Origin of the sequence: Actinoplanes awajinensis subsp. mycoplanecinus (assembly GCF_001509495.1) — a bacterium.
In the GTDB taxonomy this organism is placed as follows: Bacteria; Actinomycetota; Actinomycetes; order Mycobacteriales; family Micromonosporaceae; genus Actinoplanes; species Actinoplanes palleronii.
Genome location: NZ_LLZH01000310.1, coordinates 55,345 through 109,907 on the forward strand (window position 1 = coordinate 55,345; position 54,563 = coordinate 109,907).

Annotated in this window: 56 protein-coding genes and 3 pseudogenes; 38 read left to right on the forward strand and 21 right to left on the reverse strand. The window is 67.8% G+C overall.

Translation table 11 applies throughout. The annotated features are described in order from the left end of the window. Positions 1-66: 66 nt before the first annotated feature. Positions 67-705 carry a hypothetical protein gene (locus tag ADL15_RS53560; protein ID WP_157441886.1) on the forward strand — a complete coding sequence of 213 codons (639 nt, stop codon included), beginning with the start codon at positions 67-69 and terminating at the stop codon, positions 703-705. A gap of 56 nt (positions 706-761) precedes the next feature. Here ADL15_RS53560 and ADL15_RS39725 read toward each other — a convergent pair whose 3' ends face one another. Together ADL15_RS39725 and ADL15_RS39730 are read right to left on the reverse strand one after the other, a co-directional pair. Then, positions 762-4,982, reverse strand: coding sequence for a polymorphic toxin-type HINT domain-containing protein (locus ADL15_RS39725; RefSeq protein WP_067702925.1), 4,221 nt, complete (start codon positions 4,980-4,982; stop codon positions 762-764). Positions 4,983-5,007: 25 nt separating this feature from the next. Continuing rightward, positions 5,008-6,150, reverse strand: coding sequence for a hypothetical protein (locus tag ADL15_RS39730; RefSeq protein WP_157441887.1), 1,143 nt, complete (start codon positions 6,148-6,150; stop codon positions 5,008-5,010). 395 nt (positions 6,151-6,545) lie between these two features. Here ADL15_RS39730 and ADL15_RS39735 point away from each other — a divergent pair, with 395 nt between their 5' ends. The 3 genes from ADL15_RS39735 (at position 6,546) to ADL15_RS56040 (ending at position 11,101) form a co-directional block, all read left to right on the forward strand. Beyond that, the gene (locus tag ADL15_RS39735) at positions 6,546-8,807 is read left to right on the forward strand and encodes a ricin-type beta-trefoil lectin domain protein (protein ID WP_067702931.1); all 2,262 of its coding nucleotides are present in this window, start codon (positions 6,546-6,548) and stop codon (positions 8,805-8,807) included. Positions 8,808-8,936: 129 nt separating this feature from the next. Continuing rightward, positions 8,937-10,475, forward strand: a complete 1,539-nt coding sequence (locus tag ADL15_RS39740) for a hypothetical protein (RefSeq protein ID WP_067702934.1) — start codon at positions 8,937-8,939, stop codon at positions 10,473-10,475. Between the two features lie 458 nt (positions 10,476-10,933). Next, a complete protein-coding gene (locus tag ADL15_RS56040; protein WP_232344844.1) occupies positions 10,934-11,101 on the forward strand; it encodes a hypothetical protein in 168 nt (55 codons plus the stop codon). 124 nt (positions 11,102-11,225) lie between these two features. Here ADL15_RS56040 and ADL15_RS39750 read toward each other — a convergent pair whose 3' ends face one another. Both ADL15_RS39750 and ADL15_RS39755 read right to left on the reverse strand, forming a co-directional pair. Further along, on the reverse strand, positions 11,226-11,519 hold the full coding sequence (locus ADL15_RS39750) for a hypothetical protein (protein ID WP_067702937.1): 294 nt from the start codon (positions 11,517-11,519) through the stop codon (positions 11,226-11,228). A gap of 2 nt (positions 11,520-11,521) precedes the next feature. Further along, the gene (locus tag ADL15_RS39755) at positions 11,522-11,803 is read right to left on the reverse strand and encodes a hypothetical protein (RefSeq protein WP_232344845.1); all 282 of its coding nucleotides are present in this window, start codon (positions 11,801-11,803) and stop codon (positions 11,522-11,524) included. A 411-nt stretch (positions 11,804-12,214) separates the two neighbouring features. Between ADL15_RS39755 and ADL15_RS39760 the strand changes: the two genes are divergently transcribed. The 11 genes from ADL15_RS39760 to ADL15_RS39810 all read left to right on the forward strand — a co-directional run bounded on the left by ADL15_RS39760 (position 12,215) and on the right by ADL15_RS39810 (position 24,921). Then, a complete protein-coding gene (locus tag ADL15_RS39760; RefSeq protein ID WP_232344846.1) occupies positions 12,215-13,690 on the forward strand; it encodes a hypothetical protein in 1,476 nt (491 codons plus the stop codon). After that, positions 13,675-14,094 carry a hypothetical protein gene (locus tag ADL15_RS39765; protein WP_067702942.1) on the forward strand — a complete coding sequence of 140 codons (420 nt, stop codon included), beginning with the start codon at positions 13,675-13,677 and terminating at the stop codon, positions 14,092-14,094. Before ADL15_RS39760 ends, ADL15_RS39765 begins: the two co-directional genes overlap by 16 nt. Positions 14,095-14,096: 2 nt before the next feature. Continuing rightward, entirely contained in the window at positions 14,097-15,158 is a 1,062-nt protein-coding gene (locus tag ADL15_RS39770) for an FHA domain-containing protein (protein ID WP_067702945.1), read from the forward strand. 19 nt (positions 15,159-15,177) lie between these two features. Next, positions 15,178-15,969, forward strand: coding sequence for a protein kinase domain-containing protein (locus tag ADL15_RS39775; RefSeq protein WP_067702948.1), 792 nt, complete (start codon positions 15,178-15,180; stop codon positions 15,967-15,969). Further along, a complete protein-coding gene (locus ADL15_RS39780) occupies positions 15,966-17,954 on the forward strand; it encodes a cation:proton antiporter (protein ID WP_067702952.1) in 1,989 nt (662 codons plus the stop codon). Before ADL15_RS39775 ends, ADL15_RS39780 begins: the two co-directional genes overlap by 4 nt. A gap of 56 nt (positions 17,955-18,010) precedes the next feature. Further along, positions 18,011-19,789 carry a serine/threonine protein kinase gene (locus tag ADL15_RS39785; protein WP_232344847.1) on the forward strand — a complete coding sequence of 593 codons (1,779 nt, stop codon included), beginning with the start codon at positions 18,011-18,013 and terminating at the stop codon, positions 19,787-19,789. A 231-nt stretch (positions 19,790-20,020) separates the two neighbouring features. Then, on the forward strand, positions 20,021-20,821 hold the full coding sequence (locus ADL15_RS39790) for a YbaB/EbfC family nucleoid-associated protein (protein WP_067702958.1): 801 nt from the start codon (positions 20,021-20,023) through the stop codon (positions 20,819-20,821). A gap of 30 nt (positions 20,822-20,851) precedes the next feature. Further along, the gene (locus ADL15_RS39795; RefSeq protein WP_067702961.1) at positions 20,852-21,169 is read left to right on the forward strand and encodes a hypothetical protein; all 318 of its coding nucleotides are present in this window, start codon (positions 20,852-20,854) and stop codon (positions 21,167-21,169) included. Beyond that, a complete protein-coding gene (locus ADL15_RS39800) occupies positions 21,162-21,884 on the forward strand; it encodes a hypothetical protein (protein WP_157441889.1) in 723 nt (240 codons plus the stop codon). Before ADL15_RS39795 ends, ADL15_RS39800 begins: the two co-directional genes overlap by 8 nt. Beyond that, positions 21,881-22,321: a hypothetical protein gene (locus ADL15_RS39805; protein WP_067702967.1), complete on the forward strand. Its 441-nt coding sequence runs from the start codon at positions 21,881-21,883 to the stop codon at positions 22,319-22,321. Before ADL15_RS39800 ends, ADL15_RS39805 begins: the two co-directional genes overlap by 4 nt. Positions 22,322-22,638: 317 nt before the next feature. Next, entirely contained in the window at positions 22,639-24,921 is a 2,283-nt protein-coding gene (locus ADL15_RS39810; protein WP_067702969.1) for a putative bifunctional diguanylate cyclase/phosphodiesterase, read from the forward strand. 165 nt (positions 24,922-25,086) lie between these two features. Here the strand turns inward: ADL15_RS39810 and ADL15_RS39815 are convergent, their stop codons facing one another. Next, positions 25,087-25,473: a MarR family winged helix-turn-helix transcriptional regulator gene (locus ADL15_RS39815; protein ID WP_157441890.1), complete on the reverse strand. Its 387-nt coding sequence runs from the start codon at positions 25,471-25,473 to the stop codon at positions 25,087-25,089. 206 nt (positions 25,474-25,679) lie between these two features. On the opposite strand from ADL15_RS39815, the gene ADL15_RS39820 reads away from it, so the two are divergent. Together ADL15_RS39820 and ADL15_RS39825 are read left to right on the forward strand one after the other, a co-directional pair. Next, positions 25,680-26,177 (forward strand): alpha/beta fold hydrolase, encoded by a 498-nt coding sequence (locus ADL15_RS39820; RefSeq protein WP_067702975.1) that lies wholly within the window; start codon positions 25,680-25,682, stop codon positions 26,175-26,177. Between the two features lie 41 nt (positions 26,178-26,218). Continuing rightward, positions 26,219-26,530 (forward strand): alpha/beta fold hydrolase, encoded by a 312-nt coding sequence (locus ADL15_RS39825; RefSeq protein ID WP_157441891.1) that lies wholly within the window; start codon positions 26,219-26,221, stop codon positions 26,528-26,530. A gap of 249 nt (positions 26,531-26,779) precedes the next feature. On the opposite strand, the gene ADL15_RS39830 is transcribed toward ADL15_RS39825, so the two are convergent. Continuing rightward, entirely contained in the window at positions 26,780-27,178 is a 399-nt protein-coding gene (locus ADL15_RS39830; RefSeq protein ID WP_157441892.1) for a hypothetical protein, read from the reverse strand. Positions 27,179-27,759: 581 nt separating this feature from the next. After that, positions 27,760-28,149 carry a hypothetical protein gene (locus tag ADL15_RS39835; RefSeq protein ID WP_067702988.1) on the reverse strand — a complete coding sequence of 130 codons (390 nt, stop codon included), beginning with the start codon at positions 28,147-28,149 and terminating at the stop codon, positions 27,760-27,762. 342 nt (positions 28,150-28,491) lie between these two features. Between ADL15_RS39835 and ADL15_RS39840 the strand changes: the two genes are divergently transcribed. Beyond that, positions 28,492-28,815: a carboxymuconolactone decarboxylase family protein gene (locus ADL15_RS39840; RefSeq protein WP_067703107.1), complete on the forward strand. Its 324-nt coding sequence runs from the start codon at positions 28,492-28,494 to the stop codon at positions 28,813-28,815. Between the two features lie 10 nt (positions 28,816-28,825). Continuing rightward, positions 28,826-29,230: a (R)-mandelonitrile lyase gene (locus tag ADL15_RS39845; RefSeq protein WP_067702991.1), complete on the forward strand. Its 405-nt coding sequence runs from the start codon at positions 28,826-28,828 to the stop codon at positions 29,228-29,230. A 119-nt stretch (positions 29,231-29,349) separates the two neighbouring features. Here ADL15_RS39845 and ADL15_RS52115 read toward each other — a convergent pair. Further along, positions 29,350-29,949 (reverse strand): annotated as a pseudogene (locus ADL15_RS52115) (GH25 family lysozyme); the annotation flags it as partial. Positions 29,950-30,160: 211 nt separating this feature from the next. Next, positions 30,161-30,433 carry a hypothetical protein gene (locus ADL15_RS39850; RefSeq protein ID WP_157441893.1) on the reverse strand — a complete coding sequence of 91 codons (273 nt, stop codon included), beginning with the start codon at positions 30,431-30,433 and terminating at the stop codon, positions 30,161-30,163. Positions 30,434-30,572: 139 nt separating this feature from the next. On the opposite strand from ADL15_RS39850, the gene ADL15_RS39855 reads away from it, so the two are divergent. Beyond that, positions 30,573-31,187: a response regulator transcription factor gene (locus ADL15_RS39855; protein WP_198171209.1), complete on the forward strand. Its 615-nt coding sequence runs from the start codon at positions 30,573-30,575 to the stop codon at positions 31,185-31,187. Between the two features lies 1 nt (position 31,188). Here the strand turns inward: ADL15_RS39855 and ADL15_RS39860 are convergent, their stop codons facing one another. Then, a complete protein-coding gene (locus ADL15_RS39860; RefSeq protein WP_157441894.1) occupies positions 31,189-33,750 on the reverse strand; it encodes an ATP-binding protein in 2,562 nt (853 codons plus the stop codon). A gap of 313 nt (positions 33,751-34,063) precedes the next feature. On the opposite strand from ADL15_RS39860, the gene ADL15_RS56045 reads away from it, so the two are divergent. Continuing rightward, the gene (locus ADL15_RS56045) at positions 34,064-34,336 is read left to right on the forward strand and encodes a metallophosphoesterase family protein (RefSeq protein WP_067703005.1); all 273 of its coding nucleotides are present in this window, start codon (positions 34,064-34,066) and stop codon (positions 34,334-34,336) included. Here the strand turns inward: ADL15_RS56045 and ADL15_RS39870 are convergent. Next, complete coding sequence (locus tag ADL15_RS39870) at positions 34,231-35,115, reverse strand: helix-turn-helix transcriptional regulator (protein WP_067703010.1); 885 nt, start codon at positions 35,113-35,115, stop codon at positions 34,231-34,233. The genes ADL15_RS56045 and ADL15_RS39870 overlap by 106 nt on opposite strands. A 101-nt stretch (positions 35,116-35,216) precedes the next feature. On the opposite strand from ADL15_RS39870, the gene ADL15_RS39875 reads away from it, so the two are divergent. From ADL15_RS39875 to ADL15_RS39900, 6 genes are all read left to right on the forward strand, one after another. Beyond that, positions 35,217-36,608, forward strand: a complete 1,392-nt coding sequence (locus ADL15_RS39875; protein ID WP_232344851.1) for an MFS transporter — start codon at positions 35,217-35,219, stop codon at positions 36,606-36,608. An 87-nt stretch (positions 36,609-36,695) separates the two neighbouring features. Then, a complete protein-coding gene (locus ADL15_RS39880; protein ID WP_067703012.1) occupies positions 36,696-37,535 on the forward strand; it encodes an oxidoreductase in 840 nt (279 codons plus the stop codon). Between the two features lie 19 nt (positions 37,536-37,554). Further along, positions 37,555-37,953 (forward strand): DUF2255 family protein, encoded by a 399-nt coding sequence (locus ADL15_RS39885; RefSeq protein ID WP_232344848.1) that lies wholly within the window; start codon positions 37,555-37,557, stop codon positions 37,951-37,953. A gap of 12 nt (positions 37,954-37,965) precedes the next feature. Then, positions 37,966-38,853 (forward strand): aldo/keto reductase, encoded by an 888-nt coding sequence (locus ADL15_RS39890; RefSeq protein ID WP_067703023.1) that lies wholly within the window; start codon positions 37,966-37,968, stop codon positions 38,851-38,853. Between the two features lie 17 nt (positions 38,854-38,870). After that, positions 38,871-39,095: a hypothetical protein gene (locus tag ADL15_RS56910; protein ID WP_067703027.1), complete on the forward strand. Its 225-nt coding sequence runs from the start codon at positions 38,871-38,873 to the stop codon at positions 39,093-39,095. Positions 39,096-39,190: 95 nt separating this feature from the next. Further along, complete coding sequence (locus tag ADL15_RS39900; RefSeq protein ID WP_067703028.1) at positions 39,191-39,640, forward strand: hypothetical protein; 450 nt, start codon at positions 39,191-39,193, stop codon at positions 39,638-39,640. A 638-nt stretch (positions 39,641-40,278) separates the two neighbouring features. On the opposite strand, the gene ADL15_RS39905 is transcribed toward ADL15_RS39900, so the two are convergent. Together ADL15_RS39905 and ADL15_RS39910 are read right to left on the reverse strand one after the other, a co-directional pair. Further along, on the reverse strand, positions 40,279-40,653 hold the full coding sequence (locus ADL15_RS39905; protein ID WP_067703030.1) for a hypothetical protein: 375 nt from the start codon (positions 40,651-40,653) through the stop codon (positions 40,279-40,281). Between the two features lie 26 nt (positions 40,654-40,679). Then, positions 40,680-41,963: a helix-turn-helix transcriptional regulator gene (locus ADL15_RS39910; RefSeq protein ID WP_067703114.1), complete on the reverse strand. Its 1,284-nt coding sequence runs from the start codon at positions 41,961-41,963 to the stop codon at positions 40,680-40,682. A gap of 183 nt (positions 41,964-42,146) precedes the next feature. Here ADL15_RS39910 and ADL15_RS39915 point away from each other — a divergent pair, with 183 nt between their 5' ends. The 4 genes and pseudogenes from ADL15_RS39915 to ADL15_RS52120 form a co-directional block, all read left to right on the forward strand. After that, the gene (locus ADL15_RS39915) at positions 42,147-43,085 is read left to right on the forward strand and encodes a JmjC domain-containing protein (protein WP_067703032.1); all 939 of its coding nucleotides are present in this window, start codon (positions 42,147-42,149) and stop codon (positions 43,083-43,085) included. Between the two features lie 57 nt (positions 43,086-43,142). Further along, entirely contained in the window at positions 43,143-43,619 is a 477-nt protein-coding gene (locus tag ADL15_RS39920; protein ID WP_067703033.1) for a glycine-rich domain-containing protein, read from the forward strand. A 16-nt stretch (positions 43,620-43,635) separates the two neighbouring features. After that, positions 43,636-44,406: a phosphotransferase gene (locus tag ADL15_RS39925; RefSeq protein WP_067703035.1), complete on the forward strand. Its 771-nt coding sequence runs from the start codon at positions 43,636-43,638 to the stop codon at positions 44,404-44,406. Between the two features lie 39 nt (positions 44,407-44,445). Continuing rightward, a pseudogene (locus ADL15_RS52120) lies at positions 44,446-44,781 on the forward strand (ATP-binding protein); the annotation flags it as partial. Positions 44,782-45,003: 222 nt separating this feature from the next. On the opposite strand, the gene ADL15_RS39930 reads toward ADL15_RS52120, so the two are convergent. Together ADL15_RS39930 and ADL15_RS39935 are read right to left on the reverse strand one after the other, a co-directional pair. Continuing rightward, a complete protein-coding gene (locus ADL15_RS39930) occupies positions 45,004-45,264 on the reverse strand; it encodes a mycothiol transferase (RefSeq protein ID WP_067703038.1) in 261 nt (86 codons plus the stop codon). 202 nt (positions 45,265-45,466) lie between these two features. Next, a complete protein-coding gene (locus ADL15_RS39935; RefSeq protein ID WP_067703041.1) occupies positions 45,467-45,694 on the reverse strand; it encodes a hypothetical protein in 228 nt (75 codons plus the stop codon). A gap of 41 nt (positions 45,695-45,735) precedes the next feature. Here ADL15_RS39935 and ADL15_RS52125 point away from each other — a divergent pair. Next, positions 45,736-46,028 (forward strand): annotated as a pseudogene (locus ADL15_RS52125) (transposase family protein); the annotation flags it as partial. Here ADL15_RS52125 and ADL15_RS53570 read toward each other — a convergent pair. After that, positions 45,996-46,772 (reverse strand): hypothetical protein, encoded by a 777-nt coding sequence (locus ADL15_RS53570; RefSeq protein WP_067703043.1) that lies wholly within the window; start codon positions 46,770-46,772, stop codon positions 45,996-45,998. The pseudogene ADL15_RS52125 and the gene ADL15_RS53570 overlap by 33 nt on opposite strands. A gap of 328 nt (positions 46,773-47,100) precedes the next feature. On the opposite strand from ADL15_RS53570, the gene ADL15_RS39945 reads away from it, so the two are divergent. Continuing rightward, positions 47,101-47,520 carry a DUF6086 family protein gene (locus ADL15_RS39945; protein WP_083972339.1) on the forward strand — a complete coding sequence of 140 codons (420 nt, stop codon included), beginning with the start codon at positions 47,101-47,103 and terminating at the stop codon, positions 47,518-47,520. 294 nt (positions 47,521-47,814) lie between these two features. Next, positions 47,815-48,450: a hypothetical protein gene (locus ADL15_RS39950; RefSeq protein WP_067703045.1), complete on the forward strand. Its 636-nt coding sequence runs from the start codon at positions 47,815-47,817 to the stop codon at positions 48,448-48,450. 496 nt (positions 48,451-48,946) lie between these two features. On the opposite strand, the gene ADL15_RS39955 is transcribed toward ADL15_RS39950, so the two are convergent. The 4 genes from ADL15_RS39955 to ADL15_RS39970 form a co-directional block, all read right to left on the reverse strand. Beyond that, on the reverse strand, positions 48,947-49,303 hold the full coding sequence (locus ADL15_RS39955) for a hypothetical protein (protein ID WP_067703048.1): 357 nt from the start codon (positions 49,301-49,303) through the stop codon (positions 48,947-48,949). Further along, the gene (locus ADL15_RS39960; protein ID WP_157441895.1) at positions 49,303-49,785 is read right to left on the reverse strand and encodes a hypothetical protein; all 483 of its coding nucleotides are present in this window, start codon (positions 49,783-49,785) and stop codon (positions 49,303-49,305) included. Before ADL15_RS39960 ends, ADL15_RS39955 begins: the two co-directional genes overlap by 1 nt. Before the next feature lie 240 nt (positions 49,786-50,025). Beyond that, on the reverse strand, positions 50,026-51,165 hold the full coding sequence (locus ADL15_RS39965; RefSeq protein ID WP_067703059.1) for a hypothetical protein: 1,140 nt from the start codon (positions 51,163-51,165) through the stop codon (positions 50,026-50,028). 175 nt (positions 51,166-51,340) lie between these two features. Beyond that, entirely contained in the window at positions 51,341-52,135 is a 795-nt protein-coding gene (locus ADL15_RS39970; protein WP_067703061.1) for a MerR family transcriptional regulator, read from the reverse strand. A 79-nt stretch (positions 52,136-52,214) separates the two neighbouring features. On the opposite strand from ADL15_RS39970, the gene ADL15_RS39975 reads away from it, so the two are divergent. Then, positions 52,215-52,577 carry a nuclear transport factor 2 family protein gene (locus tag ADL15_RS39975; RefSeq protein ID WP_067703063.1) on the forward strand — a complete coding sequence of 121 codons (363 nt, stop codon included), beginning with the start codon at positions 52,215-52,217 and terminating at the stop codon, positions 52,575-52,577. A gap of 9 nt (positions 52,578-52,586) precedes the next feature. After that, a complete protein-coding gene (locus ADL15_RS39980) occupies positions 52,587-53,375 on the forward strand; it encodes an SDR family oxidoreductase (protein WP_083972341.1) in 789 nt (262 codons plus the stop codon). Positions 53,376-53,397: 22 nt separating this feature from the next. Here ADL15_RS39980 and ADL15_RS39985 read toward each other — a convergent pair whose 3' ends face one another. Next, positions 53,398-53,760: an Lrp/AsnC family transcriptional regulator gene (locus ADL15_RS39985; protein WP_067703067.1), complete on the reverse strand. Its 363-nt coding sequence runs from the start codon at positions 53,758-53,760 to the stop codon at positions 53,398-53,400. Between the two features lie 14 nt (positions 53,761-53,774). Here ADL15_RS39985 and ADL15_RS52135 point away from each other — a divergent pair, with 14 nt between their 5' ends. After that, positions 53,775-53,891 carry a CAP domain-containing protein gene (locus ADL15_RS52135; RefSeq protein ID WP_232344849.1) on the forward strand — a complete coding sequence of 39 codons (117 nt, stop codon included), beginning with the start codon at positions 53,775-53,777 and terminating at the stop codon, positions 53,889-53,891. 215 nt (positions 53,892-54,106) lie between these two features. Next, the coding region (locus tag ADL15_RS39990; RefSeq protein ID WP_232344850.1) for an NmrA family NAD(P)-binding protein at positions 54,107-54,563 on the forward strand (457 nt) is incomplete at its 3' end.

Genomic DNA, 54,563 nt, shown 5'->3' on the forward strand with positions numbered 1-54,563 from the left:
GGGGCGTGGATTCGTGCTGGCATCCGCTCTCCTCGATGGCCGAGGGCGCGGTGCAATGATGAGGGCATGATCGATCCTGGAGTCATCGACCTGGAGGACTTTGCCCATGCCTGGTGGGGGCCACCAGATTCCGTGGCGGAGCCGATCCAAGCCGAGCATCAGTGGCTCCCCGAAATCTTGAAGGACTGGCTTGTTTTTTCCTCCCGCTGGAATCGGCGCAATATTTCTATGCTGAGATTTTTCACCCCCGACCGCATCGAGCGTTTCGGGGAGAAGGCATTCTTTCTCGAGGATTCGTGTGGAGAATGGCGGTGGGCGTTTGACGTTGAGGAGCCGGATATTGTCTATGATGCCGAGGTGTACAAGGGTGAGGAGGCCCAAGCGGAGTGGACACGCAACGAAGAAACTCTGGGTGAGGTCATTAGGCATAGCGTCGTGCATGATGCTTTGCTGACTGCAGCTCATACCAGGATCTATACGCATGTTCCAGCGCGTTTATTGGGGGACGTCTTGCGTCCGCTTCAGCCGGTCGGATTTGGATCTTGGCGCTGGCCATCACCTCAGTTCCGCATTTTCATGGGTAACGGACTGTTGGCGGACTTGTCTCCGTCTAGATACGTAGCCGGACACTTCGGGGTTCAGTTGTCTGCGGCCGACGAGGCCGCCTTTATCTATCTGAACGAAATTCCCGGTATCGATCATTAGCGGAAGAGGCGAATAGTGAAAGCGGCCCGGCCGTCTTGGCCGGGCCGCGCATCGAACTAGCTTGTAGGAATCTTCTTCGGGCCGTCGAAGTTTTCTTCTTGGATTCCCTTTTTGTTGGTGTACACCACCATTAGGGACGAGCCAGGCGGCAGCATTTTAGGAAGGAACTGCCTACATACAGGGCAGATGTAGTCGGTGTCCAAGTAGAGAGTCGCCTTTTCGACGTCTCCCCAAAACCACATCAGGGCTGCCGCCTGAGCTTCGCAATGGCTATCATAAGTGCCACCTTTGGAGCCCGGCGCAGGCTTACCTTTAATGACGTCAGGGACATTCTTGCTGCCGCTCGCTAACGGCAGAAATCCGAATTTTTGAACCCAAAGTGAGCAGGTGATGCCGTCCGCGTAGAGTCCCTTTTTCTCGAAGTAGGATTTGGCTTTCTTCGCCTCTTCGATACCGCTCTCATGCGGGGGGCAGATGCTGGCGTTATGGGTGAGAACTGCTGTGCCAGCTGCAACCGCGTAGTAGGAATGAAAGTCCGCGATGGTCAGGTTGTAGAGCCGGGCTTCAGCGGTGCGATGCTTGATGGCAGAGATCTGAACGCTGGTGCCGGCGCTTGTTCGCAGCCAATGCCCGGGCATTAGTTGGCCCGCTTCGACCCACTTCGAACGGTCCTGTGCCCAGAACGGGTGATCGTCTGCCGCGGTTACTGCCGCAGTTCGGGTGCCGCGAGATCCGTCAATATCGATGGATATCGTGGAAAGTTCGTTTCGGCCAAAATCGACACTAGTCGCAAGAACTGGCTTGGCGGCTCGAATCCCGGTCTCCGGATTGGTGGCCAGAACCTCGTCACCTGTTTTGACCATCTCGATGGCACGTGTGGTCCCATCGGCCATCAGCACTGGCGTACCTGCCACGAGACTGCGCGGCACCGGTAGGTTCGGGCAAATAGCCAGCTTTTTCTTCTTACGGAGCGCGGCCTCCATCAGATCGTCGAACTTCTTGCGGGCAGCCTTAACCTTGTCCAGGAACTTCAAGAGTTTCGGCATCAACCGGACGACATCGGCGAAAGCGCCGGCCATTTTCCCGATGGGCAACAGGCTGGCCAGGCTCCACAGACAAGCCTCGGTATTTCCTTCGCGCACGCACGACAGGACGTCGCCGGTTCCGGACAATTCCAGAAACAGCTGCCAGGCGTTTTCGCGGAAGAAATCCACGACGCTCATGCCTGCCGTCGTCTGCGCCTGCTGCAGTTCCTGCTGTTCCTCAGGGCTCAGTACCTGCAGCAGGTCGGGGTCAGTTGGCACCGCCCCGTTCGAGTTGGCAAAGTCAGCGGCGGCTCGATCGCGCTGAGCTTGCTCTGCTGCCTCCGCGCTACGCTGCGCTGCGATGGAGGCCTGAAGCGCATTGGTAGCAGCCTTAGCAGCGCTATCGGCATATTCCTGCGCCTCATCAGCGGCTGTACGAGCGTTCGCCGCGTCGCTCTCTGCCCGGCCGGCGGCGTCGCGGGCCGCGCTTGCGTCATTTTCGGCGGCAATGGCGGCAGTGCCAGCTGCGGTCGCATCGTCCTGCGCCGCCTGCGCAGAACGCCCCGCGATCACCGCATCATTGGCAGCGGCGTCAGCGGCTGATCTGGCGCCAGCCGCGTCTGCACGAGCTTGGTCGTCGGCACGGGCGGCGTTTGTGGCGGCGATGCGGGCGGCTGCGCCCTCGGCGGCTGCCTGTGCTGCGTCCTGTTTGGCGCGCGCTGCAGCTTGTGCTGCATCGGCTGCCGATCGGGCCGCCTGTGCAGCGGCGTTGAAGGCTTGTTTTATCTCGCCGGTGGCGCCGTCAGCTGCGTCTTGCGCGCGCTGTGCGGCGAGAATCGCCTCGTCAGCGCGGGCCTTGGCCGCGGCGGCCTGTTCGGCACCGATGGTCTTGGCCTGCTCGGCGACCAACGCCACGAAGTCGGCGTCGATGTCGGAGCCGGCGAACGGGCTTACCGCACCGATCGCGGTGTTGGCGGGCTCTGCGATACCGGCAGCCGAGGTAGAGGCAGCGATCGCGGCCTGCACCGCAAACCCGGATTGGGCAGCAGCAGCGACGGACTCGGTGGTTGCCGCCTGCGCCTCGTCCCTGACGCGGTTAGCTGACCACAGAGAGCGTGCTGACTCATCGGCGGCCTGTCCGGCCAGCCGTTGTGCCGCATTCGCGGCCGCAGCTGCCTTGACCTGCTGAGTGGTGGCATCGGCAGCTTTTGCGTCGGCGCGCAGGTGGGCAGCGTGGGTGGCCTTGGCACTCGCCTCTGCCTTGTCCGCAGCTGCGTCCGCAGCTGCGGCTGCGGCCTGAGCCTGCTGCGCGGCGGCCGTCGCGCGGTCGGCCGCGTATTCTGCCTGGGTTGCTGCAGTACGCGCATTTGCGGCCGCGCCGGTCGCGGTGTTCGCTGCGGACCGGGCGTTGCGTGCCGCGGTTCCTGCTGCGGTGGCCTGCCGATCTGCTTCGTCAGCCTGCCGCTGAGCCTCGTCCTTTTCCGCGCCAGCGGCGGTAGCGGCAGCAGCTGCCCGCAGTGCCTGGGTTTTCGCTTTCGCAGTCTGCTCGGCTCTCTCTGCCGCCTGCGCGTCATCGCGTGCTTGTTGGGCGGTCTTTTCCTGGCCCCACGCTTTCTCGTCCGCGTTTCCTGCTGCTACAGAGGCCGCAGACGCACGTGCCTCAGCATCTGCTGCCGCCTTCGCCTGGGCCTCGGCGTTGGCACGGGCGTTGCTGGCGATGGCCGCTTGTCGTTCGGCTTCGGCGCGGTGGGTTGCCGCGTTCGCACGTTCCGTCTCGGCGATTTGTCGCTGCTGGGCCGCGATGGTGGCTTGTGCTTCGGCGGTTTGTCGTTGCTGGCGGGTGCGTTCCGCGGCGGCCCAGGCGTCGCGTTCGGCGGCTTGGGCCTGTTCGCGGGCGGTCTTGGCGCGGGCGGCGGCGGTCTTGGCGGCGGTGGCCTGTTTTGCGGCTGCGGCGGCGAGTTTCGCGGCTGCGGCGGCGTGCTCCTGGGCGTGCTTGCGCCATTGCTCGGCCTGGCGGGCGTGTGCCTCGGCTTTCGCTTGAGCGTCTTGGGCGTTGTTGGTGGCGATGGTGGCGTCGATCGCGGCCGCGGCGGTGCTCGTGGCGCCCTGGGCGGCGGTCACCGCTTCGTTCATGCCGGTGACGATCGCGGACCACTCGGCGCCGTAGGTGAGGCCGGTGTCGATGAGATCGTTGGCGGCGCTGGTCGCGGTCGCGGCAGCCGGGCGAGCCCGGTCGACGGCGTCCTGCGCGGCCTGGATCTGGGCGGCGGCGGAGGACTTGTCGATGGCGAGCTGTGCGGCCTTGGCACTGGCGGTGCCGGTTCCGGTGATCACCTGTTCGGCGTGGCGGGCGGCGTTGGCGGCGCCGGCCATGGCGTTCGCAGCGAGTTGCAGTGCTTTGACCGCGTCGCCGTGTGCGGCCAGCAACCGGGAGCGGGCCTGGCTGGCGCGTTGTGCGCGTTTGGCGAGGTCGGTCAGCTCCTCGGCGGCTTTGGTGCGTGCCTCGAGGTCCTTCAGGTATTGCTCGCGGGCGGCGGCATCGGCTTTGGCCGCAGGGAGATAGCCGGTCTCCCAGAATGCGCTCACTGCCGTGTCATCGCCGGCCAGGGCGGCCTCGGCGGTGACCCGGAGCTGGGATTCGGCGGGTGCGGCGGCGGCGAAGATGCGCAGCCGGTCGCGCAGCTGGGCGGCGCGGTCCCGGGCGTCCTGGATTACCTTGTCGTCGCGGGCGCGGGCGATGTCCCCGCTGTAGGCGAAGAAATCCTCCCGGTCGGCGTCGGTACCGGCGAGGACTCGCTGCACCTCGGCGTTGAAGTACTTGCCGCCGGTGCCGACCAACGCTTTGATCTTGACGAGGTTGTCTGCCGCGGTTTGCTTCTTGCGGGCGGCGATCTGTGTCTCGAGCTGACGTTTCTCGACCAGGGCGAACTGCATGATCTTCTGGTTGTCGCCGGTGGCCAGCGCGGTCAGCGCCGCGTTACGAACCTCGGGCTCAGCCGCCAGTGCAGCGACATCCGCAACCGCTTTGCGCCAGCGCTCGGCGTTGGCGTCGATACCGGTGGTGCCATTCCAGCTCTCGGTGACCAAGGGCGGCACCGGGATCGGTGGTCCCTCAGCAAGAGCCGGAAGGGCCCGAGCGGGCGACGCGACGGGCGCCGCCGCGGCAGGGGGCGCGTGCAGGCCGGTACCGATCAAGGCGGCGGCCAGGACTGCGATCATTAGGGCGCGCAGGCGCGCCACGTGCTTGTTCACGAAGATGTCCGTTCGGCAGTCGGGATCAGGCTGCGGGCGTGTGCGTCGCCGTCTCGGCGAGCAGAGCCGTCTCATAGCGTGTGATCCATGTGGCCGCGTGCTCCGCGGCGTTCTTCTGCTGGTCGAGCCACTGCTGACGGGTAGTGGGCGCGGCGGCGGCGATGGCGTCCCAATTGGTGCTGGCCGCGCTGCCGGCGGCTTGCGAGACCAGCAGCCAGGTCTGTGCTTGTTGCAGCGCGACCTGTTCGGCGTCCGCCCACGCCACTCGGGCCAACCCGGTCTGTGCCCCGGCTGTCGCCCAGGCACGGGTGGCGGCCTCGCGCATCTGTGCCTGGGCGTCAGCGGCGGCTTCGCGCGCGGCCTGCGCGGCGGCCTGTGCCTCGGCGAACAGAATCTCCGACTGCACCAGCCACGCCCGGTTGCTGTCGGCCAACCGGGCGCGGAACATCTCCGTGTCCAGGCCGGCAGCGCTGACCCAGCCGTACCGGAGGAATTCGACGACGTCGGCGTCGGCGGTGCCGGGCGCGACCGCCCGCCCGGCCCAGGCGCGCACCTGCGCGCCCGGGTCCTCCGTGCTCAGACGGGTGACGAAGTCGCGGTCCAGTTGCCGGATCGCGGCAGCCTGCGCTTGGTCGTCGTCGATGTCCTGACGGTCCTTGGCCAGTGCGGCCGCGTAGCCGGTACGCACGAACTTGTCCAGTTCGTCGTAGGTGCCGGTCAACGCCCGGCGGGCTGTCGCGTTGACGCGCGGGTAGTACTGGATCGGGTGGGTGGCGATCATCCGGTTCGCGAAGTCGACCTGACGTCGGTAGGTCGTCTCGGTGTTCGCGATGGCGCGGTCGTAGCCACCGTCCAGGCTCAGGAACGCGCTGATCGCTGCTGACCCACTCAGCAGCGCCGCGCGGGCCGCGCTACGAACGGCCGCCCTCGGGTCATCGGTCGACAGCCATTTCACGAAAATGCGTTCGAACTCGGATTCGTCGAAGGGTAATTCGGAATCCGTCATTGCGGTGGCCGACCCTCCGGATGCCCGAGCCTGCGCCGGGATCATCAGACCGGCCGCGGCCACCGCCACCGTCAAAATTAATTCACGCCTGAGCAACATCGTTTCCCCCGTTGAACTGCTCTGCTGCATGAACCTGCGTCCGCGCCGGATTGACTTCTGCACGCGACCACCCGTCCCCGCGCAGGCGTCGGGAACGGCCCTGCAGGCAGAGGCAGGCCGTCGGTGGTGAGCAGTGGTGTCAGCGCCCGCCGATCGCGGGTTGATGCAGCTCGATGTAGTCCGGTGATCCAAGCATGACCGGACATCCATTCCAATCGCTTAGCTGCGAGTTTGCTGGGCCTGGACAGTCTCATCAGGCAAGATCCACTTGGGAGAGTTAAGTCACATCTCGATTACCTTGAGTGATGTGCGAGATCGTGGTTACGTCTCGATCGCATTCGCCGCTGTCGTGCTCTTTTGTTGGCCCGGGGCCAGGTAATCGCCTGGTGGAGGCCCCATATCAGAAGTGCGGCAGCGAATGCCAATCGAGTTTTCATCACCACGGGGGAAACAACTTCATGACCGCTCGACGTCCTCGATCGTTCACGCAATGGCTGCTCGTCAGCGGCCTGGCCGCTGCCACCCTGATCGCCTCGGTGTCCACTCCCGCGCAGGCCGGCGCGGTGTCGGCCGGTGGCACCGTGCTGGCTGCTGCTGCGGCCGCCAGTTCGGCGATCTACGAGCAGAAACTGGCAGTAGCGACGAAACTCGGCCGCGGCGACGATTTCGGCCTCATCGAACTCGCCGACTGTGACTTCGTGAGGGAGATCTGGAACGGCCTCAAAACCGATCCTGACAAGCTGGAAGTCCGGATGGTGGCGGAGCAGGCTTACCTGGCGACGCCGGCGAGCGTGGCCGACCAGTTGTGCTACCAGTTCATCGTCACCGACGTCTTCGCGGCGTTCGATCGCGACGCGGTACGGGAGACGCGGGAAGCAGCGGAGAAGCGAGAGCAGGATCTCGTCCGGACCGCCGCGGCCGCGAGCATCGACATCATCGCCGACGCCGCCCTGCTGGCCGGTAGCGACGCCGACTTCGCCCGCAAGATCAGGGACCTCCTCGACACCGACACGAAGTGGCCGAAGGTGAAGGCGGCAGCGGTCGCCGCCTGGAACGGCTCGTCGGAGCAGCAACGACTGTTCATCACCGGAGGTATGGCCGCGGCCGCTCGGCAGGACACCGACGACCGTATCGAGGCCGACAAGACCAAGACCGAGGCGGAGAAGGCGTTGGAACGCTCCCGCGCCGCCAAGCAGAGCGCGGCCAACCGCCTCGGCATGCCAGTGACCGATGAGCTCCTGAACCTTCCTGACCTGGACTTCGTGGTCGCAGTGACGAAGTACACGGCGGACGGCACCGAGGTGCAGGCCGCCGCGTTCAAGGCCTCCCGCAGCTCGGACGCCGCCGTGTGGAAGTCGTTCATCGATAGCGGACTCGCCGAAGCCCTCAACAATGACATCAAGATCGCGGCCGACCGTCGGGAGGCCGCCTACCGGCGTGTCGCCGAGGAAGTCAAAGCCGGCGCCACCGCAAGTGGTTTCGACAATCTTTTCACCGCGGCGGTGCAAGGGCTCGCAGGTGACGTCGATGCGGTGGAAAGATTCGTGAATACCGGGCGGTTCGAGGTCGCGATTGACGACGCCAACCGGCCCACCCGAGGCTCCTGGGAGTGGCGCAATGTCCATTCCGACCAGTGCCTGGGCCTCAAGAGCGGCAGCACGAGCGACAACTCGCCCCTGCAGCAGCGCGGCTGTTCCCGCGCGGACGACCAGCTGTGGATCGGGATGCGCGTCTACGGCACGGGTGGCCGCTACCGGCTGATCAGCGCGAAGGACCGCACCAAGTGCGTCAGCCTGGCCGACTCCACCGACAAGAACAGTGCATTCGTCGTCCGCACCTGTGACGGCAAGCCCGACCAGTACTTCTACTACAAGAAGATCAAAGACAACTTTATCTGGATCAGCGAGCAGGTGAACCGCGCGATCACCATCCAGGGCGCCAGCCGTGATGCCGGCGCACCCGCCGTCGTCGCGGATGTCACCGACGCCAACAACCAGCAGTTCTTCGGCACCAGCGACAGGCTCACCTCGGGCCAGCGCCTGGAAGAAGCTCGCATCCTGCACACGCAGACCGGGATCACCCTGAACTTGCAGCCGGACGGCAACCTGGTGATCTACAAGGGTCCGCGAGCCATCTGGGCCTCCAACACCACCAACGGTGCCCGCTTCGTCAACCAGACCGACGGCAATCTGGTCATCTACCGAGCCGACAACGCGTCCGTCTGGGCATCCAACACCTCGGGCAACGGCCCCAGCACGCTGTGGCTACAGGACGACGGCAACCTCGTCCTGTACCGCAACAAGGACAGCAAGGCCATCTGGTCCACCAACGTCTTTGACGTCCCGATCGCCAGCACCCTGAGCGGGAAATGCATCGACGTGAACGGCTCCACCTTCGAGGCGGGAACCCGGCTGCAGACCTGGACCTGCAACAGCTCGTCCGCCCAGAAGTGGATCGCGCTCGGCGAGACGCTGCTGAGTCTCAACAATAAGTGCGCGGAGGTCGCCGGAGGCTCCAAGGCCAACGGCGCCGTCCTGCAACTCGGAACCTGCAATGGCAGCGGCGGCCAGCGGTTCGTGTTCAACGCCAACGGCAACCTGGTGAACCCTCAGTCCGGCCGGTGCGTCGACATTCCCAACGCCGACCGCGGCGACGGCATCCAGCTGCAGATCCGCGACTGCGTCACCGCCGCGGTCAGCCAGAAGTGGCGCCGTCTGTAAGGGTCATCGCTGCAACGAGTGTCGTGCTGGCAGCAGTACCCGCCGGCACGACACTCGTTGCCCGTTGTCACACCCGGCAGCGCCTGCGCACGGTGTACCAAATTCTCAAAAACGAGACCAGGAGACTTCATGGCGTCCGCGGCACACCTGGGTCGACTGGCCGCACACATCGTTCTACCGGTTCTGGGTCTGCTGTTCAACGGCATCCCCGCAGCACCCACCGGCGCCGACCAGGCCTCCGTTGCGCCGTCGTACGTCTTCACCTCCGATGACGTCGGGTTCGCCGACGGGGGCGGCCGGGACAACGTTGTCGACCGGATCACGGCCATGGACGAATACCTGGGCGACAAGAAACCCCTGCTCCGCCTCGACCTGTTCTGGGACGCCGTCCAGCAGTGCGCTACCTGTGCCCCGGACTGGTCAGATCTCGATCCGCGCGTCGACGCCGCCTACGAACGTGGCGCGCGCGTACTCCTGGTCCTCGACTATTCGGCACCGTGGGCCAACGGCAATCGGAAACCGAGCTATTTCCCTACCGACGACGACGCTTGGTCCGACATCGTCGACGCCGCCGTGTTGCACTTCGGCCCGAAAGTCCAGGCCTACGAAGTGTGGAACGAACCCAACATCACCCACTTCGGCAACTACGGCGACAACAGCGTCGCCACCCGCGCGGGCCGGTACTGGGAACTGATCCGGATCGCCTACCAGCGCGTCAAGGGCCGCTGCCCGCAGTGCACCGTTCTCGCTGGCGGTTCCGCAGGTGGCGACGCGGTCACCACGGGAAGCGCGATGCGCAACGACAACGAGGCCCGCGACTGGCTGGAATGGGCGTACCAGCACGGGATGGGCGGCTACTTCGATGCGGTCGCCTACCATCCCTACCCGGACTGGACGGGCGGGCACCTTCCCTCGTACGCGATAACGCCCTGCACCGCCGGTACCTGGTACCGGTACTGGTCAGGGTTCGGACCTGACGATCCCGACTGCGGTGGCCTGGCCGCGCTGCGCGCGGTCATGGTCAGCCACGGCGACGCGGGCAAGAAGATCTGGGCCACCGAATTCGGCTTTCCCACCACCGGCTCCCGTACGCCGCAATCGGTGGAACGCGTTCGTGACGCCATCGAGGAGGGCGTGCGGATGTGGCGGTCGCGCCCCTACACCGGCCCCATGGTCATCTACTCGTTCCAGGATGCGCCCCGGTCGCACCCGACGTGCCGTGCGGACCCGGCCGACGGGGAATGCCACTTCGGGCTGCGCGACATCAACGGCAATCCCAAGGAGCCGTTGTACACCGACGTGGGTACGGCACTGCGCGGCGATCCCTGCCGAGCAGCACTCAGCCCCGGCCGGTCGCTGTTTCGTGGGGCGGCGCTGTGCTCGGCCGACGGTCGTTACTGGCTCTGGATGCAGGCCTACGGGAACCTGGTCCTCTACCGGATCACCGCGGCCGGCCGCACGCCACTGTGGGTGATGGGTGCCCTGCGCGGATATCGGCTGGCCAACCACGACGGCGGACTCGTGCTCTACGACCACGCCGACCAGGTGCTCTGGGCGTCCGGCACGGCTGGCAGTCGCGCGAGCACCTTGTGGATGCAAGACGACGGCAACCTTGTGCTGTACCGCGACGAAGATGCCACGGTGATCTGGGCATCCGGAACTCGCTGACGATCGTCGACCGCCAGCGAGCCCGGACATCCTGCGGGCCGCGGCCAGGGCTATTGCGTCATGCCGTTTGGCCTGTTCACGGTCGGTTTACCGGTGGTCACGGCGGTGATGAGATCGTGGGGGCGCTGGCTGGCCCTGGTGTATCAGCGAACCGCGAGCAGCAACGCGGCATCGGTCTGCCCTGATCTGGCGCTCGGGGTGGCGGAGCCAGCCCCGCGCGACGCTGACGGCTCATGGCCGGCCGAGCGTCGCAGCATCCGCCCCGACCCGACCACGGGAACCGGTTGTATGACACCCCGCCGGCAGCATCTCGTCCAGCAGGCCACCGCGGCCGGGTTTCCCGAACCGCGCTGCTATCGCCCCGCCGACCACGGCGAACACCCACTGGGCCGTGCGTGCGATTGGATGATGACCTCAGGCGGCGCCGCCCTCGGCCCCGAAAGGCTCACGGCGACGCGATGGCCGCCTGGGCGGTCACGAACGCCGACCGGCTCGGCATCGCGTACGTCATCTGGTATCGCATGATCTGGACCAAGGCCCAGGGCCGGCACGCCTACACAAACCCGTGGGGCGCCAACGACCCGTCCGGCTGGCACACCAACCACGTCCACATCAGTGTCCAGTAAAGGGCATGGCCTGTGGATCAGTTGGACGGGCACGCACGGAGGTCGACCACGCTTGCCGTCCCTGGTGTGAGAATCGAGGATGTCGGCGACGAGGATCGTCGTATGGAGTGTGTGGCGGCGGAACTCAGGCGGCGTTGGTCAATGCCGCGTCGAGGGCCTGGTGCAGTGCTGCCCTGCTGATCGTGACGATGCCTTCGGGTGCGGCTGAATCGCGCTGCAGCCCGGCGAGGATGTAGTCCTGCATGAGCCGTGACGGATTTGTTCCGCGTCGATCCGCTTCGGCTTCGAGGGCTTCGGACCACTCAGCGGGCAGGCGCACGGAGTGCACGATCTTGGCGCGAGGGCGGTCGTTGACGACCTCAGCACCGGACCAGTCGCGGCTGTCGAGTGCGGCTTGGATATCGCTGTTGTCGGTCATGGCTATCCCTTCAGCATCCGCTCAATCGCGGCGATTTCCGCATCATCGAGGTATCGCGCCCCTGCGACGGTGTATTGGTCGTCGTGCTGTGGATCGAGTTCTATCAACGCCACGGCCAGCCAGCGCCCTTGCCGGTCCCGGCCCGCGATGTTGAGCACCGCCCCAATGTGCCTGCGCACGACGGGGCGGCTCTGGCGCAACACGAAAACCGCGTCCTGCCATGCCACGCCAGCGACACCCAGGGCGGTGTAGGTGGCGTCGGTGAACTCGTAGTTCTCCTCCACGAGGATAGTGTAAACGCCGCGTATACGAATCTGAACCGGCCTTTCGGGCCGTCCGCCGCTACGCTCGGACGTCAACCGTCGCTTGTCGGCTGCTCGCATGGCGCCACGAGCCGGAACCCCACCGCCTGCGTGGGCCGGGGTACCGAACTCGCCCCGATCGTGTCAGGTGATCAGAGCATCGCCCGGGGCGCCCGGTTCGTCCCGCCGGAAGCGATTCGACAGACCGACGGCGCCCGGCTGCCGTGACTTCGGTGCGGATGCCGGGGGCGTTGCTGGGTTGTGGTATCCATGTGGCCGTCGAGCGGCAACAACATGTGTCGATGGGGAAGAACACCAATGGAATCCAGGACCGCCGGCATGTCCGGCGAGCTGACATCGCGGCTCCTCGGAAGTCCTTTGTGGACGGATGCGATGGTTCATGAGTCGGGCATCGAGGTGCGAGATGTTCCCTTCGTCACCGTCGGTGGTGGGATCGGGTCGTTCGTCACCGTCGACTATCTGCGGATCGCCGGAGTGCCGGCCGGCCAGATCGCCGTGCTGTCGAACATCGACCATCCGTGGCAGACCTATCAGTACCTGACCCGGGTGTCGCAGATTCCGGTGCCGGAGCGGATCCGGTCGGATTCCTCGTCGCGGCCGGACAACATCTGGGGCTTTCCGTCGTACGCACTGTCGGAGGCCTGGCGCGAACGCAGCGTCCGGCCGCTGCTGCACGTGCTCGGTGAGCCGATCTTCGCCGATTACTGGACGCCACGGGCCGGGGCGGTGTTCGCCAGCCTGGAACGGGAGTCGGCGCGGATCGCGTACCCGGACATGCTCGTCAAGGGTGTGGTCCGGATGGTCCGTCGCCGGGCCGGCGGCGGCTACTTCACCATCCTCACCCCGCCCGCCGGAACCACGTCAACCAAACGCGTCGCCTACCGGTCACGGTTCGTGCACATCGCCGTCGGCTATCCCGGGCTGAAGTTCCTGCCCGATCTGCAGGCGTTCCGGGAGGAACACGGCGACTTCCACCTCGTGGTGAACGCCTACGAGCCGCACGAACACGTGTACGAAAGCCTGAAGACGGCACCCGGTACCGTGATGGTGCGCGGCGGCGGGATCGTCGCGTCGCGGGTGCTGCAGCGGCTGATGGACGACCGCGAGAAGTTCGGTCTGCAGACCGAGATCGAGCACGTCTTCCGGACGTTCGTGACGGGCTCGCACGGCCCGCACCGGTGGTCGCGGCGTAAGGGCGGGCACGGGTTCGCCTATCAGGGTTTCAACTATCCGAAGTCGGTGTGGGGCGGGCAGCTCAAGGCCAAGATGCGGAAGCTGGACGGTGAGGAGCGCGCCGCCGAGTACCGGCGCATGGGCGGCACCAACACCCCGAAACGGCGCCGGTGGCAGCAGCAGATGCAGGCCGGCCGGGACGGCGGCTGGTACCGCGCCTACCGGGGCCTGGTCGATGAGGTGCAGCCGGGAAACCGGCTGACCAGCATCGTGCAGCGCGACGACGGCGTGCAGAGGATCGCTTCCGACTTCATCATCGACTGCACCGGGCTGGAAGCCGACATCGCCGACCACCGGCTGCTCAGCGATCTGCTCACCAACGGCGGGGCCGGGCGCAACCCGCTGGGTCGTCTCGAGGTCGAACGGACGTTCGAGGTCAAGGGCACGGCCAGCGGTGACGGGGCCCTGTACGCCTCCGGGACCGCGACGCTCGGCGGCTATTTCCCCGGCGTCGACACGTTCCTCGGGCTGCAGGTGGCGGCACAGGAGATCGCCGACGACCTGGCCCGGCGCGGCTGGGCACCTCGGCTCGGGCCGCTGCGCTCGACCGCCCAGTGGATTCGCTGGAGTCTCAATCGGCCGGTGGAAGGAAGTGCCTCGTGGTCCCGATCCTGATCGGCCGTATCCAGACCAGGTTCTTCCTGATCGCGCTGGTCGGATCACTGGTCACCCTCGTGCTGGTTCCGCTGCTGCCCCTGAGCTACCGGGACGCGTTCGTGGTGCTGGTGGCGGTCGCGGTGATCGGCATCGGCTGGGAGCTGCTGTACCACCTGCTGATGCAGTTCCGCTGGGAGAAGGACTGGCCGACGCTGTTCGGACTGCTCACCGGCGTACCGGAAGGGCTTTTGCTCTGGTTCCTGCTGAAGGCCGGTGCGGTTCCGCTGATCGGGGCGGTGCCTCCGGGATGGGCCTTCGCCGTGCACTTCGGGGTGGTCTGGGTGGCTGTCTGGCTCGCCGCGAACGGGCCGATGCGGGTGCCGTTCCTGCGGTGGCGGTTCCGCGGCGGGAGGCTGGTGTGAGCATGCGGGTGCGACTGCTGCCGGGCGCCGGGCTTGTCATCCGGACCGGCCCGCTGCTCGCGGTCTGCGCGGACGGGGGCGCCGAGACCGATGCTCTGGTGGCGCTCGTGCGGGAGATCGCCGCCGAGGCCGGAGGTGCTGCAGGCTCAGTGCTGATCGCCCGGCTGGCCGGTCGGCTCGGCAGCGGTGGTCCGGATTGCGCGGTCGCCGCTCTGGGCGAAAACCCCGCCGTTCTGGTACGTGGGGGCGCGGTCGCGGTGGCGGACGGCCGGCAGGGCACTGTCGAATTGCGGGGGCCGATCCTGCAATTCCGGACGATCGACGGCCCGCTGTCGACGTTACGGCTCAGTCTGCCGGGCAGTGGTGTGCCGGATCCCCGGACCTCTCTCGAAGCCGGGGTGGTCAGCGGCGCCGGCCTCGAGGCACAGCTGGAACGGCCGGTGGAGCCGGCCCGTCCGGAGGCTCCCGCCGGCCGGGTCATGGTTCCGGCCCGGCGGCCCGACCGGGCGGTTCCGTTCGAGGCCGTCATCCTGTTGCCCGGATATGCTCCCGATCCCGGCCCCGCACCCGAACCGCCGCAGCCCGCCACCCAGGCTCTGGTCGAAGGGGTGCTCTGCCGCGACGACCACTTCAACGACCCGGATCAGCGGTACTGCCAGATCTGTGGCATCTCGATGGCCCAGCTGACCCAGGTGTCCCGGCTCGGGCCGCGGCCGCCGCTGGGGGTACTGCTGCTCGACGACGGCAGCACGCTGCGCCTGGACACCGACTACGTGGTGGGCCGTGACCCCGACGTCGACGACGACGTCGCGGCTCAGCGGGCCAACCCGATGCGGATCACCGGCCCGGCCAGCGGTGTGTCCCGCCGCCACGTCCGCGTCCGCCTCGAGGGGTGGCACGTCGCCGTGGTGGACCTGAACTCGGCGAACGGCACCCTGCTGCACCGCCCCGGCGCCGGCCGGCCCGAACAGCTCACCCCCGGTGTGCCCGCCGTGATCACCCCGGGTACCCGGATCGACCTGGGACCGCGCTGGTTCCGCTACGAGTCTCACCGCAACACGTAGACGTGAGGGACATCAACAGGTGCAGGGAATCGCAGACTACGAGTTCATCCGCCCGCTCGGCTCCGGCAATCACGGGCACTTCTTCCTGGCCCGGCGCCCGCGCCGGCTGCCGTTGGACGTCGAATTCGTCGCGGTCAAGGTGCTGCACGCCGAGTCCAGCGACGTGGCGTTCCGCCGGGCCACCCGGGAGCTGGCCGCGTTCGCGGCGGTGCGCTGCCCGCACCTGGTGACCCCGATCGACGCGGGGCAGCAGGACGGCGTGTTCTTCTACTCGATGGAGTACCTGCCCGCCGGGTCACTCGCCGACCCCGCCGAGCCGTACACCACGGTCCAGGGCTTGCGGGCGCTGGCCGCGGCCGCGCGGGCCGCCGCGGCCCTGCACGCGGCGGGCATCGCGCACCGCGACATCAAACCGGGCAACGTGCTGCTCCACCCGGACGGCGGCAGGCTCTCCGACCTGGGGCTGTCCCACGTGTTCACCGCGGGGATGACGGTCACCGGGATGGGCGGTCTCGACGCGATCGAGTACGTCGACCCGGCCCTGCTGCTGGGCGGCACCCCGGGCCCGGCCGGCGACGTGTGGTCGCTGGGTGTCGTGCTGCACCGGGTGACGAGCGGGACCGGCGTCTACGGGGATCTGCCCGCATCCGACGGCCTGCTCGCCCTGCGCCGCGTGCTTTCCACCACCCCGCGGGTCAGCGACAGCCTGCCCGGACCGGTCGCAGACCTGGTACGGCAGTGTCTCGGCCCGGCGCACCAGCGGCCGGACGCTGCCACCCTCGCCGACCGCATCGACGGGATCCAGCCGTGACCTCACACGCGGTGGGTCAGCTGCTGCTCGGCCTGGCGGTCATCATCGTGCTGGCGCGGGCACTGGGCGCGCTGGCCCGCAAGATCGGCCAGCCACCGGTCATCGGCGAGATCATCGCCGGCATCCTGATCGGACCGAGCATCTTCGGCACCCTGGTCAGCGACCGGCTGTTCCCGGCCGACGTGCGTCCCGCGTTGGCCGGGCTCGCCAACGTCGGCCTGGTGCTGTTCATGTTCATCGTCGGCTACGAACTGGACCAGAGCCTGGTCCGCGGCCGGCAGCGGATCGCGGTCAGCGTCTCGATCGGCTCGATCGTGGCACCGCTCGGGCTCGGCGCCGTTCTGGCGCTGTGGCTGGCCGGCCGCCACGACGTCACCGACATCCTGCCCTTCGCCCTGTTCCTCGGCGCCGCCATGGCTGTCACCGCGTTCCCGGTTCTGGCGAGAATCGTCACCGACCGGGGCCTGATCCGCACCGAGGTCGGCGGCCTGGCCCTGGCCAGCGCCGCAGTCGACGACGTGATCGCGTGGTCCCTGCTGGCGGTGGTGGTGGCGGTCGGCACCGCCGACGGCGGCCTGCCCTGGCAGGTGCTCGGCATCATCCCGTTCCTGGTCGTGATGTTCCGCTGGGTCCGCCCCCTGCTGCGGCGCCTGGCCGTGGCCCGCGACCGTGCCGGGCGGCTCACCCCCGACGTCCTGGCCGTGATCCTCGCCGGACTACTGATCTCCTGCTACCTGACCGAGATCATGGGCCTGCACGCCATCTTCGGCGCGTTCGTGTTCGGGGCGGTGATGCCGCGGGCCGGCGGTGAGGTGCTGCGCCACGAGATCCTCGAACGCCTGGAACAGGTAAGCGTTCTGCTGCTGCTACCGGTGTTCTTCGTGGTCGCCGGCCTGCAGGTCGACCTCTCCACCATCGACGGCAGCACGCTGCTGGAACTGGCGCTGATCCTGCTCGTCGCCATCAGCGGAAAGTTCATCGGCGCGTACGCCGGCGCCAGGCTGAACCGGGTCGGGGCGCGGCAGGCCGGCGCTCTGGCGACGTTGATGAACACCCGCGGCCTGACCGAGATCGTCATCCTGTCCGTCGGGTTGCAACTGGCCATCATCGACCAGCAGATCTTCTCGATGATGGTGGTGATGGCCCTGGTCACCACCATGATGGCCGGCCCGCTGCTCGGATGGATCTACCCGAAGCGCGTCGCCGACCGCGACGTCGCCGCAGCGGAACGGGCGGCCCTGCGCGGCACCGCCGGGTACCAGGCGCTGGTGGTGGTGCCCGACGCGGAGCCCGACGCCACAGCGGTCCTGGACCTGGCGACCGCGCTGGTCAGGCACCGCCGGCCGGCGACTCTCGCACTGGCGCGGCTGGTGCCGTACCCGCCAGCGCCGTTGGAGATCGGCAGCGGTCTGCTGGAGATGAACCAGGCGATGACCGATCTGACCGCACTGGCGGCACGCGCCGGGAACGGCCTGGACGTGCCGGTGGTGGCACGCTTCAGCAGCAACCCCGCGGAGGATCTCGCCGACATCGTCCGTGCGGGTGAGCCCGACCTGGTCGTCATGACCGACGGGCAACCGGGCGGCACGCCGCCGGCAGGCACGGTCATTTCCCTCGCCACCGCTCTGCCGGCGTCGCCCGGCACGGTGATCGCTCGTCTCACCGGCGCCACCCGGGCCGACGCCGTACTGCGAACGGCCGCAGAGCTGGCGGCGGCCTACCAGGTCACCCTGGTCGTCGACGCGGAACCGCCTGTCGCCCGCAGTCTGGCGGCGACCGTGCGGGAACTGCGTCGGCACGGCTTGACCGTGCGAGACGGGCTCGGCGACGGCGAATCGGACGGGGCGATGGTCGTGGCGGCGGACTCGAGGGCAGGCGCTAATGTCGTGGTCCTTGCCGACGCCGGGACCGGTGCGGCCCCGGCGAAGTGGGCGTCCCGGTTGGGGACGCCGAACCAGGAAGCGACACAGGTGACCAGCGCATGACCGATGCCACCGGGCCGGTGGACGGCAGTCCGTTGAAGCCGGGTGACCCTCGGCGTATGGGACGTTATGAGCTGATCGGGCGGCTCGGTGAAGGCGGCATGGGCACGGTCTATCTGGCCGTGGCCCCGCAGGGCCGCCGTGTCGCTGTGAAGGTCATCAAGGCGGGGCTGGCCGACGATCCGCAGTTCCGGCAGCGGTTCCGCAGCGAGGTCGAGCGGGCGCAAGCCGTGCCACCGTTCTGCACCGCCGAGGTCCTCGACGCCGACCCCGACCATCAGCAGCCGTACCTGGTCGTCGAGTACGTCGACGGTCCGAGCCTCGCCACGGTCGTCGCCGAGCAGGGGCCGCTGACCTCGCCCAACCTGCACAGTCTGGCCATCGGTGTGGCGACGGCTCTCACCGCGATCCACGGCGCCGGGGTCATCCACCGCGACCTCAAACCCGGCAACGTCCTGCTCGCCCCGGGCAGCCCGAAAGTGATCGACTTCGGGATCGCCCGCGCGGTCGAACAGGCCACCCAGCTCACCCGAGCCGGTCAAGTGCTCGGCACGGTGGCCTACATGGCTCCGGAACGCTTCGACGAAGACTCCGCCCGCTCCCTGACGCCGGCCGCCGACATCTTCGCCTGGGGCGCGGTGATCGCCTACGCCGGGACCGGCCGCAGCCCGTTCGCCGCCGACATGCCGCACATGGTCGCGGTCCGCATCATGACCATGCCACCGAACCTGGACGGGTTACCCGGATCGTTGCGGGACCTCGTCGAACAGGCCCTCGCCAAGGACCCGGCCGACCGGCCCACCGCCCGGGAACTGCTGGACCGGCTTCTGCACTCCGGCCCACAACGTGCGGGTGACGCCACGTCCGTCCTGAATCAGCGGCCGGCACTGCGAGAGGCGGTGGCCGACGCCCAAGCCGCCGACGACAGACATGCCGTGTCGGGCCCGGCGTCGGTGACGACCCGGTTCCATCCGCGGCCGGCCCCGGTCGAGGAAACCGGTCCCACGGTGGCCGCGCACGCTGGTGGTACACCCGGGTCCGAGACGACCAGATGGGTCGAGGCCCGGCCGCAAGCCGCAACGCCCAAGCCCCGGCAAGGACTCGGCCGGACAGCCTCCGTCGTGCTGGCCCTTACCGCGGTCGTCGCGGTGTCCCTGCTCGCGGGAATCGCCTCCGGCCTCATCCCGATCAACCGTGACGACACCCGCCAGGGCGCCTCCGGAGTGGCTTCCCCGCCGCCGGTTTCCCCGTCGAGCAAGGCGGAGACCACACCCGAAGGGGACTCGGCCGTCGCCGACCCGCTGACCGTTCAGAAGAACTGGCGGGTGGTGCAGGACACGGCGAACAAGGCATCCTGCTCATTCGACGGCGCTCTGGTGGTGACGAAGAAGTCGCCCGGGCCGTACCGCTGCCTCGGACCACGCCGAACCTTCCGCGACTTCACCGTCACGGTGACGACCCGACTGCTGACCGGGGACGGCTGCGCGGCGGTGTGGCTGCGCTTCGGCAAGTTCAGCGCGTCATCGGACGGGGAGGCAGGACACCTCTTGGCGGTCTGCGCCGACGGCTACCGCCTGATGAACCACGGCCTCGGCAAGGATGGCGACATGGCCGAACTGGCAAAGTTTCCCTACGCCGCACCGGTGGCGCACGACGAGCCGATCACCGTCGGCATCACCGCCAAGGGCGACGAGTTCACCTTCACCCACGACGGCAAAGAGCTAGGTACCTGGCAGGACTCCACCTTCACCGAGGGCCGTGTCGTCCTGGGGGTGCTCAACACCTCCGACCACCTTCCCGCATCGGTCTCCTTCAACGACATCGATATCCGAACCTGATCAGGTTGGTGTCTGCCTGCCGATCGACGGCGGACAGGAGATCCGTGCGAGGAACACCACGGGGCCCTGGACGCCGCACGCGGCGGGGATCCCGGCGGCCGGAGCTCCTCGGCCGCCGGCATGGATGCTCAGCGCGACGGGGTTGCGCCGTTCAGTAAGTATTGAGAGAGTCCGATGGTGTTGGCCATTCACCGAGGTGCGCCAGATTCGCGCGATCAACGGGGATGATCTATGTCGTATGGCCGGGCCGACGATCTCAGGCAACTCACCGAAGAGGGTGAGGGTCTGCTCCGTAGCGCGCACGTAGCGGCGCGGGCGGCGGCCACTCCCGGAGTGGACGAGTCCGGAGCCGTCACGGTGACGGTGGACACCGAGGGCCGGGTCGTCGCCGTCACGGTTGTCCCCGAGTGGCGGAACCGGCTCGATGCCGAGGGCCTGTCCGTCGCGGTGGTGGCCGCAGTGCAGGATGCGCTGCTGCGGCGCCTCGGCGCGTGGGGGCAGTCCTACAGCGAGGAGCAGGGCCCGGATCCCGGCCAGAAGAGTGCCCCGCCGGCGGGGGACCCGGGCGCCGATCGAAGCGCCGTCGCCCAACACATCGGGTTCGATCCGGACGGACTGCAGCAGCGCTTGCACGAGATCGCGAGCGGGCAGATGCCGGAGAGGCATCGGGTGGCGGCGTTGACCCGGCTCTTGGAGATCGTCGAGGCGATCGAACGCGGCATCGACGAGGTCTCCAGCGGGCTCCAAGCCACCCTGGGGGCGACCCACACGGGGCACAGCCCGCACCGCGAGGTCACGGTCACCATGACCGGTGGCGGTGAACTGACCGGTGTGCGGTTCGACCGTGCCTGGTTACGGCGAGCTCACGACGCGAACATCGGCCGGCAGGTCGCTGCTGCGTTCCGTGCCGCGTACGACGAGGTGGCCGCGCACGGGGTGGACCAGCTCGTCGCCAACAGTTCGCTCGGCGAGGCGCGGCGCGCCTTGCAGGATCCGTTCGAGCTGGCTCGGTCCATGCGGATAATTCGATAGCTGTCCGCCGGGTAGAACGGGGGAACTTTCATGACGTTGCAGGTGGCGCTGGAAGCGCTGCGATCCGACGCGGCACGCTGGGAACGCGTCGCTCAGGTCACCCATAATGCCTCCGCCGGCGCCCAGACATTGGGCTTGAGCCCCGTGCAGCTGTCCTGGGCCAGCCTCGAAACGGGGCTGTCGAACACCTACGACTCCTTGCTGGACAAGACGGTTCGTCTTCTTGATGAGGCGACCGACGTGTACCGCGACCTGGGTATCACGCTGGAGAGAGTCGCCTACGCCTACGAGACCAACGACGACAATGCCGCCAGGGACCTGCGAGGGGTGTGGGACATTCGTGAGTAGCACTTCTACCGTCGAGGCCGCACTGCTGGACAAGCTTCACTCGACGATGAATCGCGTCGAGTCGAAAACCACGGAACTGCACAATTCCATCGACGGAAAACTGCATTGGATTCCCGGCCCGCTGCGTAGCCCCATCGTTGCCGGTTGGAACAAGTTCTGCAGTCTCATGGACCGCATCTGGCAGAACTTCAACACCATGGTCTCCACCATGGGTTCACCAGGGCAGGTGTGGGACACCGCCGACGCCTGGAGCGACCGTGTCGGCGTCCCGGTGAGCAGCCAGGTGCAGACCGCCGAGACCGGCATGCTCAGCGTGGACGACAACTGGGATGGCGACGCAGCGGATGCCTACCGGCAGATGCTCCCGTTGCAGAAGACCGCGCTCGACAAGATCAAGTCAACGATCAGCGATGGCGTCTCGTCGGTCCTCAAAGACGTCGCCATGGGAATTCTCGTGTTCTGGGCAGGCCTGATCGCCGCGCTGCTGGCTTTGGTCGTGGGCTTGATCGGAGCGATCTGCTCCAGCGCCACGATCGTCGGCCTGCCCGCGGCACCGTTCATCGCCTCCGGAGCGGCTCTCATCTGCTCCGCCTCGATGATCACCGGCGCCGAGATCCTCAAGGGCGTCTGCTCGTCGGCCAACGCCACGCTACGCCAGAAGTTCGACAACACCGGGTTCCATGAGGGCCACTGGCCGCCGGCGGTCAAAACATGACCAGCCCACGTCCCGCAGCGCCCGGAAAGGCTCTCCTCGGGCTGCTTCTCGGCATCCTCGTGCTTGCCGAAGCCGGTCTGGCCGCACTCGGCGCCCTGGTGTGGAACGCCTATCACCGGCACAGCATCACCGCGGCGGAGGCCGCGTCCTTCACGGTCCTCGGCGTCAGCGCCGCCGCCGGCGCCGTCATCACGCTCCTCGCGCTGATCGCGGTCGTGCGCGGACGACACGGGCACCGGCTCGCCCGCGCCGCTGCAGGGCTGCACTTTGCACGGTTGCTCGGCCTGGTGGTTGCGACCGTTCTCATCGCTGGACAGCTCGGTATCGCCGCAGTAGCAGGGCTGACCGAGACCTTCGCCCTTGCCCTCGCGGGCGTCGAGGTACTTGGAGCGTTGTACGCGACGACCGTGGTCGCCCGCCGGACTCGTCCTACCTGAGAACCGTCGTCATCGCCAGATGTCGTCCCAATCCCAGGCCGGAGCGGGGCTGGCGTGCGGGCGTCGCCGGCCGGGTTGTCGACCACGACCTGACCAGCGGTGGGGTAGACGGTCGGCCGCCGAGGCCTCCGTTGACGCGTGCGCTGAGGGTGACGAACCCACGGGGCGGCGCGCTGTTGCTCAAGACGTACCCGATGGCGCCGCCGCCGCGCCGGTCGTTCGCCCCGGCTGGGCAGCATGCCGGTTGCAGCCCTCAGTGAGAGTCTGATCCTGCCGATGAACTGTCGTGCTGCCGCGAGGTTAGGGCGAGAGGAGAAATGGTGGGCGGGTCCGTGGTCGCGCGCCGGATCCGTTCGGTCGCGTTCCTGCTGGGGCTACTGGTTCTGCTGCTCAGTGTGGTGGCCAGTGTGCTGACCGCCAGGCAACGGCAGGTTGCGGCGCAGGACAGCACTCTGCACGTGACCCTGGGGCATCAGACTGAGGCGCTGGAGAACTACTTCGAGCGTGCCCGGGCGATCAACGCGGTGCTCGCCGACAATCCCGCGTTCACCGACTTCTACCGAGCGCCGGGCACGAACCGGCGGAAGATCGCGGCCGGAGGCCCGCTGCTGGACCGGGTCAACGGCGCTCTCGCGTACCTGGAGAAGCTGTTCCCCGGTCGTATCGGCGAGGCCTGCTTCATCGACAGTGACGGTTCGGAGATAGCGCGGGTCGTCGACGGTGTGCCGGCCGCGGCGGGTGACCTGTCGCAGGACGAGGCGGCCAACGCTTTCTTCGCCCCTACCCTCGCGCTCGGTGTAGGGCAGGTCTACCAGGCGCGCGAGTACGAATCGCCGGACACCCACAACGCTGTCATCTCGAACTCCACATCGGTGAAGGCCGCCGGGCACACCGGCATCGTGCACTACGAGATCGCCCTGGACAGCTTCCGGATGCGCACCGGATCCGACGGCATTGCCGCCTCGATCATCGACGCGAACACCGGCACGGTGCTCGTCGACAGCCGTACCGCCGTGATCGGTGACGATGACCCACTGACCGAGGTCGCTGCTGCCGACCAGGACCAGGGTGTGACGACCATCGGCGGGCGCCGGGTCGCCTTCCAGCGCGTTCTGGCCACTTCCGGCAACGCCAACGACTGGTATGTCGCGGTGTCCGCACCCGCGTTCGGGCTCGGCTGGACGCATGGGCTCGGCCTCGGCTCGCTGGCCCTGCTCGCCGGTGCGCTGCTTACCCTGCTGGTGTCAGGGATCAGCGGCTGGACCTATCGCCGGGCGATACGCCGTGCGGCCTCTTACGACCGGCTTACCGGCCTGGCGAACCGTGCCCTGCTCACCGAGCGCACCGAGACCGCCCTGCGTGGTGGCCAGCCGGTCGCTCTGCTGATGCTGGACCTGCAGAACTTCAAGGATGTCAACGACGTGCTCGGTCAGCGCCACGGCGACCTGCTGCTCACCCAGGTCGCCGGTCGGCTGTCCACCGTGGCACCAGCCGGTGCCACGGTCGCCCGCGTCGGCGCGGACGACTTCGCGATCCTGTTGCCCGGGCACGACCTCGATCAGGCCCGGGTCCAGGCCGAGCGGCTGCTCACGGACATACGTCGCGGATATCAGCTCGACGGCGTGAGCCTCGACGTGGACGCCAACGTCGGCCTGGCGAGCGGTCCCGAGCACGGCGTCGACGCGGAGACGCTGCTACGGCACGCGGACACCGCCATGCACCTGGCTGAGCATCACGGCGGCAATGTGCAGGAGTACGACCCAGCCGGGGACACCGGCGCGCCGCTGCGACTGGAACTGCTCGGAGACCTGCGTCGGGCGATCGAGTCCGGCGACCAGATCAGCCTGCACTACCAGCCCAAGATCGACCTGCAGAGCTGGCGAATCAGCGGTGTGGAGGCCCTGATCCGCTGGCAGCACCCGCAGCAGGGACGGATGGCGCCGGACTCGTTCATTCCGATTGCCGAGACGACCAGCCTGATTCGCCCGCTGACCACCCACGTGCTGGGCATGGCCGTACGCCAGGCCAAGGCTTGGCAGCAGGCCGGCCATCCGATCCCGGTCGCGGTCAACCTGTCCACCCGGTGCCTGCAAGACGTCGGTTTCGCCGGGCAGGTGCTCAGTCTGCTGCACGAGGCCGGGCTGCCGGCCGACCTATTGGAGCTCGAGATCACCGAGAGCATGGTGATGACCGACCCGGAACGGGCGCTGACCGTTCTGCAAGCCCTCCGGGCCGGCGGGATCCGGCTTTCCATCGACGATTTCGGCACCGGGCATTCGTCGATGGCGTACCTGCGGCGGCTGCCCGTCGACGAACTCAAGATCGACAAATCGTTCGTCCAGGAGATGACCGTCAGCCACGGCGGCTCCGTGCTGGTGCGCTCGGCGATCAGTCTCGGCCACAACCTAGGCCTGTCCGTGGTCGCTGAGGGCGTTGAGGATCAGGAGACTGCTGATGTCTTGCGTGAGCTGGGTTGCGACATTGCGCAGGGTTACCACTTTGCCCGCCCGATGCCGGCTGGCGACCTCGACCGGTGGATCATCGAACATCGCGCGGCTGCCGATAGGCGGGAGCAGGGCAAACCGATGATGTCGGTCTGAGAGGGCGGTTAGTTAAGTCTTGTGACTATCTATGCCCTGAGTCCGTTTGGAGATCGTTGGGCGGGTTCACGATACATAGTGATCACTCGATGGTGTGGACGATGAATATCGGTCACGACCGGTTGTCTCGCGGTGGGGTGGTGAATGTCGTTCCCAGTCTCGTGTTCAGGAGGCTGGCGACCGGTCCGGTGGGTCCAGTTCGCTCATGTGGGTGTGCATGGTCGAACGCAGGCGGCTGACGACGGAGTCGGTGCGTTCCAGGTCGGCGGCGGAGTAGTCGCCGAGCACCGTGCCGAGCAGCCGGCTGAGTGGTTCGTAGAACGCGGTGGCCGCGGCGTGGATGCCGGGTGTGGAGCGCAGCGTGACGACGCGTCGGTCGCGGTGCTCGTGGGTCCGCACGACATGGCCGGCTTTCTCGAGCCGGTTCAGCAGGATCGAGGTCGCGCCGGTGGTGAGGCCGATCCGTTCGGCGAGGTGTGCGGGTCTCAACGGCAGGCCCCGCCCCTCCGCGTTGATGATCTCCACTATCGCGACCGCGTCGGTGCCGTGCATGCGCGTGCTCCGGGCGAAGGCGCGCCCAGTTCGCTCTGTGCGGCGACCAGCTCACGAAGGCTTTCGATGACCTCGTGCACGCGCCGGTCCGCCTTGTCGTCGGTCACCGGACCGCCTGTCCCGCCCAGTTGCAAAATATCAGACTCGCAAAGTATCTTTGCCTCAAAGCTACTTTGGCGGAAAGTAGATAACGGAGGTGGGTTGCCATGGGCAGTACCGATGTCATCCGGGCGCAGGCGACCTCCCGGGACGGCACCCGGATCGGCTATCTACGCCGGGGCGCCGGACCCGGACTGGTTCTCATCCAGGGCGCGATGGGTACCGCCTACAACTACAACGACCTCGCTGCGGCCCTCGCGCCGAACTTCACCGTCTACACCCCGGATCGCCGCGGACGCGGCCTGAGCCCGAAGCCGTACGACGACAGCCATGACATCGCCCGTGACGTCGAGGACGTGGACGCGATGCTGACCGAGGCAGGCACTGGCTACCTGTTCGGCCTCAGCTCCGGCGCCATGATCACCCTGGAGGCGGCCAGAACTCTGCCCCGGGTCACCCGGGCCGCGATGTACGAACCGCCGTTCTACCGCGACGGCATCTGCCACGACGGCATCCGGCAGCTCGGCGCCGACATCGAACACGGCCGCCTGGCGGCCGCGCTGGCTGGTTCGCTGCGCACCGCCGGAACTGCCCCGGCCCCCTGAGAATGCTTCCCCGGCCCGTCGCGCGACTTCTGGCTGCCGCCGTGCTCAGCGCCGACAGCCGCCGGACCGGTCCGGCCCCGAAGCTTCGCGACCTGCTTCCCGGCATCCGCTACGACTTCAACGATGTCGGCGGCCTGGACGGCAAGATGGCCACCTTCGCATCCGTCGACAAGCCCATGCTGCTGCTCAGCGGCACGAAGAGCCCCGGCTTCCTCAAGCAGGCCATCCGCGACCTGGCCGGCGTCCTGCCCCGGGCGACGCACATCGAGTTTGACGGCCTCGACCATGCCGGTTCCTGGAACACCGGGCGCCCGGAGCTGGTCGCGGCCGCCCTGCGCGATTTCTTCCTCTGAGATCGGAAAACTGTACGCCTCAACCACATCAACCTCTGCGCGAGCGAGGTCACCGCACTTGCCGACGGCGGCGATCACACATACTCGACGTGCCCCGTGCCATCGATCTTTCATGAGTGAAGATCGATGGCACGGGCTGCACGTGTTCCAGCAGATCGCGGCGGCGTTACGCTCTCGCGTCACCGCGGCGAGTTGACTCCGGGTAACACGGGGGAAGTCGACGTGGTGTCGCTAGGCCGCCCGCGCGGATCAGTAGTAGGCGATGCCGCTGAAGTCGCGGTCGCGATTTCCAGTGGTGTAGTCCTCCGGCCAGAACACGATGTAGAAGTCCTGCTTCCCGGCGCTGTTGGCGATGATGTGCGCGCCCGTCTCGCCTCTGTACCAGCAGACCTCCTTACCGATCGTGGCGCCGGTGCTCGCATTCCTGAATTCGAGGCAGAGGCCGTCGCTGATGTTGTTCTGCAGGTTGACCTTGATGGCGCTCGTGTCGGTCTTGTGCCGCAGGGCACCCTGCCGCGCCGTGCCGTTGGTGTTAGTGGTGCCCGAGATGCTGTTGTTGCCGGCGGCGAGCGCCGCATCCGGCACCACGAACACGGCCGCAGCCATGGCTGCCGTGATAGCCGCAGTCGCTTCCAAGATGCGCTTCATGGCTTTCCCATCTGTGACATGGGCATCCCTCGCTGATCGACGTCTATCGGTCATCCGGGGACGCTGTTCCAGGATCGGCAGTCGCCACCGCGGGGCCAACGCCAATCTGTCCCCGTCCTGGTCAGATATGTCTACGGGGGACAGTTAGGTCGCTCTCCTCGCCCGGCCGGCGACCCTGCCGCCTGCCGGTCAGTGGCTGCTGAGTTCGACGCGCCCAGCGGCGGGTCAGTTCGGGCACCTGCTCACGAAGCGTCTGCCGCGGGCATGGCAGCGCGGCGCACACCAGCCGACGGACCCGAACGTGAACGGCTACTGCCCGTCCGCCGACCGGAAGATCGGCTGCCCACACCCCCGGGCAGGCCACCGCAGCCACCGAGGTTCCGAGCCACGATCTGCACCGTCGTTCCATGGTCAAGGACCTGATCGATGACCAGCGCAGACAAGCCGGGGAACACGGTTTTGATCAAATCGCGCGGGCGTCATGATCCCGCACGGCACCAGCCATACAGGACGCCGCCGCACCGTCCCGGCCGCGTCCCGCTCGGCGACGGGTGAGCCTCGGCAACCGCTCGCTGCCTCGGTCAGGGGCGTCCGTAGCACGGTGAGTTGATGATGACGGCGAACCCATCGGGCGAGGCGTTCTCGATGTCGAGCTTGTAACCGTCCGGCGTCTCGGCAGCCAGCACTGCGTTGTCGGCACCGACCGTGCGGTCGTCGGTGATCGTGTAGCCGTTGGCCTTCCAGTCCGTGCGGATCCGGTCGATGACCGCCAGGTGGGTGCCACTCGCGGGCGGCGGAAGGTTGAAGACGCCCTGGACGCTGTAGACCGTGTCGCTGTCTCGCCCCGTCGGGTCGCTGCAGGGGCCACCCTGGAACTTCGGGTTCTCCAGCACCGCGCCGGCAGTCGAAGCCATCGCCTCCGCATACTGTTGAATGGCGGCGTTCACGTCAGACTCTGCCTTGGTGCTCACGTCGCCTCCTGAGCAGGCGGACAAGATCAATACGGCAGCGACCATGCCGGCCGCTGCGAGGCGCGAGGTTCCTTTTCGGGTCATTGCCAGTTCTCCGGGGCTGTTCCGCTGGTGGTGGAGACCTTGTTGTAGATGCCTGCGAGCACTCGGGACCGGCGCGAAAGGCTCTCGCTGTTGTCATCCCAGCAGTCGGTGTGCCCTGCAGTATCCGCCTTGTTCTCGACGAATTCGAGCAAGGGCGGAGCTGTCCACCACCGAGTTGCCGGAATCCAGAGGGGCCCTGTCATTACCTGTTTCGGCAGACCCTCCCGCTCGCCCGATCCGCCCGCTTTGCTGGGTGACGTGACTACCGAGAAGGAACCCTCCGGCGCGCAGAAGATGTTCGGCGATTTCGCGCCTGCCCTCGTCGCCTACACCGACGACGTGCTGTTCGGGCAGGTGTGGGAGCGCCCGGAGCTGTCGAAGCGCGACCGCAGCCTGATCACCGTCGCGGCGTTGCTGACCGCCGGCAACACCGAACAGCTCACGTTCCACCTGGCCTTCGCCAAGCAGAACGGTCTCACCGAGACCGAGCTCAAGGACGCCATCACCCACCTGGCCTTCTACGCCGGCTGGCCCAAGGCGATGTCCGCGATGGCCGTCGCCAAGCAGGTCTTCGAGTCTTAGGAGGAATGTCGTGGAACTCCAGCACGTCAACGCCACCGTCAAGACGCCCGCGACCGCGTTCACCGGCGATGTCTACATGACCCCGATCGTCAGCGGCACCGGCCCGTCGCGGATGACCGTCGCGCTCGTCCGGTTCACCCCGGGCGCGCATACCAACTGGCACGCGCACGCCGTCGGGCAGACCCTGCACGTCGCCGAGGGCGTCGCCCTGGTCGGCACCCGTGACGGCCAGGTGGTCCGGGCCCGCGCCGGTGACACCGTGATCTGCCCGCCCGGCGAGGAGCACTGGCACGGCGCGCCCGAGGACACCTTCATGAGCCATCTCGCGATGCTCGAGGCCATGCCCGACGGCGGCGACCCGACCACCTGGCTCGAACCGGTCAGCGACGAGCTGTACCAGGCGGCCAACTCTTGACATCTCTCCCAGCTGAAGCAGGGGGGATTCCACCCTCGCGGGTTGACAACGACATCATCGAGAACGACACGCACGAGGTCGAGGGCGCCGTGCCACTGGTTCGAGTCCCCGGCGAAGGAGCCGCGGCTCGAGTACTGCCAGAAGGACCAGTTGGGTGCTCCCGCCGGCAGCGCGCCGGGGGTGCTCGCGTACCAGGCCAGCCACAGCGGCGAATTCCCCCAGAAGCCCGCGTAGTTGCCGGTGCACCTCTGCCACCAGTCGGTCGTGGTGTAGATGACCGGCCACCGGCCAGTACGGGCCTGGTACCGGTTCAGGAACGCGGCGATCCAGTTGCGCATGTCGGTCGTGGTCAACCCGTAGCAGGAGTTCGAGCCGGTGTACGGGTTGTACTCGATGTCGAGCGCACCGGGCAGTGTCTTGCCATCGGCGGACCAGCCGCCGCCGTGCCCGATGAAGAAGTCGGCCTGCGCCGAGCCGCTCGATCGGCTCGGAAGAGCAAAGTGGTACGCGCCGCGGATCATGCCGACGTTGTACGAGCCGTTGTACTGCTGCACGAAGTAGGGGTTCATGTAGGTGCCACCCTCGGTGGCCTTGACGTAGGCAATCCTGGAGCCGGCGTTCCACTGCGCCTGCCGGTTCACGTTCCCCTGATGGCTGGCGACATCTTGGCCGTACGTGACCGTGGCGGCGCTGGCGGGCGTCGCCACGGTGAGTCTCACCGCGAGGCATACGACCGTGATGACGCCGGCGAGTCGATATCGGGGTGCACAGAATCAACCTCCACGGTAGGTGATCCTTGAAGTGCAGCAGCAACATCGGGTTGGCGAAAAGCAAGAACGCGACACCCGCGAGTGACCCCCGATCAGGTGTCACCAGCGTCGGCGTAGGCGTGTTCAGCCGTCTCTGCCCGGCGTCCGCAGCCGGAGAAACTCAGCGAAGCGTCTCGGGAAGGGGCGTTTCCCGTGGTCTGCGGACCATCTTCAACACGTAATGGACCATGGTGAGGGTGACGTGACCGTGCATCGGCTGCGCTGTCACCCATTCGTGGATCTCCGCGGCGCCGTCGCCGGTCCGCAGGAGAGCGCGTTTCTCGATGAGGCGGAAATCGGGGCCGGTCAGGCCCTGCGGCGGTGAGCCGGAAGCCATGTCGGAACTGCGAATCACGTGGTGTTCCGGAGGAGTGATGTCTTCGCCGTCGACCATGGGTTCCTCCACGTCTCGCCGATCGTGGATCCAGGCTAGGACTGCTGCAGGCCGCGTGGGCATGACCGATGGCGGCGGTGACCTGACATGAATCAGGTCAGGTTTCGGCCAGGGGCGACGGGGTGCTTAGCTCTTGCCGGTGGCCCTGCATGTCGTCGTCGTCGACCCGCTTCCCCTGTACGGGATCGGAGCGGCGACCGTGCTGTCCGCCGCCGGCCATCGCGTGGACCGGGTGGCCGATGCGCTCGCCTGGCCTCGGACCAACGAGCGAGCCCTCGTACTCCTGACTCTTTCGTCCCGGTACGCGTGGGACGTCCTCGGCGAACTCAGTGGTGCCGGGGGATGCAAGGTGGTAGCCGTGGTCGACGAGGGCACGCACGCCGGTGTCCGGGCGGTCCGGGCCGGCGCCACATCGGTGCTGGCCCGGACCGCGGAACCGGAGGTGCTGCTGCGGACGGTGGAAGCTACGGCGTACGGTCAGTCCGTGCTCCCCACCGGGCTGCTTGCTGCCTTGACTGGTGCGTCGGCGGATGCGGTACGGCCGTCAGCAGAGCGGCTGTCCTGGTTGCGTCAGCTGTCGAACGGGACGACGGTGGCGGACCTGGCGCGTCAGGCCGGCTACTCCGAGCGCGCCATGTTCCGGCTGTTGAAGGCCCTCTATACCGACCTCGGGACGCGGACGCGCATGCAGGCGGTGATGCGGGCGCAGGAGCTCGGCTGGCTGCCCGGCGGGAACGGGTCCAGCGCGGGCTGAGTCAGGATGTGGTGCGCGGCGGGGTCGTCAGCATCGGCTCCATGACCGGCCGTAAGGAGCCCTCCGCCTGATCGTTCAGGTGACGGAGCAAGGCCAGGACGCGGTCGCGCCGGCCCTTCGCGCGTCGTTGGCTGTGCTGCTCCGCGGCGGTGAAGTCGTCGGTGGCCGGTTGGAGCACGTCCGGGTCGAACGAGACCTGGTCGTGCGCTACCACGGCGTCGAGCAGCAGGCCGCACCGGGCGAGACCTCGCATGGCGTAGGAGCCGAAGTCCTGGCCGTCCTCCCGGATCCGATCAGAGGCCTCCTCGAAAAGGGCCTTGAACAGCGGGCCGGCCGCCGAAGGCAGCAGCATCAGCTGTGTCACGACGGCGCGCAGAGCCAGCACCATCAGTTGCTGTCCCCGTCCGCGGTAGCGGTCGGCGTGCTCGATGTGCCGCAGCGCTTCGTCCAGGTCGCCGATGCGCAGCTGGGCCTGGCCCAGGGTGAGGCAGGCCGCGACGATGGCGCGGGGATCGCCGGCCTGCACTGCTCGTTCGGCGGCGTCGGTAGCAAGGTCGCGGGCCTTGCCGGTGTCGCCATGGGCGAGTGCGATCTCGGCCTGCAGGTCGAGGATGTTCCTGGTCCACCGGTGGTCGCTGTCGGGAGCGAGTCTGAGCAGGTCGGCCAGAGTGGTCTCCGCCTGGGACACCTGGCCGACGTCCAGCTGCCAGCCGACCAGCTCGGCGAGGATCCACGCCGACCGCTCGGGAGAGGAGTCACCGGCGACCGTGAGTGCCTCGTCCGCCCTGGCGAACGCCTGGGTGTACTGGCCCCAATGGCGGTGACACCTTGCCAGGCCGAACAGTGCGGCGGCCTTGAGTGCGGCCTCGCCGGGACCGGCGTGAGCGCGGACGAACTCATAGCTGTTGTACGCGGCCTGGGCCTGGTTCTTCTTCAGGTACAGGTTCGCCTGGTTGGCCAGGATTCGGCGCCGGAGCAGGGGATCGAAGGACTCCGCGAGTTTGAGCGCGATGCCGTAGGACCGATGTGCGTCGTCGAAACGGCCGAGGTCGCCGTAGATGTCGCCGAGTTCGTTCTCGTTGGCCATCTCCAGGAACGGCTCACCGGTCTGTCCGCGAATCCTTTCTCGCTGCGCCAGAAGGAGGAACTTCGCGTTCATGTCGCTCAGGCGATCGCTCAGCTTCTCGATCACCTCGTACGCGACGGTGTGCCGGCCGCTGTCGAGCAGCAACCGGACCCGGACGAAGGCGGGGCGCAGCTGGTCGATCGTGTGCGGCTCGCCTCCCTGGCGCTGCTGCATGCTCTCGTTCTGCCGGTGCTTCATCAGCTCGGCGGCCCGGCGCAGGAAACCGTCGTCGCGGGGCAGGAGCCAGCCGGGGTCCGCCACCGTCAGGTAGTACTGCTGGTCCTCGGTGGCACGGACCAGCGCGCTGGACTCCAGGGCCGCCAGGTCGGCTCGCACCATGCCTTCGTCGGGCGTGCCGGCGAGCACCGCCATCAGCCCGGCCATGTCGACCGGTGTGTCCAGGACGGCCAGCGCTGCGAGAATGTCGCGGCGCTGCGGGCTGATGCTTCTGGTCAGCAGGTCGGCGAGCGTCTGCGGGACGCGTCGCAGGTCTGTTTTGCCGATCGTCCTGACCAGGTCGGTAAGGCTGACCTGGCGTACCGCGTGGGTGATGGTGGCCGCGACCAGGCGGGCACAGTGCGGATTGCCCCGCAGCTGCCGATACAGCGTCACCTGGTCGGCGTCGGAGACCTCGTCGAGGCGAAGCCGCCCATCGACGTTCAGCCTCGCGAGCCATTGCGCGAAGGCGTCCTGGGGCAGCCGTCCCACGCCGATGGGTGGTTCCATATCGGGCCAGATGCCGTAGCCGCGAGCCTCCATCGGCCGGCGGCTGACCAGGATCACGGCCACCCTGTGGCCGGGCTCGGTCGCGAAGGTCTCCATCGCCTCGTCCAGCGGGAAATCAAGATGCCGGGGGCCGCCGGGCAGGCACAAGTTGTCCGCAGAGTCGATGACGATGACGATCCGGCGGTTCTCGCTTGCCTCCAGAGCAGCCCGGAGCTGGCCCGACAGCGTCTGGCCCGTTTCGAGTACGACGGGGCCGAAGCGGTCATTGGTGACGTCGGCGATCAGCTCCCGAACGTCGAGGCGACCCTGCGGCTCGATGGTGTGTGTGGCACAGACCCGGACGTCGCCGAGCTCCTTTTCGACGTGGGCGACAGTGACCTCCACGAGCCGTGACTTGCCGATGCCAGGCGGCCCGGTCACCGCGATGACGCCCCAGGGACCGTCGATCAGCCGCCTGCGCAACGACGCGAAGGTGCTGTCACGATCGAGCAGCGAAGGATCCCGCGGCAAAACCGGTGGCGTAGCCGGGCGCTGTGCCTGCTCGATGGCCTGCCTCAAGCTGGCGGCGGCATAGAAGACGCCCAGCGGGGTGAAGACGATACCGATGAGCCAGCCCAGTCTCTCGATCCAGGGCCACGCGCCATGATCGGGGTCGCCGAAGTAGGCGCCCCACCACCCGTAGCGGATCGCGAGGGCCACGAGCAGCGCCACCGCCGCGACGGAACAGGTGATGATCGTACGAAGCAGGGTCGTGCGCGACCACCGGACACCCATCTCGTCATCATGCCGATGCGCTGATTGCACGGTAAGTGTCCGGATTCGGGGCTGCTGTCACAACGGGCACGCGGGCACTGGACCGGTCCCCGCCGGCCGGTGCGGTCTGGCCGGCGGCGTGCGCCAGGGGGTCGGATTGACCTTTCGCCGCCTGCTGCTCGCCGGGGCGGTCGTGCGGATGGCTCCCCGTCCGTTGACAACCGTGGTGCCTATGAGCGGATGAGGACCTCGCACCGGCACCGGGGCCGCGGTGCTGCTCGCCCATCAGCCCGTGGTGATCGACGACGCCGTCCGGTACGGCGTGGACCTGCAGCTGTCCGGGCACACCCACGGCGGTCAGCTGTGGCCCGGGAAGTACCTCGCCGAGCTGGCCAACCCCACCGTGGCCGGGTTGGAACGCTACGGCGACACCCAGCTCTACGTCAGCCGCGGCACCGGGGCCGGGGCGCTCTCGCTCGTCGCGTCCCAGGTGGCCAGCAGTTCCAGGCCGTCGCCGGAGGGGGTGCCCGGGACGGCGCTGTAGGTCAGCAGCGTCAGGTTGTCGTCTCCGGACAGTTCGAAGCCCTCGTAGGCCAGCTCCAACTCGCCGATGGCCGGGTGGCGGAACCGTCTCGTGCCGTGCCGGTGCACGAACACGTCCTGGGTGGCCCACCAGCCGCGGAACGGTTCGCTGCGCATCGACAGCTCGCCGATCAGGTTCATCAGCTGCTGGTCGTCGGGGTGTTGGGCCGCAGCGATGCGCAGCGCGGCGACGGCCGAGCGGGCCACCTGTGCCCAGTCGGGGTAGAACGCCTGGGCGTGCGGGTCGAGGAAGCTGAACCGCATCGAGTTCACCGGCAGTGCCGGGCTCGCGGCGACCATGGGGGAGTAGAGGGTCAGGCCGAGCGGGTTCGCGGCCAGGATGTCGAAGCGGTGGTTGCGCAGGAACGCCGGCACCCCGGTCATCGAGTCCAGGACGTGGCGCACCGCCGGGCGGATCTCGGGTGCCTTGTCGCGGCGGGTGCGGGCACGGACCGGGGTGGGCCCGGCGGCGCGCGCCAGGTGGTGCAGGTGCGTGGCCTCGGTGTCGTCGAGCCGCAGGGCGCGGGCAACCGCTTCCAGGACGCTGTCGGAGGCGCCGGCGAGGTTGCCGCGCTCGAGCCGGGTGTAGTACTCGACGCTGACCCCGGCCAGGGCGGCGACCTCACCGCGGCGCAGCCCGGCGACCCGGCGGCTGCCGTACGCGGGGATCCCGGCCTGCTCCGGGCTGACCTTCGCCCGGCGGGAGGTGAGGAACGCGCGTACCTCGTCGCGGTTGTCCATGAACCCACCCTAGGCAGCTGATCCGGCGAGAAGGAGTCCCTGCTGGTACCCCTTTGCCTGGTGTCTCCCTGCCGGCCGCGACCGGGGGTTTGCTGGTGACCATGTCACGTTCCACCACCATGCTTCCCCGCGACGGCGACACCGGCGAGGCACAGACTGCCAACGGGTCGCGGGCGTCGCTGGCGGTGGCGATGCTCGGGTTCGCCGTCGTCACCCTGGACACCCAGGTCGTCAACGTGGCGCTGCCCGACATCAGCACGGATCTCGGCGGCAGCCTGTCCGGGCTGCAGTGGGTGGTCACCGGGTACACGCTGATGTTCTCGGCGCTGCTGCTGTTCGCCGGGACGTTCGCCGACCGGATCGGCGCGCGCCGGGCGTACCAAATCGGGATGTTGATCTTTGTGGTGGCCTCCGCGGGGTGCGGTTTCGCGCCGAGTCTCGGCTGGCTGGTGGCGGCGCGGATCGTGCAGGGCATCGGCGCGGCGCTGGTCACCCCGACCTCGCTCGCCCTGATCCGGGCCGCCTACCACGAGCCGGCGGCCCGGGCCCGGGCGATCGCCTACTGGGCGATGGGCGGGTCGATCGCGGCCGCGGCCGGTCCGGTGCTCGGCGGCGCGCTGACCCAGCTGGACTGGCGGTGGATCTTCTTCCTGAACCTGCCGGTCGGCGCGGTCGCCGTGCTGGTGCTGCGCCGGGCCGCCGACTCGCCGCGGACCGTGACGCCGTTCGACGCGACCGGGCAGATCGCCGCGGTGCTCGCCCTCGGCGGGCTGACCTTCGCGGTCATCGAGGGCGGGGAGTTCGGTTATGCCAGCCCGCGGATCCTCACCGCGTTCGGGGTGGCGCTCGTCGCGTCCGCGGTGTTCCTGACCGCGCAGGTGCGGGGCAGGCATCCGATGGTGCCGCTGGACCTGTTCCGGTCCCGGGCGGTCAGCATCTCCCTGGCCGTGGGCTTCATCAACATGGCCGGGTTCTACGGCGTCGTCTTCCTGCAATCGCTGTACTTCCAGCAGCAGCGCGGCGCGTCTCCGCTCGTCACCGGACTGCTGTTCCTGCCGATGACCGGCCTGGTCGCCGCGTTCAACCCGCTGGCTGCCCGCATCGCGGCCCGGTTCGGCCGGGCCGCGACGATCATCGGCGGCCAACTGGTGATGGTCACCGGGCTGCTCGGCCTGGTGCTGCTGCCCGGCGACGCCCCGATCTGGCTGGTCGCCGCGGTCATGGTCCCGGTCGGGGTGGGTGGCTCGTTCACGGTGCCGCCGACCACCGCGCTGATCCTGGACAGTGTCACGCCGCAACGAGCGGGTACTGCCAGCGGAGTGTTCAACACCTTCCGCCAGCTGGGCGGGTCGCTGGGCGTCGCCGGGTTCGGGGCCGTCGTCGCCGCTCAGGCCGACTTCCGCATCGGCCTGCAGATCAGCCTCACGGCCACCGCCGTACTCATCCTGCTCACCGCCGCCGCCAGCCTGCTGCTGCGCGGCGCCTGCACCTGAAAGGACCACCGCCATGCGTGCCACTCCCTACGGCGCCATCGACCGCCGCGCCACCACGTCCCTGATCCGCATCTCGGCGGCCACCGCATGACCACCACCTGGCTGATCACCGGCTGCTCCAGCGGCCTGGGCCGCGCCCTCGCCGCAGCGGTGCTCGCCCGCGGTGACCATGCGGTCGTCACCGCCCGCGACGCGGCCACGGTCGAGGACCTCGCGGACGCGCACCCCGCCACGGCACTCGCGGTGTCGCTGGACGTCACCGACGCCGAGCAGGTCACCGCGGCGGTCCGGCAGGCGCAGGAGCGCTTCGGCGGCGTCGACGTGCTGGTCAACAACGCCGGGTACGGCTATCGCGCGGCCGTCGAGGAAGGCGACGACGCCGACGTGCAGCGGCTGTTCGCGACGAACTTCTTCGGGGCGGTCGCCATGATCAAGGCGGTGCTGCCGGGGATGCGCGCGCGGCGCGGCGGCACGATCCTGAACATCTCCTCGATCGGGGCGCGGCTCTGCCCGCCCGGCTCCGGGTATTACTCCGCGACCAAGGCGGCCCTGGAAGGGATGTCCGGCTCGCTGCGCAAGGAGCTCGCGCCGCTGGGGATCACGGTCACCGCGGTCGAGCCGGGCGCGTTCCGCACCGACTTCGCCGGCCGGTCGCTGACCCAGTCCGCCACGGTCATCGACGACTACGCCGAGACCGCGGGCAAACGCCGCAAGGAACACGACACCGTGCACGGCACCCAGCCCGGCGATCCGGCCAAGGCCGCGCAGGCGCTGATCACCGCGGTCGACTCCGGCCGGGCTCCGGAGTTGCTGCTGCTCGGCTCGGACGCCGTCACCGTCATCGGCCGCACGCTCGACGACCAGCGCGCCGAACTCCAGACGTGGCGGGACCTGAGCGCGGGCACCGACCACACCGGACCGCGCTGAGCTTTCCGAAGGAGACACCGTGACACCCGAACCGATGATGACCGCCTGGACGGACGACGAGCTGACCGCCGTCGGCGACGCCGAGGAGCTGGGGCTCGCGACGCCGCGCGCCGACGGCACGCTGCGGCCGTACGTGACGATGTGGGTGGTCCGCGCCGGTGACGACCTGTACGTCCGCTCGGCCCGCGGCCCCGCCAACGGCTGGTACGTCCGCGCGCTACGCGCCGGCACCGGCCGGATCCGGGCCGGTGGCCTGGAACGCGACGTGACGTTCGCCGAACCCGCGAGCCCGGACGTCCACCCGGGCATCGACGCCGCCTACCACAGCAAATACCACCGTTACGGGCCCGCCATCGTCGGTTCCGTCGTAGGGGACCAGGCCCGTGACGTCACCATCCGACTGCTTCCCGGCAACTGAAAGGACACCCTCATGCCCACCGTCCCGAACCTGACCCTGAACAACGGCGTCGAGATCCCCGCCATCGGCCTCGGCGTCTTCCAGACCCCGCCCGACGAGACCCGCGCCGCCGTGCAGGCCGCGCTGTCGAGCGGCTACCGGCACATCGACACCGCCGCCGCGTACGGCAACGAGCGCGAGGTCGGCGAGGCCATCGTCTCCTCCGGTGTCGACCGCTCCGAGGTCTTCATCGAGACCAAGATCTGGATCAGCGACTACGGGTACGACGCGACGCTGCACGGCTTCGACAAGAGCGCCGCGAAGCTCGGCGTCGACCAGGTCGACCTGCTGATCCTGCACCAGGCGCTGCCGTCGGACTTCGACAAGACCCTGGACGCCTACCGCGCGCTGGAGAAGCTCTACGCCGACGGCAAGGTCCGCGCCATCGGGGTCAGCAACTTCATGGTCGATCACCTGACCGCGCTGCTGGAGAAGGCGACGGTGGTGCCGGCGGTGAATCAGATCGAGGTGCACCCGTACTTCGCCCAGCGCGAGGTGCAGGACCTCGGCGCGAAGCACCACATCCTGACGCAGGCGTGGTCGCCGATCGGTGGCATCACGTTCTACCGCGACAGCGAGCACACCAGCACCCTGCAGGACCCGGTGATCGGCGAGATCGCGCAGGCACACGGCAAGTCCCCGGCGCAGGTGATGCTGCGCTGGCACCTGCAGCAGGGCCGCCAGGTGATCCCGAAGTCCACCAAGCCGGCGCGGATCGCCGAGAACTTCGCCGTCTTCGACTTCGACCTGAGCGCCGAGCAGCTCGCCACGATCGACGCGCTGGACACCGGCAAGCGCGGCGGCCCCGAGCCGGCGGCGATCACCCTGGCGAACTTCGGCCGTGAGATCCCCGAAGCCTGACCTCGTGAAGGAGCATCATGCGTACCGCGACACTCGGTGACCTCGAGGTCTCCCGGATCGGCCTGGGTGCGATGGGCATGTCGCACGGGTACACCGGCGCCGGCAGCGACGACGCCGAATCGATCCGCACCATCCACCGCGCCATTGGCTGGGTGGCGGTTCAGCAAGCCTGTCGAGGCGACTCCATCGCGCCGCTGTTGGCGGCGCCGCCGCCCGCATTGCCAACCCGCTCAACGGCGTAACCATTTCGACCACTTACCTTGCGATCTCCGACCACAATTTCGACCGGGCGGAGGAGATCGCCCGGTCAGGTGACCGGGACGCGCCCAGTGTTGATTTGGCGGAGTTGGCGGCCGCCGCTGCATTAATCGGCGACTGGCAAAGGGCGCTGAGACTCTGTCAGGAAGCGATTAAGTTAGTCGACTCGGAGCTTGAGCCGTGGTACCACATCACTGCCGTCACACTGATCCCTGCAATGGTTCGCCAGAATATGCTGCCCATCGTGGTCGCTTTGGCCGCCAGGATCACCGACCAGCACATGCGCGTGTGGTCAGTCGCTGAGGTGACTACAGACCTCGCGCAGCGCCGCCTTGCGGTAGCCGCCGCCCTGCGAGTCTCCGATTGGTCACCAATCTGGGCGCCGATGATCTCGCCTGGCGGGACCAAACCGCCGGAGTTTCGATCGGAGCTGCGGCCCTGGCCGGATCGCGTCCTTGCCGCCTGCGCACCTGAGGCGGTGAAGGCCATCGCTGAGGAGATACATCTCCTGATGGAACGACCCAGCTGAGCACAGTGTGGTTTTGTCGGTGACCTCGAGAGCCACGTGTCACTGACCAGCAGCGCCGGCCCGCGGCGACCCAGCGTGGTGTTCCTGAGTTTCCGGCCACCAGAGTTGCCGCAGGTCACCTCGTTGCCCCGGGCGCGGGGTGGCGCTCGAACTCAGCGACATTGACCTTGCCGGGTGGCGCTCGCGGTGGCCGATATTCGGCGCTCGTTGTCGCATGCGTAATCACTCCGGCGCATAAGTCCATCATGGCCCCTGTTATCCCGGGAAATCCTGGCTGGTGGTGTGCTGTCGCACCGCAGGTGTCCCGGGACTGGGGGTGCTGTGGTCACCGGCGAGGGTGGCTGACGCGTGGCGTTCCCGGCTGTCAAGAGGGTCGGGTGTGGTTCCCGGAACGGGGGGTATTCGATACGTGTCGTTGATCCATCACGCTGCCGCTGGCCTGCGGCCGAGTTCCCGCAACGTAGGCGGCTGGTTGCTTGAGTTGGGCGCGGCATTGGAAGATTCCGCTAGTTCTACATCGAACTTCGGCTGGAAGCTGTGCTTAACGCTGAGTGGCTGGTTACGTCATGCCGGAGGTCGCGGGCCGGAGGAAGCACCTTTGCCGTGACGCGGGCGCGCTGACGATCGATATCCGAGGCTCAGGTTGATGCATCCTGTGCAGCAGCCTTTTCGAGGGCGTCAAAGATGTCCGAGTCGACTGCTTGCTGCCAGGGAGGGAGCTGATCCCAGTCGGCGACATATGATGGCTTGGGGTCTGTGAATGCGCGGTAGATCTGCGCGGTCCAGCAAAGGGCCACGAATCGGCCGCGCTGGTCGCGGCTGAGCTTCGCCACGGCACCATCGCTCATGTCTATGAACGCCAAGACTTGGCCGCAGACCGCGGCGGCGGCGCTGCGCTCCCACTCCGGAGTTTCCTCCCACGGCGCCACATAGCCAGGCTTCGGTTCACCTGGAAAGTGGCGCCGTACACCCTCGATCCATGCCTCGCGGAACAAACGGCCATGGTCGATCATCAGCAATCCTCCGGTGGGTAGGTCGATCAGGCGGAAGTAAGGACTCCCGTGATCCGCTCGTCGAGAGCGACGATACGAGGTTCACTTCCGAGGGGGTGTAGCTGCGTTTGCAGCGACTGGAGTCTCCGGCCGAGAAAGCCGGGCGAACAGGACTGTTCCGCGATGTCGACTGCGGCGTGGCCGTGCTGCAGTACCTCGTCCGCATCACGTCTGCGCACGCCCACCACTCCAAGATCGACCAGAAGGCTGCCTCGTCGGCGCGGCGAGATGCTTCGCGTGAAGGCTGCGGCCAGCGCGCCAGCCGCGAGTTCAGACTGCCCGAGCGTCAGGTGGCAGGCGCCGCGTTCTTCATCGAGGCGGCTTCCGTCGAAGCGGAGCCAGCCGCCGGGATTGATCAGATCTCGTGCTCCGGTGATGGGTTCGGCAAGCGACCAGGCCCGTTTGAAGCCATCCACGTCATGCAGAGCTGCGGCCGCATGAGCTTGGACAGAGGCAACCCAGTAGCGGGTTGCCAGTTGGCCATCCCCGCGGGCGGCTACGCGGCCGGCAGCGTAAAGGATTTTCGCGGCTTGGTCGTACTGCTGGTCATACAGGCTGACGTACCCGCTGCGGGTAAGCGCGCATGCCCACTGGTCGTACGCGCCGGCTTCCTTGGCCGCAGAGGCGGCCAGGTTGTAGCAGTGGGTGGCGTCGGCATAGAGGTCGCTGTCAAAGAAGATCTCGCCGGTGAGCTGAAACAGTTCGCTCGCCAAGGTGCACAACTGGCGATGCTCGGCCTCGGACCTGGCGTTGTCCAAGCGGTCGATGAGCACGTGGAGTTGGTCCTGGGCGAGCGGATAGACGAGGTGCTTGGTCGCGGATAGGCCGAAGACCTGCCAGAGGTGGGTGTTGAAGTCGCGGAGCTCCTGCAGGTCTGCGGATCGTCGAATCGCGTATGGGTTATCGGACTCCGCGACCGGGGGAACACAGATCAGCGTTCCAGCGAGACCGAGAAGGCGAAGTAGATCGCGGCGGTACATGGCGAAGACACCCGTCGTGTGTGAAGCGGCCACGATTGCGCCGGGCACGGCGATCGCGGAAGCGGCGGTGGAAGGCGCATCGCCATCATGGCTCAGCAGCTCGGTGAGCATCTCAGGGGTCACCTGAAGCGCCTTGCTGAGGCGGTCCCGGGTTTGGGGTTGCGGCGCGGTCTCGCCTCGCTCGATACGTCCGATCGTGGTGCGGTCGGACGCGATCAGAGTCGCAAGTCGTTCTTGACTCAAGCCCACTTCCTCGCGGCGCCGAATCAAACGGCTTCGTCGCGATGCCATGAGCACCTCCGCTAAACCTGGTCGTCGCCAAGCCTACGGGACGACTGAACCTCGAGCGGGTGCGCCGCAGAGATGCATCACAGATGCCTCCCTCGCGCCGTGTTCTATGGACGCTCGTATCGCTTTGCTAGAGGGGTCCTCAAGGCCTTCTTACCGGACGTTGGAGTGAGAATGACTCTTTCGATGTTGCTCGACGAGGCCACGGTCAGCGACATGATGACCGCCTGGCCGACCAAGCCGGCGCTCCACACGCCGCCCGACGACAGCCGCCTTCCCCGCATCGTCAACGCGGACCTCATCAACGGCTACCTCGACACCGGTACCGCACCTGCAGAGCAGCTCATCGTGATCAAGGACGGGGCGGCGCTGCACTCCCGGGCGTACACGACCGACGGCTACCTCGACCCCGGCAAAGTCGCGAAGTGGCGCGGCCGGGGCTACACCATCCAACTGCGCAACCTGCACCGATGGTGTCCCACAGTGCACGCGATCTGCTCCGCGATCCAGGACGAGACCGGCTACGGCACCTACGCCACAGGCTTTGTCACCCCAGCCGGCGGACAAGGTCTACATCACCACTGGGACCAGAACATGGGCTTGGTCTACCAGCTCGCCGGACGCAAGACCTGGCAGATCTGGGAGCCGGGGGTCGAAGAACCGCACCGCGAGCAGTTCGCGTCCAACACCGAGCCGGGTAGCGACGTCCTCGACCGCATGAAATCGATGCGGCCTGACTTCGAGTTCGACCTCGGCCCCGGACAGATCCTGATGCTCCCGCGCGGCTGGATGCACAACCCGCACGCGCGTGGTCAGACCGAGGAAAGCGTCCACGTGACCTTCGTGGCCCGCGAGCGCACCGGCTACTGGATCGCCGGACAACTGGCCCAGACCGCGCTGAGCTCAACCCCGCTGCGGCGAGTCATCCCGCCTGCCGGCGTCGTCGACCCCACCGCCTTCGCCGATCAGGTCGCCGAGGCGCGCGACCTGCTGACGGACTGGCTGGCCCGCGCCGACGTCAGCACTCTGGCCGCTGAACTGCTCCAGCACGCTCGCACCGAACCGAACGTGGACTACATCTCCCACGCACCTAGCCAGGTCGGCCACCGTCCATCGGTTCGTTGATCAGGGATTTCCCCGGCGCATCCGGCGCCGGCGATCCATACACCCCAAGGAGTAATCGTGACCCTCGCGACCACGTTGCCGGTTCAGGCCGACAACGACCCCCAGTCCCTCGTCGATCCGGAGACCTTCGACAAGCTAGCCCTGCATTTCGCTGCCGAGCAGGAGGTCACCAAGACCTACGCCCGGCGGGCCGTCGGGCAGATGTTGCTCATGCTGAAGGCCCACGCTGACTCGAAGCACGACCCCGACTTCGGTCGGCTGCTGCCAGACGGCCGGTCCTACCGCGTCGTCCCGACCGAGCCGGTCGACGCGGCCTGGCACGTGTCGCTGCAACACACCGAGCCGTACGCCGCCGCCTGCGAACAGATCGCGGGAGGATTCGTCCACCACGTGCCGATCCTGACCGAGGGCATGGCGGACGGCTCCTCGATGGAGTACACCCGCCAGGCACTTGAGGCGACCGGCTACTACATCGACCCCGAGTTCTGGGACGGCGAGGCGAAGTCCTGCTGCCCGCCGAACCCGGGGATCTGAAAGGGCTACCTGATCAATGCGCATCGACTGGACCGCTTTGCCTGAGTCCGTCACGACAGAGGTAGCCGAGCGCGTCGGCGGACTCCACGTCGCCCCCGCCACGACCGGTGACCACGCGGAGATAGCCGCAACCGTTACCGGCACCAACGGGAAGGTGTTCGTCAAGGCGGCCCACACCGATTTTGGTGTCCGGTCACTGCGCTTCGAGCTGCGGGTGAGCGAGGCCGTCAGCGGGCCTCACTCACCCGCGGTCGTCTGGCACTTCGAGGCGGCCGGGTGGCTGGTGGTGGGTTTCGAACACTGCGAAGGCCCGCACGCCGACCTGTCCCCGGGAAGCCCCGACCTGGCCCTTCTTGAGGATGTGCTGGCGGTACTCGGAGAGACACCGGCACCTGATGCGCCGCTGTTCAGTCCAAAGGCGCGGCTCGGGTTCGAGCACCCGTCAATGGACGGCGACACGCTCGTGCACACCGACCTCGGCCCGGCCAACCTGATCGTGACACCGAACGGCCTCCGGATCGTCGACTGGGCCATGGCAACCAAAGCCGCGCCGTGGGTCGAGCTGGCCATGCTCACCCCGTGGCTGATCAGCGCCGGCCACACCCCGGAGCAGGCCGATCAGTGGCTGGCCCGCCATCGCGTGTGGCAGTCGACCGATCCTGAGGTCTTGGACTATTTCGCGACGAGGAACGCGGAGAAGTGGGCGTCGAAGGCGGCCGGATCAACCGCGGCCTGGATGCATGACCTCGCGGGCTGGACGTCCCAATGGTCGGCGTTTCGCAACTGAACCAGCCACCTCGCCGATCGACATTGGCGGGTCGCGGTCCGCACCGCCACCACCGACCGGGCCCTGGTCATGGAGATCACCGACACCGGCGTCGGCATCGACCCCGAGAATCAGAAGAAGATCTTCGACCGCTTCTGGCGTACGGATGAATCCCGCGGCCGTGCGACCGGCGGCAGCGGGCTGGGGCTGGCCGTCGTTCGCAAACCGACCGAGGCCCACGGTGGCGAGGTCATTGAGACCAGCCGGCCCGGCATGAGCCCCGATCACGTCTCCCGTGCGAGCTGGTGCGTGGAGCGTTGCCAGCCGCGATCAACAACTACTGGATCTCGCTTGCGGTGCTGGCGCAAACCGCGCACCTGGTGCCGGCTGGGCTGATCGGCCCTAACGGCGCCCGCCCTGGTGTTGCCTTTCCTGCTGTCCCTCGAGGCCTGGCCCGGCTGGTATGCAGGATGGGGACCGTCATCACGCTTGTCCTGGCGACGGCCATCCCGCTGGCCATCTTCGGGGCACGTCACCGCCGGCCCGCCCGGCTGCGGTCACGCCGCGGGTGAGCGTCGCCCCGTCCTCAGCCGTGCTCATCAGCGTGGCGACAGGCCCTCAACGGCCGGTGGAGCCGTCGATCTGTTCGCGGAGGATGTCGGCGTGGCCGGCGTGGCGTCCGATTTCCTCGATCATGTGGACCAGGACCCAGCGCTGTGACGGTGGTAAGGCGCCTCGGCCCGGGGGCCGGGGTGCCGGCTGGGTGAGGTCGGTCCAGGTCTCGACGACCCGGTTCGCCTGCGCGATGGTGGCTTGGTAGCCGGCGACCAGGCTGGTGACGGTCTCGTCCCGGGTGGCGCCGGCCGGCACCCCGAACATCGCAGCGCGAACACCGCGATCTCCGAGCGGAGCGGATACCCCGCAGAATGCACTCCGAGCGCTGCGTTGACCACCGCGACGAGATACCAGAGCGGCACGAACACCACTGCCGCGGACGGTCCGGGCATCAGCAGCGAACCCAGCACCATCGACCCGGTCAGGAGTAGTAGTCCGGCCGCCAGGAACTTCGGCAGGCGTGGCATCAGGCGGTGATCTTCATGTGGCTCACGAGCCCGTCCTCGACCCGGAAGACGAAATGGCTCGGTCCGTTGAAACCGTCGCTGCCCACCGTCGCCGCCACCACATACCGTCCGCTGTCCTGCTGCACCCCGGTGATGTCGAAGGTGGCGTACGCGCCGATGTTCTCCCGATCGCTCCATCCGCGGATCGCCTCGTGACCTCGAAACTGCCGGCCCCAGTCATCGAGCACCGCATCAGCACTGAAGGTGGTCGTGCGGATCGCAACACACAGCTTGCGGCAGCATCCGGACTCCGTTCAAACGGCGCCGCCACTGGCCGAAACGTTCCGGCTGGCAGAGGAAGGTCAACCGGGCTCACGGCCGGATCGTGCCATCGGCGAACGCGCCGACGCGACCCTCAAGACCTGGAAGATCCTGACGGAACTCCGCTGCAGCCCGCACCGGGCAACCCCGATCGTGCAGGCCATCTTCGTCCTGCACCTGCACCGTCACGATGAAAAGGCTCATCGGTCCCGAACTGTCAAAAATATTTCATTCAGATGCTGCGTATCGGGCTTCAATTAACTCACGGAGCTCGCGGAACGCCTCGACCCTACGGAAATTATCCGGCCACCCGAACGCTCGGTAGAGCTGCTGAGTGTATTGAATGTCCAGGTCGCTATCCCAGTCGGGATCGCTTTGCATCATGATTTCCTCCTTGCTCACCTCCTCGTCCGGTTCTCCCGGATGCATTCCCACCGCTCCGAGCTCCACCATTTCCATGTGCGGTATGGGGATGAGCTCAAGATTCCGGTATTTTTTCTTCAACTCTTCGAAATATTCTTTGATGTCCTGAATGATTGGTTCATTTCCACCTCGGATCTCTACTTCGATGACCTTGCCATGCAATACGTCGAGAAAAAGAGTTCGGCCCCCGCTCTCGCGGCCCTCAGAAAAAATGAAGACGTGGTCGGGAACGGATTCATCGCCTCCGTCGGATACGTACTCCCAGAGGTATTCACTCTCCGTGAGAATTTCGCTGTCGAACGTGGTGTAGTCGAGCAGGCATGATTTGTAGTGGATTTGTCCCAGGCTGTCCTCGTGGCTATCGAAGCTGCGGAGGTACGGGAGGTTTCTCAGAACCTCAATGACAAGATCGGACTTTAAGCCGGCACAGTTCTCGGGTGTGTAACTGGGCCACCCTCCCGGTGGCGGCATCTCGAGACCGGCGGAGTCGCGGTGCAGAGTCGTCAGAAAGGTTAGGAATTCCAGGACGACGGCGCCTATCTCGGAGGCCGAGTAAACCGGAGATTTTCCTGCGTCAGGCATTTCGTATCCTTTATGATGGCAAATTATCGCGTGAGCGATGTGGATCTTAACAGGCGCGGGTAACCACAAATGGTCAATGCCGACAGCCCAGGGCGGCAGCAGGAGGCCCCGCAGTGGAACGTCCATGCCCGGCGCTCACAAGAACCGCCGCCGAAGAAGCGAAGCGCCCGGCTGCGAAGATTCCGGCGTTTCGCCGAACGGCCGGCCCTCCGGGGACCCGAGGAGAGGGCTTTGCCGTGACCCGCGTCGCCGTTCGGCCGCGTGCGGCATCGGGGTCGCCGAGCTTGTAACGTGTCCGGGGCGAGCGTCCATCGGCGATCATGTCTAGGTGAGCCAATACTTCCAGGCCGGTGACCTGGTCTTGTGGAACCCTTCCAATCGCGTCGCGGAGCTCTTCTTCCGTACCAGCGAGGCGGTCGCCCCCGTAGTGGGACTAGAGACCGGGATCGGGCCGGTGATGGCAGACGAGTACGAGATCGACCTCGATGCCTTCATCGTGTTCGTTGACGCACTCGTGCATCAGTACCTCTCGTCCAGCCATGCGATCCTCAGATCGTTGTTGGAGGGCTTCACCGCCACCGCGCTCGTCATGGTCCACCGCGCCGGGCACAACGTTCCGGCGTTGGCGGTCACTCCCGCGCTCGACACGCGCGACGTCTCGGTCGGGCCCATCGGCATCTCGCCTCTCGGCGATGCCGAACGGTTGCGGGCCCTTGCCGAGGAGCACGCCCAAGACATGCCGGTCTGAGCCGCGGACCTCTGGCGAGAAAATGCGTCACGATGGGTGAGCATCCGGAGGGAGTAGAGCTGCCCTCAAAGCAGAACTCGTGACAGTTGAACAGGCGGTCTCACCAGTAGCGAGGGCAGATGGCGGTGCGGTGGGGTGGCGAATCCGCTGGTGCGATCGGCGGGGGCTTGGCTACGCTGCGCCGCAATGGCGAACCTGGTGCATCTCACTGCCGCAGACCGGGCGCGGCGAATCGTCCGCTCCGGCGTTGCCGCACGCAGTCCCGGCGCAGACGGTGAACGGGGCGTCTACTGCATGCCGGTGCTCACCTCCTACACCCTCACCCACCAGTGGGTACGCGAGCTGCGGCGCTGGCACCCGGGCGTGCTCGCCGCCGTCGACTTGCGCATTTCCGACGACGAGCCGGTCCTGGTCGGCCGGTACAACCGGGAGCCGGAGCGCTGCCCGGCTGCGCGGGCCGTTGCCTTGGTGCGCGAGGCAGCTGATCCGCGTGGTTTCGAGATCTTCGTGCCCCGTGCGATCTCGGCCGGCGACGTGCGTCGAGTCCGAAGCGTGGCGCAGGGCATCGGCTGGCGGCACAAACCGGACGCGCACGGCGTCCGGCCGTGTACCTGTCCGGCCTGCATGCAACCCGGCACCCCCAAGGCGGCCCGGCTGCGTCGCCGTCTGCCGGACGAGGACTTCCGGTCCCGGAGGACCAAGCCTGAGCTGATGGCGCAGCTGCGCGGCGCGGTGACGGTGGAGGATGTCTGTGACGCGCTGTGGGGCCTCGGCGCGCGCAGCCGGGGCGGCGCCGAAGAGCTCGAGTTCCTCGCCGACCACCCCGACCCGGACGTACGCGAGCTGCTCTACGACGTGCTGGAGTCCTATCGCGGCAAGCCCGCCCGCGAGTTACGGGCCCGGCTGCTGAGCAACGCCGACTGGCTCTGACCCACCACGACGTCCGCGCCGGCCCGCCCTGGCCGCACCTAAATCAATTCCTGACTCCCCGCGCCGGACCGGGATCATGGTGCGCGGCTCGCCGCGAGCAGGTAAGCGTAAATTCGAGTTCGATGACATAGCGTAGGCAGGTCGGCCTTACAGAGTCGAGAATTCGCGACAGTTGGATAGGTGCTCTCACCAGTAAGACGGCCCTGAGGGAGGCCCGAGCAGTGGACGGACAGATCAGCGTCCGTCTTAGAGGGTGATCTGCAGCCTCTCCGGGAGGGGCGCACCGCGCTGACGCTGCTGGGTAGGCCAGCGCCCGGGCACCGGAGTCGGCCTGCGCAGGCCTGACCTGATCGCAGGCGCAGATGGCCTCCCCGTCTGCAGGCGGGGAGACCTTCTTCCCGTCGCGATCATGCGGTCCGGACAGTGGGGCTGCGGTCCAGGGCGGCAGACTATGCCGATATCGGCAGGCATCGTTAGCGGTCATATGGTCGAACGGCTACTCGGTGGCCTTGGGGTGTGCGGGGCCGGCGTGCATGACGATGACGCGGTGGTCGTCGGCGTCGACGAGGTACCAGATCCGGCCGGCGCCGGTGACCTCGTACTGCCATTGCGGTAGGACCTTGCCCTTGTACTCGCCGGTGCCCAACCGCTTGCCGCGCAGCCGGTGCTGCCGCTCGGTCTCGGTCGCCGGGGCCGGGTCGGTGCGTAGGACCTGGTGGGCGCGGGCCACGTTGTTCGGCGCCTGGCGTTCGAGTTCGGGCCAGCCGGTGCGGGCCTCGCGGGTGCCGCAGAGGATCTCCCACTCGCCCGGCCCGACCGGCGGTGGGATCGGTCCGCCGCGCTGCAGGTTCACTAGGGTGCTCCCGGTGCGCTGATCACGCCGTAGTCCCCGGCGGGCTGGGTCAGCACCCGGACCAGGTTCGGGTCGGCGTAGACCTCGGCGGAGTTCTTCCACGCCGTGATCACGGTGGTCACCGGTGCCAGGTTCTCCAGGTCCGCGGCCGCGCGGATGGTGCCGGCCAGCTCGCCGGCGAACTCGCGCAGGTCGTCGTCGTCCAGGAACCGCGACCAGGGGAACGTGGCGGTCATGACCCGGCGCAGCTGCACGTCGGTGAACGCGTCCAAGTCGCGCAGCAGTTCGGCGAGCAACACCGCGGCGGTCGCCACGATGGCCTGCTCTCGCTCGTAGCGGTCCGCGGTGGTCAGCATCAGATCAGCGTCCTCACCGCGCCGGCGCAGCCGCACCGCGCTGGTCCGGGATGCGGTGAGCCCGGCCAGGGTGTCCTTCGGTTTGTTGATCAGGTCCGAGAAGTTCGTCTCGTCCATAGGAGGCATACCTTCAAAGTAGTTTCAAAGAACGGCGTAGTCCAGCGGACGCACCCGCTGTTCACCCTCCGGCCTGCCTCCGTCCGTCGGTCGCCGTGCGGGGAGAATATGCCGCCCATGACAGTCGACCCGTCCCCGCCGGGCATCAAGGCCTACCTGACCACCGCGGCGGCCGCGGACGCAGGCGCCCCCGGCTGAGGGGACTGCGGGTCGGCGGCATCCCGATATCGGGTCACCGGCTGCGAACGGTCAGTCGGTGGCTGGGATCCGCTCGACCAGCAGGGTGCTCACGTCGGCGGTGACACGTACGTCGTACCGGTTAGTGGCTTTTGCCCAACCGGCGTCCCGGAGGGTGGTGCCGGCCTTGACCCCGCGCCGGGCCTTGCCGCCGACCGTGGCCAGGCCGGCGCCCTTGCCCAGCCGGACCCGCACCGGGGCGTGCGCCTCGGTGCGGACGGTCAGCTCACCGACCGCGCCGGTGACCGAGATCGGAACCGTGCCCTTGGGTTCGGGCAACCGCAGCACGCCTCGGGACACTCCGGCCACCAGTTCGGCGCCGATCAGGCCACCGGCCCGCGAGTCCACGTCGAGTTCGGCGGTCCCGCCGGTCAGCTTCAGCGTCCAGCGGACCTTGGAACTGAGCACCACCTCGGCACCGGCCGTGCCGGTCGCTGCGGGAACCAGCGTGAGCTGCGTGCCGTCGCCGGTCTCGGTCATCTGGACCGAGGAGCTCGGGTCGAGCGGGGCGATGTTGTACAGCGACTCACCCAGATCGGCGGTGCGGATCCGCAGCGTCGTCGCCGGTCCGGCGATCTCGAGTCGTCGCTGCGTGATGGTGCTGAGCGGGGCGGTCAACGGCGTAACCGTCTGGACGACGTCGGAAGGCTGCGCGGCAGCGGTCGAACGCGGCGTGGGCGTCCGGTAGGCCTCGGTCTGCCCCAGGACCACTCCCACGGTCAGCGACACGATCGACGCCGTGCACAGCAGCAGCCGCCACGGCTTGCGGATCTGCTGCTCGTAGATGAGGACGACCCGTCCCGCGGCCCGCGGCGGCGGCGGACGGCGCTGTCCCGGGGCCGCGGTGATGACGGGCAGTTGCTCCGTGGGCTCGTTGGCGAACGAGACCCGGGGCGGTGGGTTGCCGGGGGACCGGGTGCAGGCAGGTGGGGCACTGACCGGACGCCCCGCGAACGGCATTTCCTCCGTGAACGTGCTGGGCGGCAGGGGAGGGGCATTACCGGTCAACGGGACCGAGGGAGTCGGGCCGGTCGGCGGGCGGCCGCTGAACGGGACGGTGGGTCGGCCCGACGCCGGCGTGCCGGTGAAGAAGCGCGCCCTGAAACCCGCGTGCCCCTTCACCGACGACGCCTTGTCGCTCTGCTCGCTCACCTGCCGCCTCCGCTCGCCCGGAGGTAACCCGGACACCACGAAAGTACGGGTGTCAGACCCGTTTCAGATCGATGAACATCCCCGCGGTCCCGCATCGTGGACACCGTGTTCCTCGCGACCCGGACGCATCCTCGGCCGGGCTGGGGCTCGATTCGCCGGCGACGGTTCAGACCGGTCAGGTCACTCGGAACACCGGCCACCCGATCTCGGTGCGCCACGCGGCCGGGTCGCTGGCGTCGCGAGGTCCGACGAGGTAGACCTCCCGCACCGGCCCCGCCACCGACATCGCGTTCTGCACGACCCAGGTGCCGAGTTCGCCGTACGTGACCTCGATGCCATTGTGCTCGCCGATATGGGTGGCCACGGCCAGTTCTGCGGCGGGCAGGGTCGCGGCGTGCACCCGCCCGGTACGAGGGGGAGCGGCCGTCGGCAGGTAGACCAACGCGTGACCGCGGCCCTGCTCGAACAGGGAGTTGTCGTAGGTGCCACCCGGTGGGCCGGTCACCGCGTCGCCGACGGCCACCGCCAACTCGGCCATGGCGCCCGCGAACCAGGCGTCGACCTCGCCCTCGTTGACCACGGCCGCCACCGCCGCGACCGTGCGGGCGGGCTCGGCGCGGAGCTCCACCGCGATCGGCGCGGGGTCGGGCCGCAGCAGGCGGCGCAGCGACGCGACCGCGGCTCGAGTGCGGTCGAGTTCGGCCTCCAGGCGTTGGAGGTGGTCGGCGATCAGGGTCGCGCGGGCACCGGGGTCCGGGGACCGCAGGATGCGCTGCACGTCGCTCAGGGGGACGTCGAGTTCGCGGAGCCGGTTGATGACCTGGGCGGTCGGGATCTGCTCGACGGCGTAATAGCGGTAGCCGGAGGTCTCGTCCACGACGGCGGGTTCCAGCAGGGCGCCCTCGTGGTACCGGCGCAGGGTCCGCACGCTCAGGTGGGTCAGGCGCGAGAACTCCCCGATGGTCAGCACCCCCGCAGTATGAAGGCTCTCCCAGGGGGGAGAGTCCAACGTTTGACCCTCCGGTGCCGCGAGGCCGCACGGTGGGTTTATGACACACCAGAACGGCCTCCGGTCCGATGCACTGCCCGCCACCGTCCGCGGTTTCCTCGCCGCTCACCTCGTCCGCGACGCCGGCACGGCATCGTCGTTCTTCGCCGAGGACGCCGTGGCCGTCGATCAGGGCGAGTCCTTCCGCGGCCGGGAGCGGATTCACGCGTTCCTGCGGGACGCCGGCGCCGAGTTCGAGTACACGACCGAGCAGATCGGTGCTGCCCGCGTCGACGACGGCCACTGGGTGGTGACCCTGCGGCTCGAGGGAACCTTCCCGGGCGGCGTCGCCGAGCTCGACTACCGGTTCACGATCCGTGAGGACGTCGTCACGGAACTCGTCATCGCCAACCACGGATCTTGAGGAGCACGCATGCCTACGTCAGATCGTGATCGTCTCGATGGACGCCGTGCTGTGGTCACCGGCGGATCGAAGGGCTCGGGCAACGCCGTCGTCGAGAGACTGCGGGAGATGGGCGCCGACGTCTACGTGACGGCCCGGACGATGCCCGAGGGGTACGAGTATCCCGACCGGTTCATCGAGGCCGACACCTCGACGGTCGAGGGCGCGAAGGCGGTGGCCGGACGGATCGCCGAGACCGGTGGCGCACTGGACATCCTGGTGCACGTCGTCGGAGGTGCCTCGACGCCGTCCGGTGGGTTCGCGGTCATCACCGACGAGCAGTGGATGATCGAGCTGAACCTGAACTTCCTCGGCGCGGTGCGGCTCGATCGCGCGCTCCTCCCGGCGATGATCGAGTCCGGGTCGGCGGTCGTGCTGCACTTCACCTCGATCCAGCGTGAACTTCCTCTGTACGACGCGTCGCTGGCCTACGCGGCAGCGAAAGCCGCGTTGCGCACCTACAGCAAGGGGCTCGCCAACGAGCCCGCCCCGCGCGGCGTCCGGGTCAACGCGATCAGCCCCGGCGGGATCGAGACGGAGGCCTACGAGAGGTTCGTGGACCGCATCGCCGAGGGCAACGGGATCAGCCGCGACCAGGCCAAGCAGAGCATCTACGACTCCCTCGGAGGCGTACCGCTGGGACGGTTCGCCAACACCGAGGAGGTCGCCGACCTGGTCGGGTTCCTGGTCTCGGACCGCGCTTCGGCCATCGTGGGCGCCGAGTACGTGATCGATGGGGGAACAGTCCCGACCGTCTGAGCCGGCAAACGGGTTCGAGCAGTCACGTGCGCACCGTGCCGAGCTGCTTGACGTTTCGTAGCAGCGGCTCCGACTCGATGCGCTCCACACCGATCACGAGGACCTGCGGGTTCGTCGGGCCGGTGGTGGCGGCCGCGAAGACGATCTCCTCGTGCTCGCGAAGCGCGGTACCGACGGCGGCCAGCCGGGACGGGCTCACTGTCAGCCGGAGCAGGACCGGGACGCGGAACCCGTAGAGCTCCGGCTCGATCTCCACATCGGTGTAGAGCGTCCCGGACTCGAACAGCTCGTGCACCCGGCGGCGGGTGGTCGACTCCGGCCAGCCGGTGGTGGCGGCCAGTTCCGCGTAGCTGAGCCGCCCGCCCCGGGCGAGCGCGTCCAGCAACGGTCGGCGCCTGGATGCGCAGCCCCGGACACCGCGCCAACATCCTCAACTGCAAGTCCACCACCGTCGGCGTCGGCGCGGTCTACGCCGCCAACGGCGCCCCGTACTACACCCAGGACTTCGGCTACTGATCCTCGCACCGATGCCCCGCCGCTCCCCCAAGCGCGGGGCATCACGCGTTGCCGACCCCTCTGGCCTGCAGAAATTCGCCGGCCGGTCGACGGCCCGTGATCGTCGGAGTGACCGTCCACACAGGTACTACAAATTTGAAATAAGCCGGGTGGGGGTGTGGTTGAGCGGGATAACGGCCCACAAAGAGCCGGGAAAACCCCAGGGAGTGGTTCTGATGGCGAGCAAGACGATCGCGGTTGTTGGTGCTACTGGTGCTCAGGGCAGTGGTGTGGTGCGGGCGATCCTGGCCGGTGGCGGCGAGTTCACGGTGCGGGCGTTGACGCGGGACGTGACCTCGGTCAAGGCGCGTGAGCTGGCCGAGCTGGGCGCTGAAGTGGTGGCCGGTGACTATTCCGATCCGGCGGGTTTGGCGGAGGCGTTCGAGGGGGCGCACGGGGCGTTTCTGGTCACCGATTTCTGGACGCACATGGATCCGGAAAAGGAGCAGGCGTACGTCCGGAATCTGATCGACGCGGTGCAGAAGGCCGGCGTCAAGCATGTGGTGTGGTCGACGCTGGAGGACACCCGGGAGTTGATCCCGGTCGACGACCCGCGGATGCCGACGCTGCTGGGTAAGTACAAGGTGCCGCACTTCGACGCGAAGGCCGAGGCGGACGCGTTCTTCGTCGAGT

Excerpts from the sequence above, each read along its gene's own strand:
- ADL15_RS53560 (WP_157441886.1), top strand. The coding sequence starts at position 67 with ATGATCGATCCTGGAGTCATCGACCTGGAGGACTTTGCCCATGCCTGG.
- ADL15_RS39735 (WP_067702931.1), top strand. The coding sequence starts at position 6,546 with ATGACCGCTCGACGTCCTCGATCGTTCACGCAATGGCTGCTCGTCAGC.
- ADL15_RS39740 (WP_067702934.1), top strand. The coding sequence starts at position 8,937 with ATGGCGTCCGCGGCACACCTGGGTCGACTGGCCGCACACATCGTTCTA.
- ADL15_RS56040 (WP_232344844.1), top strand. The coding sequence starts at position 10,934 with ATGGCCGCCTGGGCGGTCACGAACGCCGACCGGCTCGGCATCGCGTAC.
- ADL15_RS39750 (WP_067702937.1), bottom strand. The coding sequence starts at position 11,519 with ATGACCGACAACAGCGATATCCAAGCCGCACTCGACAGCCGCGACTGG.
- ADL15_RS39760 (WP_232344846.1), top strand. The coding sequence starts at position 12,215 with ATGGTTCATGAGTCGGGCATCGAGGTGCGAGATGTTCCCTTCGTCACC.
- ADL15_RS39770 (WP_067702945.1), top strand. The coding sequence starts at position 14,097 with ATGCGGGTGCGACTGCTGCCGGGCGCCGGGCTTGTCATCCGGACCGGC.
- ADL15_RS39785 (WP_232344847.1), top strand. The coding sequence starts at position 18,011 with ATGGGACGTTATGAGCTGATCGGGCGGCTCGGTGAAGGCGGCATGGGC.
- ADL15_RS39790 (WP_067702958.1), top strand. The coding sequence starts at position 20,021 with ATGTCGTATGGCCGGGCCGACGATCTCAGGCAACTCACCGAAGAGGGT.
- ADL15_RS39795 (WP_067702961.1), top strand. The coding sequence starts at position 20,852 with ATGACGTTGCAGGTGGCGCTGGAAGCGCTGCGATCCGACGCGGCACGC.
- ADL15_RS39805 (WP_067702967.1), top strand. The coding sequence starts at position 21,881 with ATGACCAGCCCACGTCCCGCAGCGCCCGGAAAGGCTCTCCTCGGGCTG.
- ADL15_RS39810 (WP_067702969.1), top strand. The coding sequence starts at position 22,639 with ATGGTGGGCGGGTCCGTGGTCGCGCGCCGGATCCGTTCGGTCGCGTTC.
- ADL15_RS39815 (WP_157441890.1), bottom strand. The coding sequence starts at position 25,473 with ATGCACGGCACCGACGCGGTCGCGATAGTGGAGATCATCAACGCGGAG.
- ADL15_RS39820 (WP_067702975.1), top strand. The coding sequence starts at position 25,680 with ATGGGCAGTACCGATGTCATCCGGGCGCAGGCGACCTCCCGGGACGGC.
- ADL15_RS39830 (WP_157441892.1), bottom strand. The coding sequence starts at position 27,178 with ATGAAGCGCATCTTGGAAGCGACTGCGGCTATCACGGCAGCCATGGCT.
- ADL15_RS39850 (WP_157441893.1), bottom strand. The coding sequence starts at position 30,433 with ATGGTCGACGGCGAAGACATCACTCCTCCGGAACACCACGTGATTCGC.
- ADL15_RS39870 (WP_067703010.1), bottom strand. The coding sequence starts at position 35,115 with ATGGACAACCGCGACGAGGTACGCGCGTTCCTCACCTCCCGCCGGGCG.
- ADL15_RS39875 (WP_232344851.1), top strand. The coding sequence starts at position 35,217 with ATGTCACGTTCCACCACCATGCTTCCCCGCGACGGCGACACCGGCGAG.
- ADL15_RS39880 (WP_067703012.1), top strand. The coding sequence starts at position 36,696 with ATGACCACCACCTGGCTGATCACCGGCTGCTCCAGCGGCCTGGGCCGC.
- ADL15_RS39890 (WP_067703023.1), top strand. The coding sequence starts at position 37,966 with ATGCCCACCGTCCCGAACCTGACCCTGAACAACGGCGTCGAGATCCCC.
- ADL15_RS56910 (WP_067703027.1), top strand. The coding sequence starts at position 38,871 with ATGCGTACCGCGACACTCGGTGACCTCGAGGTCTCCCGGATCGGCCTG.
- ADL15_RS39905 (WP_067703030.1), bottom strand. The coding sequence starts at position 40,653 with ATGATCGACCATGGCCGTTTGTTCCGCGAGGCATGGATCGAGGGTGTA.
- ADL15_RS39910 (WP_067703114.1), bottom strand. The coding sequence starts at position 41,963 with ATGGCATCGCGACGAAGCCGTTTGATTCGGCGCCGCGAGGAAGTGGGC.
- ADL15_RS39915 (WP_067703032.1), top strand. The coding sequence starts at position 42,147 with ATGTTGCTCGACGAGGCCACGGTCAGCGACATGATGACCGCCTGGCCG.
- ADL15_RS39925 (WP_067703035.1), top strand. The coding sequence starts at position 43,636 with ATGCGCATCGACTGGACCGCTTTGCCTGAGTCCGTCACGACAGAGGTA.
- ADL15_RS39930 (WP_067703038.1), bottom strand. The coding sequence starts at position 45,264 with ATGTTCGGGGTGCCGGCCGGCGCCACCCGGGACGAGACCGTCACCAGC.
- ADL15_RS53570 (WP_067703043.1), bottom strand. The coding sequence starts at position 46,772 with ATGCCTGACGCAGGAAAATCTCCGGTTTACTCGGCCTCCGAGATAGGC.
- ADL15_RS39950 (WP_067703045.1), top strand. The coding sequence starts at position 47,815 with ATGCCGGTGCTCACCTCCTACACCCTCACCCACCAGTGGGTACGCGAG.
- ADL15_RS39960 (WP_157441895.1), bottom strand. The coding sequence starts at position 49,785 with ATGCCTCCTATGGACGAGACGAACTTCTCGGACCTGATCAACAAACCG.
- ADL15_RS39975 (WP_067703063.1), top strand. The coding sequence starts at position 52,215 with ATGACACACCAGAACGGCCTCCGGTCCGATGCACTGCCCGCCACCGTC.
- ADL15_RS39980 (WP_083972341.1), top strand. The coding sequence starts at position 52,587 with ATGCCTACGTCAGATCGTGATCGTCTCGATGGACGCCGTGCTGTGGTC.
- ADL15_RS52135 (WP_232344849.1), top strand. The coding sequence starts at position 53,775 with ATGCGCAGCCCCGGACACCGCGCCAACATCCTCAACTGCAAGTCCACC.